This is a genomic window from uncultured Aquimonas sp. (genome assembly GCF_937888285.1).
Taxonomy (GTDB): domain Bacteria; phylum Pseudomonadota; class Gammaproteobacteria; order Xanthomonadales; family Xanthomonadaceae; genus Aquimonas.
Genome location: NZ_CALART010000089.1, coordinates 57,005 through 97,521 on the forward strand (window position 1 = coordinate 57,005; position 40,517 = coordinate 97,521).

The window sequence follows — 40,517 nt, forward strand, 5'->3', positions numbered from 1 at the left end:
GTCTGGCGGCGCGCGCGCTCGGCCTCGTAGCTGACCCGCAGCAGCAGGCCGATCGCCACGCAGCTCATGATCACGCTGGAGCCGCCCGAGGAGATCAGCGGCAGGGTCAGGCCCTTGGTCGGCAGCACGCCCATGTTGACGCCGATGGAGACCAGCGACTGCAGGCTCATCCACAGCGAAACGCCGAAAGCGCAGTAGCCCGCATACATCCGACCCATCTCGATCGCGCGCAGGCCCAGCCAGAAGCCGCGCGCCGCCAGCAGCACGAACAGGCCGACCAGCACGCTGACGCCGAGGAAGCCCGTCTCTTCGGCGAAAACCGCGAAGATGAAGTCGGTATGCGCCTCGGGCAGGTAGAACAGCTTCTGCACCGAGGCGCCCAGGCCCACGCCGGTGGCTTCGCCGCGGCCGATGGCGATCAGCGAATGGCTGAGCTGGTAGCCCGCACCGAAGGGATCCTGGAAGGGATCGAGGAAGGACACCAGCCGGCGCAGCCGGTAGGGCTCGAACACCGCCAGCGCGGCCAGGGCGATGCCGCCAAGCGCCACCGGCGCCATCAGGTAGGGCACGCGCGCGCCGCCCAGCCAGAGCATGCCGGCGGTGATCGCGCACAGCAGCACGGTCGAGCCGAAGTCCGGCTGCCACAGCAGCAGCCCGCTCAGCAGGACCAGCACGCCCATCGGCTTCAGCACGCCCCACAGGCGGTCCTGCAGCTGCTCGCGGTAGCGCACCATGTAGCCGGCCAGCCACAGGATCATCAGCAGCTTGACCGCCTCGACCGCCTGGAAGCCGAAGAAGCGCAGGTCGATCCAGCGCGTGGCGCCGTTGACCTCGCGGCCGATGCCCGGCACCAGCACCGCGACCAGCAGCAGGATGGCGAGCAGCAGCAGGCCGGCGCCGCGGCGCTCCAGCAGGCGCAGCTCGGTGCGCATCAGCAGGCCAGCGCCGATCGCGCCGACGACCAGGAAGAACAGGTGGCGCTGCAGGTAATAGAAGCTTTCGACGCCGTGCCCTTCGGACACCGCCAGCGAGCTGGAGGCGACCATCACCACGCCGATCGACACCAGCGCGACCACCACCGCCAGCAGCACGCGGTCGAACTCGCCGGCGATCTCCTCGCGCTTCTGCGCCTGTGGATTGAGCTGCCCGCTCATCAGCGCACCTTCAGCGTGGCGAGCCCGACCAGCACCAGCACCACGGTGATGATCCAGAAGCGGACGATCACGCGCGGCTCGGGCCAGCCCTTGAGCTCGAAGTGGTGGTGGATCGGCGCCATCCGGAACACGCGGCGGCCGGTCAGCTTGAAGCTCGCGACCTGGATCATCACCGACAGCGTCTCGATGACGAAGATGCCGCCCATGATCACCAGCACCAGCTCCTGGCGGACGATCACCGCCAGCGTGCCCAGCACCGCCCCAAGCGCCAGCGCGCCGATGTCGCCCATGAAGACCTGCGCGGGATAGGTGTTGAACCACAGGAAGCCCAGGCCCGCGCCACCGATCGCCGCGCACAGGATCACCAGCTCGCCGGCGCCGGGAATCTGCGGGATCAGCAGGTACTGCGAGAACAGCGCATGCCCGGACACATAGGCAAAGATGCCGAGCGCTGCGGCCACCAGCACGGTCGGCATGATCGCCAGCCCGTCGAGGCCATCGGTGAGGTTCACCGCGTTCGAGAAGCCGACGATCCAGAAGTAGGCGATGACGATGAAGCCCAAGCCCAGCGGCAGGGCGAAGTCCTTGACCAGCGGGATGTGGAAGGCGGTCGCCGCCGGCACATCGGCGGTGGCATACAGCGCGATCGCGGCGATCAGGCCGAACACCGACTGCAGCAGGTACTTCCAGCGCGACTTCAGGCCCTTGGGGTCACGCCGCACGATCTTGAGGTAGTCGTCCAGCCAGCCGATGAAGCCGAAGGCCACCAGCACGCCCAGCAGGATCCAGATGTAGCGGTTCGACAGATCCGCCCAGAGCAGGGTCGAGGCGGCCACGGTCGAGAGGATCAGCGCGCCGCCCATGGTCGGCGTACCGGCCTTGGAGAAGTGCGACTGCGGACCGTCGCTGCGGATCGGCTGGCCGCCGGACTTCAGCGCCGCCAGCCGGCGGATGAAGGCCGGGCCCAGCCACAGCGACAGGGCGAGCGCGGTCAGCGCGCCCAGGATCGCGCGCAGGGTCAGGTAGTTGAAGACGGCGAAGAAGCGCTCATAGCCCTCCAGCCAGCGCGCGAGTTCAAGCAGCATGCGCACCTCCCGGCGACGTGCCCTGGCCATCGAACAGGGCCGCCACCACGCGCTCCATGCGGCTGCCGCGCGAGCCCTTGACCAGCACGCGCAGGCCGGGCGCGAGGCGCGGACGCAGGGCATCGGCCAGGCTCTCCTGGGTGTCGAAGTGCTGGCCGCCCTCGCCGAAGGCCCGACTGGCCGCCGCGGCCAGGGCACCGACCGTGAACACGCCAGCCAGGCCCTGCGCGCGCGCATGCGCACCGACCTCGGCGTGCAGTCGCTCGGCGTCCGGCCCGAGCTCACGCATGTCGCCCAGCACCAGCCACGCCGCGGTTCCGCCAGCAGCAAGCGTGTCGATGGCGGCACGCACCGAGCCGGGGTTGGCGTTGTAGCTGTCGTCGATGATTTCGGCGCCGCTGGCGTGCGCGCGCGCCTGGAAGCGGCCGGCAACGCGCTGCGCGGCCTCCAGGCCCTCGCCGATCTGCACCAGGTCGATGCCCGCTGCCACCGCCAGCGAGGCTGCGGCCAGCGCGTTCATCACGCTGTGGCGCCCCGGCAGCGGCAGATGCAGGTCCAGCCCGCCGGCCGGCGTGCACAGGCGGAAGCGGCTGCCGGACTCCGTAGGCTGCAGGCGCTCGGCGTACACGTCGGCATCGTTGTCCAGCCCGAAACGCAATTGGCGACGCGCGCCGACCATCTGCGCGAACAGCGGCGCGAAGGCGTCGTCGGCATTGATGACGGCGACGCCGTCTTCCGGCAGCTCGCGGTAGATCGCGCCCTTGGTCTCGGCGATGCCGAGCAGGGAGCCCATGCGCTCCAGGTGCGCCGGGCCGATGTTGTTGACCAGGCTGTAGCGCGGCCGCGCGATCCGCGCCAGCCACTCGATGTCGCCGGGCGCGCCGGCCCCCATCTCGTAGACCGCGTACTCGGCGTCCTCCGGCTGGTTCAGCAGGGACAGCGGCATGCCGATCTCGTTGTTGAAGTTGCCGGGGTTGGCCCAGGCGCTGCCGACCCGCTCCAGGATGCCAGCGAGCAGGGTCTTGACCGTGGTCTTGCCGTTGCTGCCGGTCAGACCGAACACCCGGGTCGTGCGCGAACGCGCCACGCCGGCCGCCAGCCGCCCCAGCGCCTGCACGGTGTCGGCGACTTCGAGCTGGGCCAGCTCCACCGGCAGCGGCCGCTGCACCAGCAGGGCGGCCGCACCGGCCGCACAGGCGGCATCGGCGAAGTCGTGGCCGTCGAAGTGTTCGCCGCGCAGGCAGACAAACAGATCGCCCGCGCGAATCGCCCGCGAATCGGTCTGCACGCGCAGCACCGGCTGGCCGGCGCGCTGCGGTCCGCGCAGGTGGGCCTCGGCGAACCCGGCGACTTCGGTCAGGCTGAGCGGCCTCATGCGCTCCCCCGCAGTGCCAGCGCCGCCACCGCCAGATCGTCGAAGGGCAGACGGCGCTCGCCGGTTTCCTGGTAGGTCTCGTGGCCCTTGCCGGCGACCAGCACGGTATCGGCCGGACCGGCGGCACGGATCGCCGCGCGGATCGCCGCCGCGCGGTCGCGTTCGACCTCGACGGCCGCGCCCGGCGCGAAGCCGGCCAGGATGTCGGCGACGATGGCCTCGCCATCCTCGCTGCGCGGATTGTCGTCGGTGACGATCACCTGATCGGCGAGGCGGCCGGCGATCGCCGCCATCTGCGGGCGCTTGCCGCGATCGCGATCGCCGCCGCAGCCGAACACGCAGAGCAGGCGGCCGGCGGTGTGCTGGCGCAGGCTGGACAGGGCCTGCTCCAGGCCATCCGGGGTGTGGGCGTAATCGACCACCACCAGCGGCTGAGCGGCGCTGCCGCCCAGACGGTTCATGCGTCCGGGAATCGGCTCCAGCCGCGGCAGCAGGGCGGCGACGCGGGCGAAGTCGACGCCCAGCGCCAGCAGCACGCCGGCCACGGCCAGCAGGTTGTCGACGTTGAAACGACCGAGCAGGGGCGAATCGATGCGCACCGACTCGACTCCGTACTGCAGGTGGAAGTGCAGGCCGGCGGCGTCGAGCGCGACATCGCCGGCGCGCAGCACCGCATTGCCGGCACCCAGCGCGCTGAAGCCGATCAGGTCGACGCGCTCGGGCAGTCCGGCCGCGATCAGCGCGCCCTGCGTGTCGTCGAGATTGATCACCGCGGCGCGCAGGCTGTCCCAGGCGAACAGGCTGGCCTTGGCGGCGGCGTAGGCGGCCATGGTGCCGTGGTAGTCGAGGTGGTCGCGACTCAGGTTGGTGAACACCGCCACGTCGAACTGCAGGCCGGCGACGCGGCCCTGGTCGAGCGCATGCGAGGACACCTCCATCGCCACCACCTGGGCCCCGGCCAGGCTGAGCGTGGCGAGCAGGCGATGCACTTCGAGCACGTCGGGCGTGGTGCGTTCGTGCGCCACCAGCTGGCCGTGCAGGCCGGCGCCCAGGGTGCCGATGCTGCCGGCGACGCGGCCCAGCAGCTGCAGCGCCTGCGCGCTCAGCTGCACGGTCGAGGTCTTGCCGTTGGTGCCGGTGACCCCGACCAGCTCCAGCCCCAGCGTGGGGGCGGCATACAGGGCCTGGGCCAGCTGCGGCAGGCGCTCGCGCAGGCCGGGCACGACCAGCAGGGGCACCGGCAGCAGCGGCGCGGCACCCTCGAAAGGTTCGGACAGCACCACCACGGCGCCGCGCCGCACCGCTTCGGCGGCATGCAGCAGACCGTGCGTGCGCGCGCCGGCCAGCGCGACGAAGCCCTCGCCCGGTTCGACCGCGCGGCTGTCCAGGCGCAGCCCGCTCAGGCTGAGCTCGGGCAGGTCGCTGCATTCGGGCAGCAGCTCCTGCAGGCTGAGCGGCGGCAGGCGCGGGCTCACTGCGCGACCCCCGCATCGGGCGTGGGCTCGATCGCGCCTTCTGCCTCCAGCGGCAGCTCGCCCGGCAGCAGCGCCGGCGCCTGGATCGGCGTCGACACGTACCACTGCTGGATGTCGTCCGGCGGCACGTCGAGGATGCGCAGGGCATCGGCCATCACCCGGCCGAACACCGGTGCGGCGACCAGGCCGCCGAAGTGCTGCTGGGGGTCGGGATCGTTGATCACCACCACCATCGACAGGCGCGGATTCGAGGCCGGCACCAGGCCGGCGAACATGCTGATGTAGCGCTTCTCGTAGCCGCCGGGCACCGAGCGCCGCGAGGTGCCGGTCTTGCCGGCGACGCGGTAGCCGGACACGCGGGCGCGGGTCGCGCTGCCCTCCGGCCCGGTGACGGTCTCCAGCATGTCCATCAGCGTCCGCGCCAGCTGCGGATCGATCACCGAACGGCCCTCGCCGGCACCGCCGCGCACGAAGGTCGGCGGCATCCACACGCCACCGTTGCCGATCGCCGCATAGGCCTGGGCGATCTGCAGGGCATTGGTGGACAGCCCATAGCCGTACGAGATCGTGGCCTTCTCCAGCACGCCCCAGCGGCGCGGTTCCATCAGCACGCCGGCCTGCTCGCCGGGGAAGCCGGCGCCGGTCAGCTCGCCGAAGCCGAAGCGGCGCAGCAGGTCGTGGAAATGCTCGTTGGGCATGTCCAGGGCCAGCTTGACCGCAGCGATGTTGGAGGACTTGGTCAGCAGTCGGGTCGGGCTGACCGTGCCGAAGTTGCGGATGTCGCGGATGGTGTGGCGGGCCAGCGGCATGTAGCCGGGGCTGGTCTCGATCAGGGTGTCGGGCTTCCAGCGCCCGGTTTCGAGCGCCGCGGCCACGGTGAACACCTTGATCACCGAGCCCGGCTCGAACACGTCGGTCAGCGCGCGGTTGCGCCGCGAGGACGGGTCCGCTCCCTCGCGGGTATTCGGGTTGTAGGTCGGCAGGTTGACCATCGCCAGCACTTCGCCGGTCGGCACGTCGGTGATCACCACCGTGCCCGAGGCCGCCTGGTTTTCCTCCAGCGCCCGCCGCAGCTCGCGGTAGGCGACGTGCTGCAGGCGCCGGTCGATCGAAAGCGCGAGGTCACGACCCGGCTCGGCGGCGGCCAGCAGGTCGACGTCGATCGGCCGACCGCGGCGGTCGCGCACCACCCGCTTGCTGCCGGGGGTGCCGCTCAGCCAGTCGTTGAAAGCGAGCTCCAGTCCCTCCTGGCCAACGTCGTCGATATTGGTGAAGCCCAGCACATGGGCCGCGATCTCGCCCATCGGATAGAAGCGGCGGAACTCGCGGCGGTTGTGCACGCCAGGGATCTCCAGCGCCATCACCAGGTCGGCATCGTCCGGGTTCATCTGCCGCCGCAGGAACAGGAATTCGCGGTCGGCGCGCTCCGCGACCCGCTGCTGCAGCGTGGCGGCGTCGATACCGAGGGCAGCCGCCAGCTCGGGGATGCGCTGCGGGTGCAGCGACAGCTCCTTGGGGTTCGCCCACAGCGAAGCGACCGGCGTCGACACCGCCAGCGGCTCGCCGTTGCGGTCGGTGATCATCCCGCGCGAGGTCGGCACCGGCAGCTCGCGCAGGTGGTACTGCTCGCCCTTCTGCTGGTAGAACTCGGCGCGCAGCAGCTGCATGTCGGCCGCGCGCGCAACCAGCAGCACGCCGCAGCAGGCCAGGCCCGCCGCCAGCAGGTTCAGGCGCATGCGCAGGTTCGGTGCGGGCCGGCGCGACTTGCTCACTGGCGCACCACCTGGATCTCCACCGGCTCGGGCGAGCGCATGCCGAGCTGCTCGCGGGCCACGCGCTCGATGCGGAAGGTCTCGCCCCAGGTTGCCTGCTCCAGCTGCAGGCGGCCGAACTCGATGTTCAGCTCGTCGCGCTGGGCCTCCAGCCGGGTCAGCTCGGCGAACAGCAGGCGATGCTCGTGGCGCGACTCCACCAGGGCGATGCCGCTCAGCACGATGCCCACCACCAGCGGCAGCCCGATCAGCACGCGCAGGTTCATGCGAGCTTCTCCGCCACGCGCAGCACCGCGCTGCGGGCGCGCGGGTTGCTCGCGAGTTCGTCGGCCTCGGCGCGGAGGGCGCCACCGATCAGGGCGAGCGTCGGCTTGAACTCGGCGGCCACCGGCAGGCGCCGATTGCCGGGCGCCGGCTTGGCCAGTGCATGCATGAACTGCTTGACCTGGCGGTCCTCCAGCGAGTGGAAGCTGATAACGGCAAGCCGCCCCCCCGGTTTCAGCCGGGAAAGGGCGGCCGCCAGCCCTGTAACCAGATCGTCCAGCTCGCGGTTCAGATAGATCCGCAAGGCCTGGAACGTACGTGTGGCGGGGTGCTTGCCGGGCTCGCCGCGACCGATGCAGGCACGCACCAGGTCGGCCAGCTCGGCGGTCCGGGTCAGCAGGGCTTCGGGCCGGCGCGCGACGATGGCCCGCGCAATGCGCCGGCTCATCCGCTCTTCGCCGTAGGCCCACAGCACATCCGCGATCTCCGTCTCGGTGGCCCGCGCCAGAAACTCCGCCGCGCTTTCACCGGAGTCCGGATCCATGCGCATGTCGAGCGGCCCGTCCTGCATGAAGCTGAAGCCGCGCTCGGCCTGGTCCAGCTGGGGCGAGGACACCCCGAGGTCCAGCAGCACGCCATCCAGCCCACCGGCCGTGGCCTCCCACTCCGCCAGACCCGCGAAGCTGCCGCGCCGGATCGCCACCCGCGGATCGCCCGCGAACTCGGCTTCGGCGCAGGCGATCGCCTGCGGGTCCTTGTCCATCAACAGCAGTCGGCCGGCCGGCCCCAGCTGGGCCAGCACCCCGCGCGCGTGTCCGCCGCGGCCGAAGGTGCCGTCCAGATAGGTGCCGTCCTTGACCACCCGCAGACCTTCCATGACCTGCGCATACAGCACCGGGATGTGGTCGGCCGGCGGCGCATCGTTGCGCATCGCCCGAGTCCTCCCCGGCTACAGCGTGAGGTCGAGCATGGCGTCGCTGATCTCGTCTTCCCCGATGGTCTGACGGATCTGCGCGAGGTGCGCCTGCTCGCTCCAGAGTTCGAACTTGCCGCCCATGCCCAGCAGGACGGCCTTCTTCTCGATGCCGGCGGCGTTGCGATGGCTGGCCGGCAGCAGCAGGCGCCCGTTCGCATCGACGTCGACGAAGGTGGCCGCGCCCACCAGCTTCAGCTGCAGGGCGCGATGCACCTTCTTGGCATTCGGCAGGGCGTTGACCTGGTCGCGCACCTGCTCCCAGGCCGCGACCGGATACAGCCACAGGCAGCCCTGCTCATAGGGGTTGTAGGTGACGACCAGGCGGTTCGCACACTCGCGCACGACGAGCTCGCGGTAAGCGGTGGGCACCGCCAGCCGGCCCTTGTCGTCGATCGTGATAGCGGTCTCGCCCTGAAACATTCCCCACCGAACCCCACAAAAAGCCCGTTTTTTCTACGGTTGCCCACACTAAGCGCGGGGTTTGGGGGTGTCAAGAAAATTCCGGAGCGAAAACGCGGCTAAACCCCTGTCTGCATTGGGGTTTTCTGAACGGGTTCTGACGATTCGCGGGCAAACGCACCGGGAAACATGCGCTTGCCTGCGCAAACTCGAAACTACTTTAAGTTCGAGCCCGCTTTGGCGGCCCCTGACGTGACCGGATTGGCAGACAGCAGCGCCCGCAGTTCCGCGCTGATCCGCGCGGTTTCGCGCAGCGGCAGAACATCCCAGGCCTGGTAGTCCAGCTTGAGCGGTCGCACCCGGCCGCGTTCGAGCAGATCGCGGTACAGCGCGCCCAGCTTGCCGCGCACCGGCTTGAGCGCCGGCACCAGCACCGGCACCGCGGTGGCGCAGGCCTCGGACAGCATATTGGCCGAGTCCGGGGTGACCACGATGCGCTCGGCCCAGGCCAGCAGGCCGCCATAGGGGTTGGGGCCATCGGCCTCGCCGTGCCACTGCAGGCCGGGCAGATCGCCCAGATCCTTGCGTGCGGCCTCGCGCAGCCAGGCCGGCGTGCGCCGCGAGCTGCTGACCAGCAGGCTGCCGCCATCGCGGGCCTGCCAGTGATGCAGGATCGTGCACAGCCGCAGCCACAGTCCGCGGTCCAGATCGAAGGAGGAATGCGGGCCACCCAGCAGCACGACCGTGCGCGGCGAGGGCAGCCGCGACAGCTCGGCATGCGCGATCCGCGCCCGCGCCAGCGTCGGCCCGTCGACACCGTGCAGGCCACCGGTGAAGCCCAGGACGTTCGGCCCCTCCAGCCCGTCATGCGTTGGCGCCAGCACCGCGTCCCAGTGCCGCGGGTCGATCCGCGGATCGAGGATCTGCACGGCCTTGCAGCCGGACACATGGCGCTTCAGCCAGCGCGTCGCCAGCGCGCCCTGGCGGCCACAGCCGATCGCCAGCCGCGGCGGCGCCTCGCGCAGCGCCTGCTCGAAGCCCGCGGCGAACACATCGCCGCGTGTCGGCAGCCAGCGCGGCGCCAGCCAGCGCCAGGGCGCGCGGGTCTGCAGCGTCCACTCATACGGCTCGATGCCCAGGGACTCGGCCAGCGCCAGCGCGGGCTTGCGGTTGCCGGTGGCGCCATCGGTCAGGACCCAGGCCGGAGCCAGCGTCGGATGCATGCGGTGGGCCCCGGCTCTGCAACGCAGCGTTGCGTCGGGCCCGGATTATTCCACGGCAGCGATGTCCCTAGACTTCGCAGCGTGCTCACAGGGCCCTGACCCCGGCCGCCCTAGCCTTTACGATCGTGAAAACGCGGCGATGGCCGCGCGACTTCCCCACATCGCTTCCGGAGTCCCCGCATGACCGCGATCGACAGCACCGCCCTCGACCAGCTCTTCCTCAAGGCCCGCACCCACAACGCCTGGCAGGACCGCGCCATCGAGCCCGCCCTGCTGCAGCAGCTCTACGATCTGGTGAAGATGGCCCCGACCAGCGCCAACTGCTCGCCGGCGCGCTTCGTGTTCGTGCAGTCGAAGGCAGCCAAGGAAAAGCTCAAGCCGGCGCTGTCGGCGGGCAATCTTGAGAAGACGATGGCGGCACCGGTCACCGTCATCGTCGCCAACGACCCGAAGTTCTACGACAAGCTGCCCTACCTGTTTCCGCACACCGACGCGCGCAGCTGGTTCACCGGCAGCGCCCAGGTCGCCGAGACCACCGCCTTCCGCAACGGCACGCTGCAGGTCGCCTACCTGATCCTCGCCGCGCGCGCGCTCGGCCTGGACACCGGCCCGATGTCCGGCTTCGACAACGCGCTGGTCGATTCCACCTTCTTCAAGGACACCGGCTGGCGCAGCAATGTGCTGGTCAACTTGGGCTATGGCGACGCCGACAAGCTGTTCCCGCGCAGCCCGCGCCTGCCCTTCGACGAAGCCTGCCAGGTGCTGTAAGCGCTCTCCCCTCCCCGCCCCATCGCGTCGCTTCGCGGCGCTTCGCCCACCGGCGCGCCCGCGCCTTCTCCACGAGGAACACCGCCCATGCTGAAGCCCATCGCCGCCGCCCTGCTTGCCGCCAGCTTCGCCGCCCCCGCCTTCGCCGCCCCGCAGCCGGTCGAGATCGATCTCTCGCACACCCGCGTGTGGTTCTACGTCAACCACCTCGGCTTCTCCGACATGTACGGCGACTTCACCAAGTTCGACATCGACCTCAAGGTCGACCCGGAGAACCTCGCCAACTCGACCGTCAGCGCCAGCATCGACACCAGCACCGTCGACATGCGCCACGAGGGCCTGAACAAGCACCTCAAGAACCAGGACTTCTTCAACGTTGAGCAGCACCCGGCGATGAGCTTTGAGACCACCGGCGTGACCCAGAACGGTGAAGGCAAGCTGGCCGTGGCCGGCAACCTGACCCTGCTCGGCGTGACCAAGCCGGTGACCCTGGACGTGACCGTCAACAAGATCGGCGAGCACCCGATGCGCAAGGTACCGTGGGTGGGCTTCAACGCCACCGCCACCATCAAGCGCTCGGACTTCGGCATGAACTACGGCGTGCCGGCCGTGGGCGACGACATCAAGATCTCGATCGGTCTTGAGGGTGCGCTCAAAGCGGCCGAGTAAGCGCTTCGGCATTGCAGTCTCGACGGAAGGGCGGCCCTGGGGCCGCCCTTCTTCGTTTGCGCGCCATCAAGGCAACGCGGCTTCAACGCGCGCTTAGTCCGTCGCGGAGCAAGCCGCGCCATATGCCGGCGTAGTCGCAACGCCTCGCTTAGCTTCGAGGGCCCTTCGCCCACGGACGCCGCCCGCATGAGCCAGAGCCCCCCGAACTGGAAGCCCGAAACCATCGCGGTGCACGGCGGCTACACGCCGGACCCGACCACCCGCGCGGTGGCGGTGCCGATCTACCAGACCGTGGCCTACGCGTTCGACAGCGCCCAGCACGCCGCCGACCTGTTCGACCTGAAGGTGCCGGGCAACATCTACACGCGGATCATGAATCCGACCACCGACGTGCTGGAGCAGCGCGTGGCCGCGCTTGAAGGCGGCATCGCCGCGCTGGCGCTGGCCTCGGGCCAGGCCGCGATCACCTACGCGATCCAGACGATCGCCGAAGCCGGCGACAACATCGTGTCGTCGAGCGCGCTCTACGGCGGCACCTACAACCTGTTCGCCCACACCCTGCCGCAGTTCGGCATCGAGACGCGCTTCGCCGACTACCGCGAGCCCGATGCGTTCGCGAAACTCATCGACGCGCGCACCAAGGCGGTGTTCGTCGAATCGGTCGGCAACCCGCGCGGCAACATCACCGACATCGAGGCCGTCGCGAAAGTCGCGCACGCCCACGGCGTGCCGCTGATCGTCGACAACACCGTGCCCTCGCCCTACCTGCTGCGGCCGATCGATCATGGCGCTGACATCGTCGTGCACTCGCTGACCAAGTACCTGGGCGGCCACGGCAACAGCATCGGCGGCGCCATTGTCGACTCGGGGCGCTTCCCCTGGGCCGAGCATCGGGCGCGCTTTCCACGCTTGAACGAGCCCGACGTCAGCTACCACGGCGTGGTCTACACCGAGGCGCTGGGCCCCGCCGCCTACATCGGCCGCGCCCGCGTGGTGCCGCTGCGCAACACCGGTGCGGCACTGTCGCCCTTCAACGCCTTCCTGATCCTGCAGGGCATCGAGACCCTGCACCTGCGCATGGACCGCATCAACCAGAACACGCTGGCCGTCGCGCAGTACCTGCAGCAGCACCCGAAGGTGGCCTGGGTGAACTACGCCGGCCTGCCCGACCACCCCGAGCACGCGCTGGCGAAGAAGTACCTGCCGCGCGGCGCCTCCGGCCTGCTCACCTTCGGCCTGCCCGGCGGCATCGAAGCCGGCGCGCGCTTTCTGGATGCCCTGCAGCTGTTCACTCGCCTGGTCAACATCGGCGACGCCAAGTCGCTGGCCACGCATCCGGCATCAACGACGCATCGCCAGCTCTCACCGGCCGAGCTGGAGAAGACCGGCGTCACCCCCGACACCGTGCGCCTGTGCATCGGCATCGAGCACATCGAGGATCTGCTGGGGGATTTGAGGCAGGCGCTGGAGCGGGCGTGAGGCGGACTGCTTAAGGCCACCAGGCTGCAAGTGCAGCGCGTCGGAGTGGCGAGCAAGCGAGGCTGAAACGAGAGAGGAGCTAAGCAGAACACAAAGCAACCGCTCGTCCTGCCGACTACCGGCCTCAAGCGGCCGTTGTCCAGCAACTACTCTTCGTGTATCCCCGATGTCCCGCGCCTCAATCGCCGCCAACTCTCACACCCGTCCGCGATTAGGACGGAAGTCATCGTGTACGATGGGGAGTCGCCCGGAACGACGCCATGCCGACAAGACCGCAGCCAGCCCCCCCGCCCCGCGGATTTCGCCACGTAGCTCTACGTGGCCAAGTGCGTCCTGCCGGGGGAGCGTCTTTCGAGCACTGGGTCGGCAAGCGCTCGTCGGTCATGGCATCGACCAACGCCAGCGACCTGCCCTTCCAGCGCTGGCATCGCTTCAAGGAAGCGTTCGATCCGGAGTTGATTGCGCGTGCCGTTCGAGAGTCGCCCCGTCCGGTCCGGAGCCTAGCGGACCCCTTCGGTGGTTCGGGCACGAGCGCTCTGACGGCGCAGTTTCTGGGAGTGACGCCCTCGACAGTCGAGGTAAATCCGTTCCTCGCAGATCTGATCAAGGCCAAGGTCGCAACCTACTATGTGCCTGCTCTCATCTCCGCACTGACGCACGTGTGCAATGTGGCACATCGCTCGCGCAGCCGGGCCGGCACCATCATCGATTCCCTGCCCGCCACTTTCGTAGAGCCCGGCGTCAAGGGGCGCTGGTTGTTCGATCATGAAGTCGCGCTCGAAATTTTCCGCCTTCGGGGCGCCATCGCCCAGTTGGAAGATCCCTGCATCGCGCGCCTTTTCCGAGTCATCCTAGGCGGATTGATGACGAGCTTCAGTAACGCAACGGTGAGCGGCAAGGGACGCCGTTATCGAGTCAACTGGGAAAGCCGGCGAGTCGCTCCGCGCACTGTGCTCTCCGCGTTCTCTGAGGCTGCGGCCGCTGCGATCGGAGAGATCGACACGTTTGCCGATCGCCCTGTCCGCGAGGCGACCGTTCTCTGTGGCGACAGCCGCGCCGTGTTCGAGACGCTTAATCCTGTCGACCTGATCGTCTGCTCGCCGCCGTACCCCAATTCATTCGATTACACAGATGTCTACAACCTAGAACTGTGGATGCTTGGTTATCTGAGCTCGGCACAGGACAATCGCGCGCTGCGCCTATCCACGCTGACCTCCCATGTACAGGTCTCACGCGACTTCGCCGCCGCGCCCGAGACGATCACGCTCAACAAAACGATGAAGGCGTTGCACCGCAGCGCGCCCCAGCTTTGGGACCATCGCCTGCCGGCCATGGTCGGCGGTTACTTCGCCGACCTGCTAAAGCTCCTGCGTACTTCCACACGCTTGCTGCCGCGGGGAGGACAGGCGTGGTTCGTCGTCGGCGACAGCCAGTACGCGCAAGTGCACGTGCAAGTTTCGCGGATCCTAAAGGAACTCGCGCCTCTCGCAGGCTTTGGCGTCGAATACACAGCCCCGTTCCGTTCCATGCGCGTCTCACCCCAGCAGAGCGGCCGACTGAGTCTGAGCGAAGACCTCGTTGTGATGACGCGACGCTAGGCGCTGGCGAGGACTGCGCGGTAGGCCGCGGAACTGTTGTAGAGGAACCACCGGCACAACACGACGTTTAGCCGCTGCGCCTCATCCGCGACGTGAGCGAACACCGAACCGTCTCCGGGGTTGGTCGCACGCATGTCAAAGCAGCATAGGATCTTCTCACGCATGTTGCGTTTCGACCCGTACGCGTGAGCCTGTTCGAGACCGTCGCGAATGTGGTCGTCGATCTCCTTGCTCTGATATTTTCGGCCCGTTGAGCCCTTCTCGCGAAGGACTTTCAGTTCCAGCACCGCGTGATGGATAACATGCCCGGCTACCGTGCCGCGCTCGCTCACAATCTCTAGGTCCGTTCGGCCTTCCTTGCCGGGCTGCTCGGCGCGAATCTGGCAGCGTAGGAAGCGTCCGAGAAGGACAAAGCGGACGACGTCCTGCACCCGAAACTCTGCTTCCTCGATGGCCCAGAACTTAGGCGCATCTTTCCACAGCGAGCCCTTTCGCATCTGGTCCGGAGTGATGAGCTCTTGCTCGTAGGCGCGATCTATCGCTTGGATGATTGCTTCCAGGCTCGGCGCCTCATCGTCGAGATCATGGACTTCAACATCGTCCTCGTAAGCGACGCCACGCAAATACAGACTGATGGTCGAGTAGCCGCGCTTGGGCGTATAGACGATCGTGGGGAGTTCAGCGAGAGCGTGGGCCGCCAGGGTTCCAAACAGAGCGTCGTCACCGCCGCTGACTTCCATACTCCGTCCGGTCAGAGTAGCGGAGACGGCATGGATCTGGCCCGTGACCCGGCGATTGCCCGTTCGGAGCAGCGGGTTCCGGCCCCACGCTGCATTGAGCGACTCGAACACCGACGCCGGCGTCAGCACGAACGCGGCTGGTTGGTCGAACTCGGCGTCGTCACGCCTCTCGCGGCGCGCGAGCAGCTGCGCGACCTCGCGGGGAAAACGTTGCTCGCCCGGTAAGTCCGCGTCGCCGCCGCGGCCCGTAACCTCGACCGCCGCCAGCGCTGCCTCGTCCCCGCTCCACGCCCCAAAACGCTCAGCCATGGCCCCCCGCCTTCTGCCCGAGGTAGTCGAGGTACAAATAGAGCCGTTCAGCCGGCATCAGCGTGCGCTCAGGCGCGAACGCCATCGCGGCATTGCGGGAAAAATTCCTCGCGCTGCTCACCCACTCTCCGAAGTCGATCACGCCATCGACATCAACATCGGCGTCTGCGTATCGCGCATCCCACCGGGTCGCTACGCCCATAGCCTCGTCCGAGAGTCCGGCGTAAGCCGCGGCGAGTTCATCAAGAAAACGGGTCTCATCGCGCCGCAATTGACGAAGGGCATCTAGGACAGGCTCGGCCACCGCGCGGCGCAGGCGATAGCCCGCCTTCACCCGATACCTGGCGTCGGTCTCGTCGAGTTCGTAAGTCAAATTCAGGGCCTCCACCAAGCCCCGGCCGACTAAGCGATCGAGCGCTACCTGGAGGGCGGGGTAGTAGGGACCCGCGCGACGCTTGAGCAAGGTCGCGTCGAATGGGCGCAGATCGAATACCGGGGACAGCACGTTGGCGAGGTACGCCAACTCGTGGACTGCCCGCGCAGGCGACGGAACAACCCCCGAGCGCGCCAACGCGTCGAGCAGCCCCACAACCCGATGACCTTGGGCTATCCGGTCCTCCTCAGGCGTGAATGCACTCACGGCGTGTCCAGATCGGCCATGAGCATCTCGAGGTAGCGCTCGTACTCGACGACGCCTTCCATCATCGCCCGAGTGGGCCGGCCGGCCTTGAACAAGTTGACCAGTGCTTTGGCGCGCTCGCCGGGTGGAGCGGCCTTGCGCAGCAGCTCTGGTACCAGAGGGCCGGCTCCGAGGTTCGAGGTGACTACGAGGCGATTGGGTGAGTTGCCATTCGCGAATCTCGCCAATACCTTCACCGCACGGTCGACGAAGACGGCGTCGAGCGAGGATTCGGGGGCGTCAATGCAGATCGTGCCGGCATGATCGGGCGACGTGACCTCAATCAGCGCCATCCGAAATGCGAGGTCGATAAACTCGCGTTGGCTCTCCGATACATAAGCGGGACTCGCGCGGCGCTGTACACCTACGAAGTCGCTTCCGCTCAACTCGACCGAGAAGGCCGGATACTCCGCGTAGGTGTCGCCACCCGTCTGGCCAACGAGGCGCCGGTCCGGTGTCCAGCTCAAGCGACTTTCCTCATACAGGAAGTCGCGCGACACAGCCTCAAAATGCTCCTTGATGCGCGCAGCTGACTGGTAGATTGTCGCCCGGAAGGCGTCGAGTGACTCATTGAAACCCGCGCGCTCGGTCTCGAGTTGGGCGCGAAGCTCGGTGACCATGTCGTTAAGCGTCTGGAAGCGCTTCTCTAGCTCCTTTCGCCGCGACTGGTCAGGAGGCAGCTGATTGATCAGGTTCGAGACCTGCTGGTGCGCATCTTCGATCTCCGTCGCTCGCAGCGCGAGTTGCTCGCAGTCGCGCAGGTACGTCGCATGCGCCTCGTCGCGATCGGCCACGGCTACGGCAAGTTGGGTCGCGCTGCTCTCGACACGGCGTTGCAATTCCCGCAGTCGCTCCTCATTCAGCTCGACAACATCGGCTACAGGCGCGAGCGTCGAGTGACAGACTGCGCATCGTCGCTGCGCGACCGCTTCCGCTAGGCGGGCCTTGGCCTCAGCGACATCGGTCGCTGCGCAGACCAGACACTGCTCGTCGCTCAACAGCCGGGCGTAGACGAAGCGCACGGATTCATCTGCATTAGGCATGCGCGACTCAATTGCGAGGAGGCGGGCGCGCTCAAGTTCGCGCAATGCGCGGTCGTACGCGTCCTGCGCGCGAAGCGCGGATAGTCGCGCCTCCTGCCTACTGCGCTCGGCCACTCGGATACTCTCAGTCAGAGCATCGCGCTCATCGGTCAGCCTCTGTCGGCGCTGCTCGGCGACATCGAGCGCGTCGCGCACGCCCGGCTCGTCCTCGATCTGGGTCGCCTGCCTGCGCTGGATCTTCTCTTCTTTCCGAAATGCGGCTTGGAGGTTGCGAAGGCGAGAATCCAGCGAGAGGATCGAGCGCTCCTTCTTAGTCCAGTCCGCAGCCTGAGCGGGCGTTAGCAACAAACAACGCAGAAGCTGGCGCTGGGCTCCACTGTCCCAAACCAAGGCGCGGCGGTCTTCGAAGAAGAACACTAAGGTGCGGAGCACGAGCAGCCAGTCACTGAAGGTGCCTAGCCCGGCCGCACGAGTAACCGCACCGCGCAGCTCCTGTTCATCGAGCGGTTGGTCAATCCCATCCAGCCACCAGCCTTCGAGTGCAAGGTCGGCGAGCTTTCGACGGACGGTGAATGTCGTCGACCCGAGGTCGAAGGTCAGTGCGCACACTGCGTTCGATGCGCCGTCGTTGACTCGATTGGCAAATTGTTTACGTTGCGCAGCGCTAAGGTCGTACGCCTCTAGACGCGCATTGCCGACCTCGCCCTCGGGAAGCCCAAGTTCCTGCGTCCCGGCGAGCATGCGGTAGAGCAGGATCATTAGAGTAGTCTTGCCAAGCCCATTAGCGCCAAGAATCAAAGTGACACCAGGACGAAACGACACCTCGAACATGCCGTCGTGCGCAAGCCCCGGATACAAGCCGTACTGCTCGACACGAATGTGCTTCAGGAGAGGGAACAGCGCCATGGGGTCGCGGACTCTAGGAGTTCATGGAGCGAGAAGCCCGGTGCGTCGAACCGGCTAACCATCTTTTGGCTCATCGGTGCAGGCGCGGAATCCGAGGGGGTAATGGGGGCAATCTCTGTCAGGGCAGGAAGGCGCCGAGGGTCGACCCGCAGCGCAGCGATCGAGACGTGAGCCGAATATAGCTACACAAGGTGCCGGCGGCTACAGCGCAGTAGCATCTGCCTGAGCCGTTTCCCAGAAGACAATGGCGGGTGCGGTGCCCTTCGGAGAGGTCTAGGTGACGTTGAGACGAGAAGGGATGTAGACAACTTCACTGTGGCCAATTGATCGAAACGGGTCGATAGCGGCCTGCTAAGCATCGGGCTTTGCGCCGGAGCGTCAATATGGAGACCGATGCTCTCGCCCACCCGCACCCTCACCACATCGCCAGCGTCAGCCACCCCATGCCCCTCCGCCACCTAGCCGCCAACCGCTACATCACCCCCCTTCGCGAAGGCGGTTCGATGCCTGCCGTGGTGGAAGGCGAGGACGAGGGGCTGTATGTGCTCAAGTTCCGTGGCGCCGGCCAGGGGCCAAAGGCGCTGGTGGCTGAAGTCATCGCGGGTGGGCTGGCGCGGGCGCTGGGCTTGCCGGTGCCGGAGATCGTGCTGATGGATCTGGACGCGGAGCTGGCGCGCACCGAGGCCGATCCGGAGATCCAGGATCTGATTCGCGCCAGCGCCGGGCTCAACCTGGGCATGGACTATCTGCCCGGCGCGATCAACTTCGATCCGGTGGCCGAGCAGCCCGATGCGGAGCTGGCCTCGCGCATCGTCTGGTTCGATGCCTACATCCACAACCTCGACCGCACGGCGCGCAATCCGAACCTGATGGTCTGGCACCGCCGGCTGTTCCTGATCGATCACGGCGCGGCGCTGTACTTCCACCACGGCTGGGATGGCGACACGGCGCAGGCCGGCAAGCCCTTCCCCTTGATCCGCGACCACGTGCTGCTGCGCCGCGCGTCCGCCATTGCGGAGGTCGATGCGGACATGGCGCAGCGCCTGCAGGGCGATGCGATCGCCGAGGTGGTGGCGCAGGTGCCCGATGCCTGGCTGCAGGGCGCGCAGGACTTCGGCGATCCGCGCACCCAGCGCGCGGCCTACGTGGACTACTTGAGCCGCCGGCTGGCCGAGCGCCAGGGCTTCGTGCAGGAGGCGATCGGTGCGCGCGCATGAGCTCTACGACTATGCGGTGATCCGCGTGGTGCCGCGCGTGGAGCGCGAGGAGTTCATCAACGTCGGCGTGATCCTGTCCTGCGAGGCGGCCGGGTTTCTGCAGGCGCGCATCGAAGTGGACGCGGCGCGTCTGCGCGCGCTCGACCCGGCCATCGACATGGAACTGGTCTGCCGGCATCTGGAGGCCATCCCGGCGATCTGCCGCGGCGGTGAAGCCGCGGCGCCGATCGGCCTGCTGCCGCCGCGCACGCGCTTCCATTGGCTCACGGCGCAGCGCAGCGCCATCATCCAGACCTCGCCCGTGCACATGGGCCGCTGCGGCGGTGATCTGGTGGCCACGCTGGAGCATCTGATGCATCGGATGGTGCGTCTGCCTGCGCAACCGGGCTGAGCGGCGCGCGTCGGGCCTCGGCACATCTACCCCGCCCGACTTCGCCCTACGCAAGGCCGCAGCCGCCACCTGCCACGGAAGTGGTGCATCGCAACGCAAGCTTCCCGTATCGGGTGTGGACTCTGGATCCGCCCGCCATCACCCGGCACCTGGAGGCTCCGGCTTCGGCCAAAGGCGGACGGTTGCGCACCCCCTCAGCGCTTGCCGAGGCGGGGCGAGCGCCCCCCCCTCGCGCCCCTAGAGCCGCCGGGCGAACTGGAACGCCTCGCGCTGGATCGTGTACTCGGCGCTGCCGCCGCCCAACGCCGCGCGCACGCGCAGCTCACTGCCCCGGTGCTCGATCAGTTCGACCACGCGACCGCCGCTGTGCCGGGTGAACACACGCAGCTGTTCGCCAACCAGGGGCTTCAGCTCCTCCCACTGCAGGGCGCTGGGATCGCGGTACTCCGGCTGCCACTCGGCGTCGGCGGCCCCATTCGCCGGCGCAGCGGGTCGCGAGGCGGGCACGGCCTCCAGCGAATCGGCCGCGGCAAGTGCGGCAGAAGACGCCGCCGTCGCGCCGGCTGCGGCGGCAGATGTATTGGCGCGCGCCGGCTGCACGCTGCGCCCGGAGCGCGCTCCGCCGCTGCCGCCGAGGCTGGCCAGAGGGCGACTGCCGCCCGGGCCGTTCGCGCGGGCCAGCGCCTCCTGCTCGCGCTCGATCAGGCGCCAGGTGGAAAGCGCACTGTCGAAGCCATCGAGCGGCCGCTCGCGCACCTGCGCCAGCTGGACGGGCACGCTGCGGCCGGCGCGCTCCAGGCTCATGTTCAGGCGCGGCAGCACGTCCATCGACTGGCGCAGACCGTAGAACTCCTCGGAATCGAGCGGCGGCGCGTAGCGCACTTCGGCCGCGAGCGTGCCGCCCCGCGCGACGAACTCCCGATACAGCGCAGTCGACGCGGCGTCAACCGACAGACCGTAGTGGGCAAAGATGCGCTGCAGCGACTCCATGTGGCGCTGCACGAAGGTCGCCTCGTCGATGCCGGCGGTCTTGGCGCACTGCTGGTTGCGGGCGGCCACGAATCCGAGGTCCTCGATCTCGATGCGCTCGGAGTGGATCTGCGTGGCGAGGTAGTCCAGCACCAGGGCGTTGCTGCCACCCAGCATTTCTTCCTTGCGCGTCACCCGCACCTGCGACACGCCGGGCACCTGCAGCAGGACTTCCGCGTCGAGGTCACGGCCGTTGATCCGGTAGTCGAAGACCAGCTTGGCCGGTCCGGGGCTGAGGCCAAGATCCGCCAGCTGGAAACGACCGAACGAAAGCAAGTCGCTGCAGCCCTCCGCATCCCAGGGAGAGGCGACATCGGCGCTGAAGGGGCCTAGATCGCCGAGGCTGGGATCGCCGAGATCGGCATGCGCTTCCACATCCAGCAGCTCCAGATGGATGCGGTCCACCCGGATGCGATGCTGGCGCTTCTGGAAGATCAGGTTGCGCATCACCCAGAACCAGCCCGGGGTTTCGGCGACTACGTACTTCGCGCGCAGCACCGCCTCTCCGGTCTCCTCGTCGACGATGCGGAAGTCCTTCGCGTAGAGGTCGCCGTCCCACTCGAACCAGGCACCACGGAAGGTCGTCTCGAAGTCGCCGTAAGCCACCAGAATGCTGCGTGAGATGAAGTACTCGGCCCGATCCAGCGTCCACCAGGCAAGGGCGGCGATGCCGAGCACCACGCCAAGGATGCGCTTGAGGTCGATGGGCTGCTTGCTCGCGGGTTTCGGCATGGCGTGGACTCGTCGGCAGGCACGACGCCTGCGCCTCTGGGCGCGTGATGTAAGCATGAAAACGTCGCGGTTTGAATCATCGGCCGGGACTGCGATCCCCCGGGCGGACGGCCATCCCACCCGGCAAGCCCGCGGTGGTCACCCCCCGCGGACCGGCGAACACCGGTGTCATCGCCTGCACTCCGCCGCCGGGCACGCGCCGCGCATGCGTTACGCTCCCGGAAGCACCCCACCGAGGCCCGCCCATGCAGACATCCAAGGTATTCCTGCTCGTCATGCTGCTGTCCGGCAGCGTCCATGCGGGCGAACTCGCCGGCGAACGCAGGCTCGTGTTCCAGGATCAGCATGATCCCAACCTGGTCGCGTTCGCCGACGGCAGCGAGCTCACCGTCCTGTATGACGACGGCGTGTGGGAGGCCGTGCACGCGCTGGCCCCGGGCACCGAAGTGCAGCTGGGCTTCGATGCCGAACTGGGCACGGTGCTGGCCCTGCCGGAGGGCGGCCCGCGAGTGCCGGTGGTTGATGACCTCGGTGACCAGCACCCGATCGCCCTGGCGACCGAAGCCTGCCTGCAGCGCAAGGACAGCACCCTTGGCATGCACGAGTGTCTCGGCGAGGCCATCGAGCGCTGGGACCTGCAGCTCAACCTGCACTACAAACGGCTGACCGCCGGACGATCCGAAGAGACACTCGCCCAAGTCAGGACCGCGCAGCGCGCGTGGATGGCCTGGCGCGATGCGCAGTACGAAGCGTTCACCGCACTCGGCAGCGAAAGCGGTTCACTGGGGGGCGTCATCAACGGCCAGCGCCGCCTCGCCATCATCCGCGAGCAGGCCGTGCGGCTGGGGGCGCTCGCAGCGGACTGAGTCGCATGCGGACGCATTCCACCCTGCGGCCGAGCCTCTCGCCGCCGGTGTCGCGCAGTGGCGCGTCGCGTGGATGTCGCGACGCGGGTCAAGCGCGTGCAACGCAGCAGTGCGGCTCTGCCTGGTCAGCGCCCGACAGGGCCGGAATCCCGCGCGTCCGGGGCATCTTCGCGACACCGCGCTAGAATCTGCGGCCCCTGCCCCATCGCGTCCCGCCACCATGCCCGCCACCGACCGCGTGATTCCCGCCAACGCCCAGAACCGCTACGAGGTGACCCGGGCGGATCTGCCGCTGTCCTGCCCGATGCCGGGCATGTCGCTGTGGAACTCGCACCCCAAGGTCTACCTGGCCGTCGAAGCCAAGGGCGAAGCGACCTGCCCCTACTGCGGCGCGCACTACGTGCTGAAAGGCTGAGTCGGTGGGCTGCACGCCCGCTTTCGCTCCGCCCCTTGCCGCTGTGCCTGCCGTCTTCCTCGCGCCACGGCTGCGCGGCGACGCGGGTCCGCAGGCCGATGGAGGCTGGGCAAGTTCGCCTCTATACGGCAGCGCTTGCGGTCGCGAACTGCGTCCTCCGCCGCCGTCCCTTTCCGCACGCACGAGCGCGAACCGCACGCCATGCTTGAAGCCGACCCCGGGCAGCCGCTGCCTGACGAGCCCACTGAAGAGCCTGCAGGCCCCAAGCGCCTGACCGTGCTGCAGCTGCTGCCGCGGCTGGATGCCGGCGGCGTCGAGCGTTCGACGCTGGAGATCGGCCGCGCCCTGGTGGGTGCCGGCCATCGCTCCTGGGTCGTCAGCGGCGGCGGCCGGCTGGTGGCGCAGCTGGAGAAGGAGCGCAGCAGTCACGTCGAGCTGAAGATCGGCGCAAAATCGCTGGCCACGCCGGCGCGGATCTTCGCGCTGCGCTGGCTGATCCGCGAGGTCAAACCCGACATCGTCCACGCGCGCTCGCGCCTGCCGGCGTGGATGGCGCTGGCGGCGATGATCGGGCTGCGGCCGCGGCCGATCTTCATCACTACGGCCCACGGGCTGAATTCGCCGGGCCGCTACAGCGCGATCATGGCCCGCGGCGACCGCGTGATCTGCGTGTCGCGCACGGTGCGCGACTACCTGCGCCAGCACTATCCGCAGGTGCCGGACGATCGCTATGTGGTGATTCCGCGCGGCATCGAGCCCGACGCCTTTCCGCGAGGGCACCGGCCCACTGAGGCCTGGCGCGAGGAGTTCCTGCGCAGCCATCCGCAGCTGGGCGGCGGCCGTCTGCTGACCCTGCCGGGCCGCGGTACGCGGCTGAAGGGCCATACGCAGGCGATCGAACTGCTCGCGGGTCTGGTCGCGCGCGGCGTCGATGCGCGCCTGCTGCTGCTCGGCGCCGACGAAGCCGGTCGCCAGCGCTACGTGGCCGGCCTGCGGGCGCAGGCACGCGCGGCCGGCGTCGAGGATCGGCTGGCGATCACCCCGCCGCGCAATGACGTGGCCGATGTCTACGCGATCAGCGATCTGGTGCTGCAGCTGTCCAGCAAGCCCGAGGCCTTCGGCCGCACGGTCATCGAGGCCCTGCACATGGGCGTGCCGGTGCTGGGCTTCGAGCACGGCGGCGTGGGCGAGCTGCTGCGCGAGCTGTATCCGGCCGGCATGGTGCCGCTGGGCGATGGCGCCGCCCTGCTCGACGCCGCCCAGCGCCTGCTGGCCTCGCCGGTGCCGGTCGCGCCCTTCGAGGGCTATCGCCTCGCCGACATGCAGCAGGCCACGCTGGACCTCTACGCCGAACTCGCGGCCGCGCGCGGATGAGCGACGGCGGCCTGCGCGGGCATCTGGCAGCGGCACGCGCTCAGGCGCCAGCGCTGTGGCTGCTGGCGGTGTTCGCCCTGCTGCCGTTCTCGCGCAGCTATGAGCTGCCCCTGCTGGTGATGGCCGTGCTCGGGGCGAAGCAGGTGCCCGGCCTGTTCCGCGCCGGCGGCGAGCCGCTGCAGCGCCTCGCCGCCCTGCTCTTCCTCGGCTACTGGCTGCCGCAGCTGATCTCGGCCTTCGACTCGGTCGCGCCCGCCAAGAGCTGGTCCGAAGTGGCAGTGGATCTGCGCTTCCTGCCTGCCCTTCTGTACGCCCAGCGCGGGCTGGCGCAGCCCGGCGCCGCCGCCTTCGCCCTGCGCGGCCTGGCCCTGCTGGTGGCGGTGTGGACCATAGATGCCCTGATCCAGGCCGTGGCCGGCGTCTCGCTGGGCGGCGCCAATCGCGTGGATCGATTGAGCGGCATTTTCGGCGACGACGATCTGAAGCTCGGCGCGGTGATGGCGGCGCTGTCGCCGCTGCTGCTGGTGGCGGCGCAGCGGCGCTTCGGCTGGCGCGGCTTCGCGCTGTCGGCGCTGGCGCTGGCGGTGGTGATCGGGCTGGCCGGCGCGCGTGCGGCCTGGCTGAGCTATGCCGGCGTGCTGGTCCTGCTGCTGTGGTTCATGCTGCCGCGCCTGTCACAGCGGCTGGCCGCGCTGACGGTGGCCTGCGCGCTGCTGCTGGGCGCGGGGTTCGCCCTGCACCACAGCTCGGAGCGCTTCGCCGAACGCGTCGACCGCAGTGCCGCGGCGCTCAGTGGTGATCCCGAGGCGCTGGATCACGCGCTGTCCTTCCGTCTGCCGATCTGGCGCGCCGCGCTGTCGATGATCGCGGCGCATCCGGTCAACGGCGTCGGCGTGCGCGGCTATCGCTACGCCTATCCGGAGCACGCGCCGACCGACGACCGCTTCGTCTTCGAGGGCGAGCGCGGCGAGCAGGGCGCCTTCCACGCCCACCAGATCGTGCTGGAGATCCTGAGCGAAACCGGCGCGCTGGGGCTGCTGTGCTGGTTGTTCGCCGTGGCGCTGGGCCTGCGCGCGCTGCGCGCGGCGTCGGCCGATGCGCGCCTGCGCGCCTGGCCGGCCAGCCTCGCCCTGCTCACCCTGCTGTTCCCGCTCAACACCCACTACGCGGTGTACTCGAGCTTCCTGTCGGTGCTGCTGTTCGCCCTGCTGGCGCTGTGGCTCGGCGCGCTGTCGACGCGCGCGCCAGACGCCCGCTGAGGCGAGGCATGGAAGCCCTGCGCATCCAGCACGACGGGGACTCAGCCGAGTTCAGCCTGTTCGGCGGCCAGCTGCTGCGCTGGCAGGCCGGTGGACGCGAGCGTCTGTTCCTCAGCCCACGCGCCGTGCTCGATGGACGAACTGCGATTCGAGGCGGCGTGCCGGTGATCTTTCCGCAGTTCAATGCGCGCGGGCCCTTTGCGCGCCACGGCTTTGCGCGCACGCAGGGCTGGCAGCTGCGCGAACACCACGCGAATCGACTGCTGCTGGAGCTCACCGATTCGGAGGCCACGCGCGCGCTGTGGCCGCACCGCTTCGCCCTGCGCCTGCATGCCAGGATCGAGAGCGATGCGCTGAGCTTGGCGCTGGAAGTCGAAAGTCGCGATGAGCGCGCCTTCGAGTTCAGCTGCGCCCTGCACAGCTACTTCGCCTGTGCACTCGGGCAGACGCGCGTGCGGGGTCTGGCCGACTGCGGTTTCGAAGAGGACGGCGACTGGCATCCGCCCTCGGGGCACGCAGCGCTGTTTCCCGCACCGCCGCTGGACCGCATCTACCGTGGTGTCGCAGTCACCCCGCCTGCCGAATGCAGCCCTGCGAACCCCATCGCTGCAGCGCTGAGCTTGAATCCGTCATCCCCGCGCGGGCGGGGCCCCAGCGCATCGATGACGGAGGCGGACCTTCCCTGGGCCCCCGCCTTCGCGGGGGCGACGAGGGACGCGGGTTCGCAGGCGCTCTGGCTGGAGTGCGGCGACCGGACCCTCGCGATCGAGTCCGCGGGCTTTGCCGATTGGGTGGTCTGGAATCCGGGGCGCGAGGGCGCAGCGGCGTTGACCGATCTCGGCGCCGACTGCAGCGAGTGCTTCCTGTGCATCGAGCCGGGCCGCATCTTCGAGCCGATCCGGCTGGAGCCAGGCGAGCGCTGGACGGGCGCACTGCGGATGCGCGTGGCGGACGCCTTGGGGGCGATCGAAAGGTCGCAGTCCACGACGACGGGAACCGCTATGGCCGGATCCAAACCTCAGCACCGATCCGCATAGGGCGCGCCTGCGGCGCACCGGTGAGCGCTGGGGCGGAGGCGAACGCGGACGCGGAAAACCGCGATCACGTGTGAGCTTCGGCGTGGCTTTTGCGTCATTCGCCAGCTTTGGTGCGCGACACGCGCACCCTACGACCAAGAGAGACGCCTTCGCCCGATCGAAGCCACAGCCCCAATCCGCATAGGGTGCGCCTGTGGCGCACCAAGCGTCGATGACGCGAACGCAGAGGCAGAGGCGAACGCGCGGACGAAGGGGCGGAAAACCGCGATCACGTGTGAGCTTCGGCGCGGCTCTTGCGTCATCCGCCAGCTTTGGTGCGCGACACGCGCACCCTACGACCAAGAGAGACGCCTTCGCCCGATCGAAGCCACAGCCCCGATCCGCATAGGGTGCGCCTGTGGCGCACCAAGCGTCGATGACGCGAACGCAGAGCCAGAGGCGAACGCGCGGACGAAGGGGGCGGAAAACCGCGATCACACGGTGTGGGCTTCGACTTGATGCTCGCGTCATTCGCCAGCGTTGCTGCGCGACACGCGCACCCGACCTGCCGCTATCCTTGCAGGCTTCGCGTCCGCCCTGCGCTCTTGGCGACGCTCCGCAGGAAGTCCGCCCATGCCCAATGCCCGCCTGCTCGTGGTCGATGACGAGCCCGATATCCGTCAGCTGCTGTCCGAAGTGCTGGAGGACGAGGGCTATGCGGTAGCGACCGCCGAGCACGCCGAGGCCGCGCGCGCGGCACGCGGCGAGGGCCGCTTCGATGCCGTGCTGCTCGACATCTGGATGCCCGGTACCGACGGCATCGCCCTGCTGCGCGAGTGGAAGACCGCCGGCGACGACACGCCGGTGGTGATGATGTCCGGCCACGGCACCATCGAGACCGCGGTCGAGGCCACGCGGCTGGGCGCCTACGACTTCATCGAGAAGCCGGTGACCCTGGCCAAGCTGCTGATCACCCTGGAGCGTGCGCTGGAGGCCCAGCGCCTGCGCGCCGACAACCAGGCCCTGCGTCGCCAGCTCAGTCCGTCGGTGGCACCGCTGGGCGAGTCGGCGGTCATGCAGCGCCTGCGCGCGCAGCTTGAGCGCCTGGCCGGCGTCGATGCGCCGGTGCTGCTGCTCGGCGAAGCCGGCACCGGCAAGGAAGGGCTGGCCCGCTGGATGCACGAGCACTCGGGGCGTGCCGGCCAGCCCTTCGTCACCGTCGCCGGTGCCGCGATCGCCGACGAGGCCGCGGCGGCGACGCTGTTCGGTTCCGAGGGTGAGGCCGGCAGCGTGCCCGGCCTGATCGAACGCGCCGAAGGTGGCACCCTCTATCTCGACGAGCTGACCGAGCTCGGCCCCGAGCTGCAGCTGCGCCTGTCCAGCGTGCTCGAGCGCCGCGAGCTGCTGCGCGTCGGCGGCCGCCAGCCGGTGCCGCTGCGCGCGCGGGTGATCGCCGCCAGCAGTCGCGATCTGGAAGCCGAACTTGCGGGCCAACGGCTCCGCGAGGACCTCTACTACCAGCTCAACGTGCTGCCGCTGCGGGTGCCGCCGCTGCGCGAGCGCGGCGCCGATGTGCTGACGCAGGCACAGGCCCTGGCCGAGCACTTCGTCAGCCGTGACCGCCTGCCGCCGCGCCGCTTCAGCGAGGCCGCTGCGGCGCGCCTCGCCGCGCACACCTGGCCAGGGAACCTGCGCGAGTTGCGCGCGCTGGTGCAGCGCCTGCTGGTGCTGGGCGGCGACGAGCAGATCGAGGCCGGCGAGGTGGAATCCGCGCTCGGTCGTCGCCCTGCGGCGGCGCCTGCGGCCAGTGCCGCCAGCGGCGACGAGGGCGGCTTCCGCGCCGACTTCTCGCAGCCGCTGCGCGAAGCCCGCGACCAGTTCGAGCGGGCCTACCTGCTGCACTGGCTGGAGCAGTGCGAAGGCAGCGTCGGCAAGCTGGCCAAGGCGGTCGGCATGGAGCGTACGCATCTGTACCGCAAGCTGCGCGACCTCGGCATCGAGCTGCGCCCCGGCAAGGACGGCTGATGCGCATCGCCCACCTGCTGCTGACCCGCCGCTTCGCCGGCAGTGAGCGCTACGCCGTCGAACTGGCCAACGCCCAGGCCGAACGCCACGAGGTGACGGTACTGCTGCGCCACTGCGCCTTCGAGCCGCGCGCCGATGCGATCGCCCACCGGCTCTCGCCCAAGGTGCAGGTGGTCGACTGCGGCGAATGGCTGTCGCGCTGGCGGGCGCGGCGCTGGCTGAAGCAGCAGCGCCCGGACGTCGCCCACGCGCATCTGAGCGGCGGCTGCCGCGCCCTGCGCGGCCTGCACGTGCCCGGTCTGCGCCGGGTCGCCACCCTGCACATCCACTACAAGCCGCAGCAGCATGCCGATCTCGACGGGCTGATTGCGATCGCGCCCTGGCAGCTGCCGGCGATTCCAGCGGCCCTGCGCGCGCGCAGCGTGCAGATCGACAACTGGACCCAGGCGCCGGGCTTCGACGCCGGCGCCCGCGAACGCCTGCGCGCCGAGCTGGGCCTGGATGCCAACACCGTTCTGATCGGCGCGCTCGGCCGCGCCGAGCCGGGCAAGGGCATGGACGTGCTGCTCGATGCCTGGCGGCAGCTGGCGCCGGACCCGGCGCGCGCGCGGCTGGCCCTGGTCGGCGCCGGCGGCGCATGGAAATCGCTGCGCGCCTCGGCCCCGGCCGAGGTGCTGATGCCGGGCTTCGTCGAGCGCCCTTCCGACTGGCTGTCGGCGTTTGATGTCTTCGTCAGCCCGGCCCGCAACGAGCCCTTCGGCCTCGTCCTGCTGGAAGCCATGCGCAGCGGCCTGCCGGTGATCGCGAGCGCCAGCGAGGGCGCGCGCCATCTGGCCGAGGTGATCGGCCGCCCGCTGCTGCCGATCGGCGATGCGAAGGCCTTGGCAGCGGCCCTGCGCCCGCTGCTGGACGCACCGCCGCCGCGTCAGGCCTATGCGCTGGAGCGCTTCGGCGCCGACGCACGGATGGCCGAGATCGAGGCCTGGTATGCGCGGCTGACGCCGGCCGGATAGCAGTTTGTTGAAAGACTCCCTTCCGGGGCGTTTTTCAAGTCGGCGGTCCGGCGCAGGTCCGTACCGCCTCACCACAAACCCATCGCTTACGCGCCTGCTTCGTCGTCCCGGCCATCCCTGGCCGGGCCAGCAGGCTGTTCTTCAACAGCCTGCTGGTCGGGGGCTTGCCAAGCCCGGGGCCGCCGGCGCGACAATGTGCGCCTGCAGCATCCAGTTCCGGCCGCGCCCCTCCCGGGCCACCGACCGGCGCGATGGTCCTGGGTCGGGAGCGACGTGCATGGTCGGGTGGGGAAGTGAGGGCTGCGGCCGGCGCATGCCGTGGCCGCGGAGGCTGCGCGCATGAGCCCGCGCGCGCGCGCCATCCTGCGCGTCTTCGCCATCGTCATCGCCTCCACCTCGCTGTCCAAGCTGCCGCCAGCCGTGCTGGCGCTGGCCTTGGGCGAAGACACGGCGACCGTCTTCCTGTCGAGCTTCGCGGCGACGATGCTCGCCGGGCTGCTGCTGTGGCTGCCGGTGCGCGGCGCCGACTACCAGCTGCGCCTGCGCGACGGCTTTCTGGTCGTGACTCTGACCTGGGTACTGGCCAGCGCGGTGTCCGCCCTGCCCTTCATGTACGCGCCGCCGCATCTCGACTTCGCGCAGGCGATGTTCGAGGCGGCATCGGGCCTCACCACGACCGGCGCGACGGTGATCAGCGGCCTGGACCAGCTGCCGAAGTCGGTGCTGTTCTACCGCCAGGTGCTGCATTTCATCGGCGGCATGGGCATCGTCATCCTCTCGGTCGCGATCCTGCCGATGCTGAAGATCGGCGGCACCCAGCTGTTCCGCGCCGAAAGCACGGGCCTGAACCGCGACTCCCAGATGACGCCGCGGGTGGCCGAAACCGCGAAGTCGCTGTGGGCGGTCTATGCCGGCCTGACCCTGCTCTGCGCGGCGGCCTACTGGGTGGCCGGCATGAGCCTGTTCGATGCGGTCTGCCATGCCATGTCGACGCTCTCGACCGGCGGCTTCGCCAACTACGACGCCAGCTTCGCCCACTTCGACAGCGCCCTGCTGGAGTGCATCGCCATCGTCTTCATGCTGATCGGCGGCATGAACTTCGGCCTGCACTTCGTGGCCTGGCGCCGCGCCAGCCTGAGCGGCTACTACAGCGACTCCGAGCTGCAGGCCTTCCTGCGCATCATCGGCGTCAGCAGCCTGCTGGTCGCCGCCCTGCTCTGGTTCAGCGGCAGCTATGCCGATGCCGGCGCCGCCCTGCGCCACGCGGTCTTCCAGATCACCTCGCTGATCACCACCACCGGCCTGCTCACCGCCGACTTCACCCAGTGGCCCGGCGTGGCGCCGCTGCTGGTGCTGGGCGTGGCCGTGATCGGCGGCTGCTCGGGCTCGACCTCGGGCGGCATCAAGGTCTCGCGCGCGGTGCTGCTGTTCCGCCAGGGCTATCGCGAGGTCAAGCAGCTGGTGCATCCCAAGGGCAAGTTCCTGGTCAAGCTGGGCGGCAAGCCGCTGTCGGAGAGCGCGGTGATCTCGGTCTCGGGCTTCTTCATCCTGTGGGCGCTGTGCTTCATCGCGATCACCCTGGCGATGAACGCGGCCGGGCTCGATATCCTCTCGGCCTTCGGCGGCACGGTCGGCACGCTGACCAATGCGGGGCCGGGCCTCGGCAGCGTGGCCATGAGCTTTGGCGAAGCCAACGATGCCGTGGTCTGGCTGGGCAGCCTGGCCATGCTGATGGGCCGGCTGGAGGTGTTCTCGGTGCTGGTGCTGCTCACGCCGGGCTTCTGGCGCGAGTAGTGAAGACGCCCGCCCTGCGCGGGCATGCGATCATTCGGCTGGCATCGCGACAGCGCCATCAAGCGCGATGTTCCGAGGTGAAGGGGAGCGTTGGTTCACGCATGAAAATTCTCATCCTGGGCGCGGGCCAGGTCGGCTCCTCGGTGGCAGCGGCACTGTCGACCGAGAACAACGACATCACCGTGGTCGACACCGATCTCGCGCGCCTGCGCGAGCTGGCCGAACGCCTCGACATCCGCACGGTCGAGGGCCACGCCAGCCTGCCGCGCGTGCTGAGCCACGCCGGCGCCGAAGACGCCGACCTCGTGGTCGCGGTCACCAGCAGCGATGAAGTGAACCTGGTCGCCTGCCGGGTCTGCGACCTGCTGTTCCGCACGCCCACCCGCATCGCCCGCCTGCGCGAAAGCGACTACCTCGGCGCCGCCGAGTTCATCCGTCGCGACCGCTCCTCGGTGGATGTGGCGATCAGCCCGGAGGCGCAGGTCTACCACCACGTGCAGCGCCTGATCGAGTTTCCCGGCGCACTGCAGGTGCTGGACTTCGCCGATGGCCGCGCCCAGCTGGTGGCCGTGCGCGCGGTGCAGCAGGGCAAGCTGGTCGGGCACGAGATCCGCGAGCTGCGCGACCACCTGCCGCCCGGCGTGGATGCGCGCGTCGCCGCGATTTTCCGCCAGGGCAAGCCGATCGTGCCGACCGCGGCGACGGTCATCCACGTTGACGACGAAGTGTTCTTCCTCGCCGACCGCAAGAACATCACCACCGTGATGAGCGAGCTGCGACGCGTCGACCGCCCGGCCAAGCGCGTGTTCATCGCCGGCGGCGGCAACATCGGCCGCAACCTCGCCAAGGCACTCGAAGGCCGCTTCAGCGTGAAGGTGCTGGAGCGCTCCAAGGAGCGCGCCAAGAAGATCGCCGAAGACCTCGTTAACTCGATCGTGCTGGTCGGCGACTGCGCCGACGAGGACCTGCTGCGCGAGGAGAACATCGACCAGACCGACGTCTACTGCGCGCTGACCAACGACGATGAAGCCAACATCCTGTCGGCCATGCTGGCCAAGCGCATGGGTTGCCAGCGGGTGATGTCGCTGATCAACCGTCCGGCCTACGCCGACCTGGTCGAGGGCAGCAGCATCGACATCGCCATCAGTCCGCAGCAGATCACGCTCGGCGCGCTGCTGGCGCATGTGCGCGAAGGCGCGCCGGCGCGGGTGCACAGCCTGCGTCGCGGCGCCGCCGAAGCGATCGAAGTCGTCGCCCGCGGCGACGCCCGCAGCTCGCGCATCATCGGTCGCGCGATCGAAGAGCTGAAGCTGCCGGAGTCGGCGACCATCGGCGGCATCGTCCGCGGCGACAAGCTGATCATCGCCCACCATGACGTGGTCATCGAAGCGGAGGATCACCTGATCGTGTTCCTCACCGACAAGAACCGCCTGCCCGAGCTGACCGCCCTGTTCCACGCCGGAGCCACCTGGCTGTGAGTGCAAGCCGGCGCGTCTTCGCGATCCAGCGCGTGCTGGGCATCATCGTCGCGGTGTCCTCGCTGTCGAAGCTGCCGCCGGCCGCGCTCGGCTTCGCCTGGGGCGATGGCACCGGCCATGTGTTCCTGTCGAGCTTCGCCCTGTCCGCGGTGATCGGCCTGGCCCTGTGGCTGCCGGTGCGCAACATCAACTACCAGCTGCGCCTGCGCGACGGCTTCCTGATCGTCACCCTGACCTGGCTGCTGGCGAGCTTCGTTTCCGCCCTGCCCTTCATGTACGCGCCGCCCTACCTGAGCTTCACCGCGGCCATGTTCGAAGCGACCAGCGGGCTCACCACCACCGGCGCCACGGTCATCGTCGGCCTCGACGAGCTGCCGCGTTCGGTGCTGTTCTATCGCCAGCTGCTGCAGTTCGTCGGCGGCATGGGCATCGTGATCCTCTCGGTGGCGATCCTGCCGATGCTGAAGATCGGTGGCACCCAGCTGTTCCGCGCCGAAAGCGCGGGCCTGACCCGCGACACCAAGCTGACCCCGCGCATCGCCGAAACCGCCAAGGCGCTGTGGGCGGTCTACATCGGCCTGACCGTGCTCTGCGCGGCGGCCTACTGGGTCGGCGGCATGACGCTGTTCGACGCGGTCTGCCACGCCATGGCGACGATCTCGACCGCCGGCTTCTCCACCCATGACGCCGGCTTCGGCTACTGGGACAGCGCCCTGCTCGACTGGATGGCGGTGTTCTTCATGGCGATCGGCGGCATGAACTTCGGCCTGCATTTCATCGCCTGGCGGCGGGCCACCATGGCGCCTTACTACGCCGACTCCGAGCTCAAGAACTACCTGCGCATCATCCTCGGCGCCAGCCTGATCGTGGCCGCCGCGCTGTGGTTCGGCGGCAGCTTCACCTCCGCCGGCGAGTCGCTCCGCCACGCCACCTTCCAGGTGGTTTCGAACCTCACCACCACCGGCTTCGCCACGGTCGGCTTCAGCGAGTGGGCCAGCATCTCGCCCCTGCTGCTGGTCGGCCTCGCCTTCATCGGCGGCTGCGCCGGCTCGACCGCCTCGGGCATCAAGGTGGCGCGCGTGATCATGGTGCTGCGCCAGGGCTTCCGCGAGGTCAAGCAGCTGGTCCACCCCAAGGGCAAGTTCCTGGTCAAGATGGGCGGCCGGCCAGTCTCGGAAAGCGTGGTGCTGTCGGTCAGCGGCTTTCTCGCGATCTACATGTTCGTGTTCGTGATGCTGACGCTGGCGATGAACCTGAGCGGCCTCGACATCCTGTCCAGCTTCGGCGCCGCCGTGGCCACGCTGACCAACCTGGGCCCCGGCCTGGGCGATGTCGCCTACAACTTCGCCGAGGTCAACAGCGGCGCCGTCTGGCTCGGCACCTTCGCGATGATCATGGGGCGTCTGGAGGTGTTCTCGGTGCTGGTGCTGCTGACGCCGGGGTTCTGGCGGGAGTAGCTCGCGCGGCGTTCATGCTTGTTTTTCAAAAACACGCATGAAATAGTGACTGCCCGCGTAAACCTCTGAAGCAGCGGAGGTAATCAAGGTGCAGCTGCCGGTAGATCCGCCCAGAATCGAGCCAGTTCTCACGGCTACACTTGCGCAGGACCCCGAGCTCGCGAGTCGTCTGCTCAGCCAGTCGATCGACGTCGACGCCCAAGGCCGCTATCTGCACTGGGACAAGCTGCGCCATCTGCAGCCGCCTGAAGGGCTGAGCCACGAGCAGTGGTGGCTGGGCATCAAGCTGGCCCGCCGCAAGAGTTTTCGGCCCTTACCCCTGCTCGACAAGCGCGGCCGGCCCTTCCAGTACGGTCTGCCCGGCGAGGTGCAGCGGGAGTTGCATTGGCTGGACCGCCATGCCGCCGGCTCGATCCAGGCTGAGCCCGCGATCGCCAACAGCGAACAGCAGAAGACCTTTCTGATCCGTAGCCTGATCGAGGAGTCGATCAGTTCAAGCCAGCTCGAAGGCGCTTCAACCACGCAGAACGTTGCGCGCGAGATGATCCGCTCCGGACGCGAGCCGCGCGACCGGAGCGAGCGGATGATTGCCAACAACTACGCGGCCATGCAGTTCATCCGTGAGCATCGGCACGATCCGCTCACCCCCTCGATGGTGTGTGAGCTGCAGCGCATGCTTACGCGGGGCACGCTTGACGATGAGGACCACGCGGGTCGCCTGCGTCGCCCGGACGAGCACTTCGAGGTCGTCGACAACCTGAGCCATGTCGTGCTGCATACGCCGCCCCCGGCAGAGCAATTGCCCGAACGCCTACAACGTCTGTGCGACTTTGCCAACGCCGACTCAACGGAAGCGGATGCCCAGGGCGGATTTCTGCATCCGGTGGTCAAGGCCGTCGCGCTGCATTTCATGCTCGGATACGACCATCCTTTTTGCGATGGCAATGGCCGTACGGCGCGCGCACTGTTCTATTGGGCGATGGCCCGCGAGGGCTACTGGCTGACCGAGTTCATCTCGATCTCGAAGATCATCAAACAGGCCCCCGCCCAGTACGGCCGCGCCTATCTTCACACCGAGACAGACGACAACGATCTGAGCTACTTCCTGATCCATCAGCTGGACGTGGTGCGCAAGGCGGTGGACGCGCTGCATGGCTACCTGCGCGAGAAGGTCCGCGACATCGGCGAAGCCGAGCAGATGCTGACGCGCAATCCGCGCCTCGCCGGCAAACTCAACTTCCGCCAGATCGCCCTGCTGCGACATGCCTTGAAGCACCCGCGCTTCGCCTACGTCATCGAGGAGCACCAGCGCTCGCACGGCGTGTCCTACGACATTGCGCGCAAGGATCTGCTGGCCATGGCCGACACACTTCGCCTGCTGAACAAGACGCGTGAGGGGAAGCGCTACCTGTTCGTGGTGCCAGTCGATCTGGAACAGCGCCTCAAGCGTCGCTGAACCTCTACTGCTGGCGAGGTTCCGTCAGCACCGCGCGTCGAACCAAGGCCAAGCGGTGCGACACACAGCGGCTCACCACTGCAGCCGCCGCCGCGCGATGCGCCGACTGAGCTCGGCGAACAAGGCGCGGGCCTCGGCCTCTGGCAGGTAGCGCAGCTCCAGCTGGTGGGTGAAAGGGCTGCTGCCGGCGGTGTCGGCATACAGCGTGGCCATGCCGTGGTAACGATCGAAGGGCGACTGCGACAGTCGCAGGCCCTGCAGGCGATGTACTTCGGCGAAGGACACGTGGCGGTCGAGCCAGCCGCTGCGCCAGGCCAGCACGTGGTCGCTCAGCACCCAGCCGCAGCGCTTGGCGAGCCCACGCGCCCGCAGCACCGCCAGCGGCAGCAGCAGTACCGGCAGCAGCAGGGCCCAGGCCCCGAAGCGCAGGGTCGCCAGCGCGGTCAGGCCGCCGATCAACAGCAGTGAGGGGAACAGCACGCGGCGCCAGGCGCGCGGGTGTAGGGGCTGCCAGGTCCAGCGGCCCCAGTCGATGGCGGGCAGCCAGCGCTCGATCAGTGCATCGATCTGCACGGGCGGCGCGATTGGAATCACATCCGAGAGCGCCTGCTGTTCGTTGACGGCCTGCAGCGCTGCGGTTTCGACGCGCACGCTGCGGCGGTCGAAGAAGCGGTGCAGCAGGCTGTCGTACACGGTCCAGCGCTGGATCTTGGCCAGCGGCGCGCGCATGCGCAGGCGGGTCAGCAGGCCCTGCTCGACGCCCAGGCTGCCGGCGTTCTCGACGAGCCGGAAGCCGTGGAACTGCAGCACCACCAGCAGCACCGCCACCGCGCGTGCCACGGCCAGAAACGCCAACAGCAGAACGAAACCGAGCAGCAGCCACTGCGCCCAGCCCAGACCGAGCTGGCCGGCGTACTCGACGCCGGCCTCGGCGGTGTTGGCGATCGTGCGGCCGAAGCCATCGCCACCGAACTGGGCAAAGGCGCCGAAGCCGACGGCGCCCAGCACCAGACCGCGGTTCGAGGTGAGCCCCAGCTTGACCAGCTCGACCGTGTCGAGCTGCAGCAGCACGTCATCCGCACGCGCGACCGGCACCGCGTCGAAGGCGTTCGCTGCGGACGCGCCTGCCGCGGGCAGCGGCTGCGCTTCGGCGGCGGCCTGCACCACCGCTTCCAGCGCCGCGGCATCGGCCAGCGACAGCACCTGCATCTGCGCCTCGGGCGTGCCGCCGCCGACCGCCGACTCCAGCCGCACCTCGGCCACGCCCAGCAGGCGATGCAGCAGGCCCTGCTTCAGCGCCACGTTCTGGATGCGGGTGAGCGGGATCTGCCGCAGGTTGCGATTCAGCAGGCCCGAACGCACCACCAGCACGCCGCGCTCGATGCGGAAGCGGTAAGTGAAGTAGCGCGCCACTGCGCCCAGCGTGAGCAGCAGGCCGGCCGCCAGGCCCAGCGCCTGGAACCACAGCTCGTCCTCGTCGGCGCGCTGGCCGAACACCACAAAGGCGATCAGCGGCAGGGCGAACTGGCGCAGGCTGCCGAGCAGCACGAACAGCCAGGACAGCGGATGCAGGCGGCGGTCATGCTCGGCGCGCAGGCGCGCGACTGCCGCCTCGCCGGCTTCGCCCAGCACCGCGCCAGACTCGCCCGCGGTGGGCAGTTGCGCCGGCAGCGGCGGCGGCTGCACGCGCCTCGGCGCGTCGGGCTGAAGGCGTTCGGCGGGCGGGCCGGGCTCAGACGGCGTCATCGTCCTCTCCCAGCAGATCGTTGCGCAGGCGGCGCGCTTCGTCCTCACTCAGGCCACCGAGACTGACGGCCGCCAGCCGCGTGCCGGCGGTGTGCACGCGCAGTTCGGCCAGGCCCAGCCAGCGGTCGATCGGCCCTCGATTGAGATCGGTGTGCTGCACGCGCGAGCGCGGCACCCGGGTTTCGCTCTGCCAGATCACGCCGCGCTGGATCAGCAGGCCTTCGGCATCGAGCGCATAGCGCGTGCGCCGGTAGCTGGCGCGGGCGAACAGGAAGGCGGCGAGCTGCAGGGCGAGGAACACCGCTGCCAGGACGCCCAGCAGACGCAGACCCTCGAAATCGTTGGCGCCGGAGATCAGACCGATCGGCAGCAGCGGCACCAGCGCCGCGATCGCCCAGCCCAGATGGAAACCCCAGCGCGCCTGCGGCGCCAGCGGCTTCAGCGCGACCGCTTCGCTCGCAGCGGAACTCTCAACGGATTCGGACATGGACATCGCACCTCAATGAATGCGCGCGCTGCGATGCTGCCGGCGCCGCAGTTGTGACCGCGTGCAGCGCCTACCACTCGCGCTCGACGGCGCCGGCGTGGTCGTAGACGCTGCGCCGCGCGTGCGGCTGCATGCTGAAGCGTTTATAGCCCCACTGGTACTGCGGGAGCGCACGGCGCACGCAGGCTTCGACGCCGCGGTTCAGCGCCTGCAGCGCTGCGCGGTCGCTGCCGGCCATGCCCTCGGGCGCGGGCAGGAACACCATGCGGAATCCGCGGGCCCCGGGCAGGCGTTCGGCATAGGCGAACAGGACGGCCGCTTCGGTGCGTTCCAGCAGCCGCGAGACCAGGGTCATGGTCAAGGCAGGCACGCCGAAGAACAGGGCGTGTTCGCCCTCGCCCTGCTTGGGCTGCTGGTCGGGCAGGATCCCCAGCACGCCGCCGGCCTTGAGATCGCGGAACAGCTGACGCACGCCGGCGGCCTCGGCGCGCACCTGGCTGACCCCGGGATGCTGGCGCACCCGCCGCAGCAGCAGCTCGGTGAAGCCCTGGCGCGCCGGCCGGTAGACGATCGAGACCGGCGTGTTCGCCGCGAGGTACTGGTTCAGCAGCTCCCAGTTGCCGAGGTGCGGCGCGCAGACGATCAGGCCGCGCCCTTTGGACAGCGCCGCGCGGAACAGATCCTCGCCGGCCAGCTCGCGGACCAGGCCCAGATTCTCGGCCTGCGGCCGCGTCCACAGCCGACAGGTTTCGGTGAGCGTGCGGCCGGCATCGCGCATGACCTCGACCAGCAGCGCTTCGCGGGCATCGGCGTCGAGCTCGGGCAGGCAGAGCTCAAGATTGCGGCGGGCGATCCGGGTCTCGCGGTTGTTGAAACGCCGGGCGAGGTCGCCGAGCACCGCGCCAATCGCATGCAGCGCGCGCAGCGGCAGGCGGCCGATGATCCGCATCAGGGCGTGCAGCAGGGCGGCGAGCGCGCGATCGCGGCCGCGCGGTTCGGGGGCGCTGGACATGCGCGGAGTTTAGCCCGGATAGTCCGCCGCCCCTGCCCGCCGCGAAGCCCACTCCGCATGATCGCCCTGATCCAGCGCGTCACCGAAGCGCGCGTCGATGTCGACGACCGCTGCACCGGCCGCATCGAGGCCGGCCTGCTGGCCCTGATCGGCGTGCAGCCTGATGACGGCGCGCCGCAGGTCGAGCGCCTGCTGCAGAAGCTGCTCGGCTACCGCGTGTTCAGCGACAGCGAAGGGCGCATGAACCTGGCGCTGAAAGACACAGGCGGCGGCCTGCTGCTGGTGCCGCAGTTCACGCTGGCCGCCGATACCGGCAGCGGCCTGCGCCCCAGCTTCAGCACGGCCGCGCCGCCGGCGCTCGGCCGCCAGCGTTTCGACGAGTTGCTGGCGCTGGCGCGGGCCCGACATCCAAGGGTTGAAGCCGGCGAGTTCGGCGCCCATATGAGGGTGTCGCTGGTGAACGACGGGCCGGTGACGTTCTGGCTGGAAACCTGACGGCAGGGCTCTTGCATGCCGGCTCGCCCCGCGGGCCTGAACCCCAGCCCAGCAAAAAACGCTTTGCATTCATAAACATGGCAGCGAGGCCCTCGGCCGCGTATACTGCCGCGTTCACTTCCACCCGCATCCAACCCGGGCGCCGCATGGCCATCGAAAAGCAGGAACAGCAGTCCGAGATCAAGCAGCTCATCCAAAAGGGCCGCGAGCAGGGCTATCTGACCTATTCCGAAATCAACGATCTGCTGCCCGACGACGTCGTCGAATCCGAGCAGATCGAAGACATCATCGGAATGATCAACGACATGGGCATCGCGGTGCACGAAGTTGCGCCGGATGCCGAAACGCTGCTGCTGGCCGAAGGCTCGCGCGGCACCGACGACGACACCGCGACGGAAGAAGCCGTGGCCGCGCTGTCTTCGCTGGATTCCGAAGCCGGCCGCACCACTGACCCCGTGCGCATGTACATGCGCGAGATGGGCACGGTCGAGCTGCTGACGCGCGAGGGCGAAATCGCCATCGCCAAGCGCATCGAGGAGGGCCTGCTGCAGGTACAGGGCGCGCTGGCCAGCTTCCCGTGGTCCGTGCAGATGCTGCTGGAAGACTACGACCAGCACCTCGAAGGCAAGAAGCGCCTCAACGAGATCGTCGTCGGCTTCCTTGATGCCATCGACGAGCCGGTGCCCGAGCCGGTGGCCGTCGCCGACGACGCCGAGGTCGAGGACGAGGAAGAGGAAGAGGTCGCCGAGGACGACGCCGACGCCAGCCCCGCCGACACCGGCCCGGACCCGGCCGAAGTCGCCCGCCGCATGGACGAACTGCGCGGCCTGTACGCCAAGTTCCAGAAGGGCCACGGCAAGGTCGGCCCGGCCGACAAGAAGGTCATCAAGCTGCGCGAGGAGATGGCCGAGATCTTCCTCACGCTGAAGCTGCACCCGCTGCAGATGGAAGGCTTCGTGCGCAAGCTGCGCGAGGTGGTCGGCGAGATCCGCGGCCACGAGCGCGCGATCACCGACCTCTGCGTGCGCCAGGCCAAGATGCCGCGCAAGGATTTCCTGCGTACCTTCCCCGGTGCCGAGACCGATCTGACCTGGGCGGACGAGATGATCCGCCGCAAGCAGAAGTGGTCGTCCGGCCTGCGCGAGGTCAAGGACCAGGTGGTCGCCGAGCAGGAGCGCATGGCCGGCCTTGAGCAGGCGCTGTCGCTCTCGCTGTCGGACATCAAGGAAATCAACCGCACCATGGCCATCGGCGAGGCCAAGGCGCGCAAGGCGAAGAAGGAGATGGTCGAGGCCAACCTGCGCCTGGTGATCTCGATCGCCAAGAAGTACACCAACCGCG

At 68.9% G+C, this 40,517-nt stretch carries 35 protein-coding genes (1 of these 35 cut by a window edge); 19 read left to right on the forward strand and 16 right to left on the reverse strand.

Going from position 1 to position 40,517, the window contains the following annotated elements; genetic code table 11:
• The 9 genes from ftsW to Q0654_RS16300 form a co-directional block, all read right to left on the reverse strand.
• A protein-coding gene (ftsW, locus tag Q0654_RS16260; RefSeq protein ID WP_298855830.1) for a putative lipid II flippase FtsW crosses the window boundary here: on the reverse strand, positions 1–1,154 show its 5' portion. It extends 154 nt beyond the left edge of the window; 1,154 of the gene's 1,308 nt are visible here — the first part of the coding sequence; it begins with the start codon at positions 1,152–1,154; its stop codon lies beyond the left edge, outside the window.
• Complete coding sequence (gene mraY / locus Q0654_RS16265) at positions 1,154–2,239, reverse strand: phospho-N-acetylmuramoyl-pentapeptide-transferase (RefSeq protein ID WP_298855831.1); 1,086 nt, start codon at positions 2,237–2,239, stop codon at positions 1,154–1,156. The genes ftsW and mraY overlap by 1 nt, the downstream gene beginning before the upstream one ends.
• Complete coding sequence (murF, locus tag Q0654_RS16270; RefSeq protein WP_298855833.1) at positions 2,229–3,614, reverse strand: UDP-N-acetylmuramoyl-tripeptide--D-alanyl-D-alanine ligase; 1,386 nt, start codon at positions 3,612–3,614, stop codon at positions 2,229–2,231. The genes mraY and murF overlap by 11 nt, the downstream gene beginning before the upstream one ends.
• Positions 3,611–5,089, reverse strand: coding sequence for a UDP-N-acetylmuramoyl-L-alanyl-D-glutamate--2,6-diaminopimelate ligase (locus Q0654_RS16275; RefSeq protein WP_298855835.1), 1,479 nt, complete (start codon positions 5,087–5,089; stop codon positions 3,611–3,613). Before Q0654_RS16275 ends, murF begins: the two co-directional genes overlap by 4 nt.
• A complete protein-coding gene (locus Q0654_RS16280) occupies positions 5,086–6,861 on the reverse strand; it encodes a penicillin-binding protein 2 (protein WP_298855837.1) in 1,776 nt (591 codons plus the stop codon). The genes Q0654_RS16275 and Q0654_RS16280 overlap by 4 nt, the downstream gene beginning before the upstream one ends.
• Positions 6,858–7,121 carry a cell division protein FtsL gene (ftsL, locus tag Q0654_RS16285; protein ID WP_298855900.1) on the reverse strand — a complete coding sequence of 88 codons (264 nt, stop codon included), beginning with the start codon at positions 7,119–7,121 and terminating at the stop codon, positions 6,858–6,860. Before ftsL ends, Q0654_RS16280 begins: the two co-directional genes overlap by 4 nt.
• A gap of 2 nt (positions 7,122–7,123) precedes the next feature.
• Positions 7,124–8,056, reverse strand: a complete 933-nt coding sequence (gene rsmH / locus Q0654_RS16290; RefSeq protein ID WP_298855838.1) for a 16S rRNA (cytosine(1402)-N(4))-methyltransferase RsmH — start codon at positions 8,054–8,056, stop codon at positions 7,124–7,126.
• 18 nt (positions 8,057–8,074) lie between these two features.
• Entirely contained in the window at positions 8,075–8,521 is a 447-nt protein-coding gene (gene mraZ, locus Q0654_RS16295; RefSeq protein ID WP_298855839.1) for a division/cell wall cluster transcriptional repressor MraZ, read from the reverse strand.
• Positions 8,522–8,715: 194 nt separating this feature from the next.
• Positions 8,716–9,723: a mitochondrial fission ELM1 family protein gene (locus Q0654_RS16300; RefSeq protein WP_298855842.1), complete on the reverse strand. Its 1,008-nt coding sequence runs from the start codon at positions 9,721–9,723 to the stop codon at positions 8,716–8,718.
• 180 nt (positions 9,724–9,903) lie between these two features.
• Here Q0654_RS16300 and Q0654_RS16305 point away from each other — a divergent pair, with 180 nt between their 5' ends.
• The 4 genes from Q0654_RS16305 (at position 9,904) to Q0654_RS16320 (ending at position 14,237) form a co-directional block, all read left to right on the forward strand.
• Positions 9,904–10,491: a malonic semialdehyde reductase gene (locus Q0654_RS16305; RefSeq protein WP_298855844.1), complete on the forward strand. Its 588-nt coding sequence runs from the start codon at positions 9,904–9,906 to the stop codon at positions 10,489–10,491.
• 87 nt (positions 10,492–10,578) lie between these two features.
• The gene (locus Q0654_RS16310; protein ID WP_298855846.1) at positions 10,579–11,160 is read left to right on the forward strand and encodes a YceI family protein; all 582 of its coding nucleotides are present in this window, start codon (positions 10,579–10,581) and stop codon (positions 11,158–11,160) included.
• A gap of 186 nt (positions 11,161–11,346) precedes the next feature.
• Positions 11,347–12,639, forward strand: coding sequence for an O-acetylhomoserine aminocarboxypropyltransferase/cysteine synthase (locus Q0654_RS16315; protein WP_298855848.1), 1,293 nt, complete (start codon positions 11,347–11,349; stop codon positions 12,637–12,639).
• 383 nt (positions 12,640–13,022) lie between these two features.
• Entirely contained in the window at positions 13,023–14,237 is a 1,215-nt protein-coding gene (locus Q0654_RS16320; protein WP_298855850.1) for a hypothetical protein, read from the forward strand.
• Here Q0654_RS16320 and Q0654_RS16325 read toward each other — a convergent pair.
• The 3 genes from Q0654_RS16325 to Q0654_RS16335 are packed head-to-tail and all read right to left on the reverse strand — an operon-like array spanning position 14,234 to position 17,914.
• Complete coding sequence (locus Q0654_RS16325; protein ID WP_298855854.1) at positions 14,234–15,286, reverse strand: hypothetical protein; 1,053 nt, start codon at positions 15,284–15,286, stop codon at positions 14,234–14,236. The genes Q0654_RS16320 and Q0654_RS16325 overlap by 4 nt on opposite strands.
• Positions 15,279–15,926: a hypothetical protein gene (locus Q0654_RS16330; protein ID WP_298855856.1), complete on the reverse strand. Its 648-nt coding sequence runs from the start codon at positions 15,924–15,926 to the stop codon at positions 15,279–15,281. The genes Q0654_RS16325 and Q0654_RS16330 overlap by 8 nt, the downstream gene beginning before the upstream one ends.
• A complete protein-coding gene (locus tag Q0654_RS16335; RefSeq protein ID WP_298855858.1) occupies positions 15,923–17,914 on the reverse strand; it encodes an AAA family ATPase in 1,992 nt (663 codons plus the stop codon). The genes Q0654_RS16330 and Q0654_RS16335 overlap by 4 nt, the downstream gene beginning before the upstream one ends.
• Before the next feature lie 443 nt (positions 17,915–18,357).
• Here Q0654_RS16335 and Q0654_RS16340 point away from each other — a divergent pair, with 443 nt between their 5' ends.
• Positions 18,358–19,131 carry a HipA family kinase gene (locus Q0654_RS16340; RefSeq protein ID WP_343230149.1) on the forward strand — a complete coding sequence of 258 codons (774 nt, stop codon included), beginning with the start codon at positions 18,358–18,360 and terminating at the stop codon, positions 19,129–19,131.
• The gene (locus Q0654_RS16345; RefSeq protein WP_298855862.1) at positions 19,118–19,522 is read left to right on the forward strand and encodes a DUF3037 domain-containing protein; all 405 of its coding nucleotides are present in this window, start codon (positions 19,118–19,120) and stop codon (positions 19,520–19,522) included. Before Q0654_RS16340 ends, Q0654_RS16345 begins: the two co-directional genes overlap by 14 nt.
• Before the next feature lie 237 nt (positions 19,523–19,759).
• Here the strand turns inward: Q0654_RS16345 and Q0654_RS16350 are convergent, their stop codons facing one another.
• On the reverse strand, positions 19,760–21,283 hold the full coding sequence (locus tag Q0654_RS16350; protein ID WP_298855864.1) for a hypothetical protein: 1,524 nt from the start codon (positions 21,281–21,283) through the stop codon (positions 19,760–19,762).
• Positions 21,284–21,528: 245 nt separating this feature from the next.
• On the opposite strand from Q0654_RS16350, the gene Q0654_RS16355 reads away from it, so the two are divergent.
• The 11 genes from Q0654_RS16355 to Q0654_RS16405 all read left to right on the forward strand — a co-directional run bounded on the left by Q0654_RS16355 (position 21,529) and on the right by Q0654_RS16405 (position 35,436).
• On the forward strand, positions 21,529–22,149 hold the full coding sequence (locus Q0654_RS16355; RefSeq protein ID WP_298855866.1) for a lysozyme inhibitor LprI family protein: 621 nt from the start codon (positions 21,529–21,531) through the stop codon (positions 22,147–22,149).
• 220 nt (positions 22,150–22,369) lie between these two features.
• Positions 22,370–22,564, forward strand: a complete 195-nt coding sequence (locus Q0654_RS16360) for a zinc-finger domain-containing protein (RefSeq protein WP_298855868.1) — start codon at positions 22,370–22,372, stop codon at positions 22,562–22,564.
• Positions 22,565–22,765: 201 nt separating this feature from the next.
• Entirely contained in the window at positions 22,766–23,938 is a 1,173-nt protein-coding gene (locus tag Q0654_RS16365; protein ID WP_298855870.1) for a glycosyltransferase, read from the forward strand.
• Positions 23,935–25,197 carry an O-antigen ligase family protein gene (locus Q0654_RS16370; RefSeq protein ID WP_298855872.1) on the forward strand — a complete coding sequence of 421 codons (1,263 nt, stop codon included), beginning with the start codon at positions 23,935–23,937 and terminating at the stop codon, positions 25,195–25,197. Before Q0654_RS16365 ends, Q0654_RS16370 begins: the two co-directional genes overlap by 4 nt.
• Positions 25,198–25,205: 8 nt before the next feature.
• Positions 25,206–26,234 (forward strand): D-hexose-6-phosphate mutarotase, encoded by a 1,029-nt coding sequence (locus tag Q0654_RS16375; RefSeq protein WP_298855873.1) that lies wholly within the window; start codon positions 25,206–25,208, stop codon positions 26,232–26,234.
• 612 nt (positions 26,235–26,846) lie between these two features.
• Positions 26,847–28,238 (forward strand): sigma-54 dependent transcriptional regulator, encoded by a 1,392-nt coding sequence (locus Q0654_RS16380; protein ID WP_298855876.1) that lies wholly within the window; start codon positions 26,847–26,849, stop codon positions 28,236–28,238.
• A complete protein-coding gene (locus Q0654_RS16385; RefSeq protein ID WP_298855878.1) occupies positions 28,238–29,251 on the forward strand; it encodes a glycosyltransferase family 4 protein in 1,014 nt (337 codons plus the stop codon). Before Q0654_RS16380 ends, Q0654_RS16385 begins: the two co-directional genes overlap by 1 nt.
• Positions 29,252–29,590: 339 nt before the next feature.
• Positions 29,591–31,045, forward strand: coding sequence for a potassium transporter TrkG (locus tag Q0654_RS16390; RefSeq protein ID WP_298855880.1), 1,455 nt, complete (start codon positions 29,591–29,593; stop codon positions 31,043–31,045).
• Positions 31,046–31,146: 101 nt separating this feature from the next.
• Positions 31,147–32,523: a Trk system potassium transporter TrkA gene (gene trkA / locus Q0654_RS16395; protein ID WP_298855882.1), complete on the forward strand. Its 1,377-nt coding sequence runs from the start codon at positions 31,147–31,149 to the stop codon at positions 32,521–32,523.
• On the forward strand, positions 32,520–33,980 hold the full coding sequence (locus Q0654_RS16400; RefSeq protein ID WP_298855884.1) for a potassium transporter TrkG: 1,461 nt from the start codon (positions 32,520–32,522) through the stop codon (positions 33,978–33,980). Before trkA ends, Q0654_RS16400 begins: the two co-directional genes overlap by 4 nt.
• 88 nt (positions 33,981–34,068) lie before the next feature.
• The gene (locus Q0654_RS16405) at positions 34,069–35,436 is read left to right on the forward strand and encodes a Fic family protein (protein ID WP_298855886.1); all 1,368 of its coding nucleotides are present in this window, start codon (positions 34,069–34,071) and stop codon (positions 35,434–35,436) included.
• A 72-nt stretch (positions 35,437–35,508) separates the two neighbouring features.
• Here Q0654_RS16405 and Q0654_RS16410 read toward each other — a convergent pair whose 3' ends face one another.
• The 3 genes from Q0654_RS16410 to Q0654_RS16420 all read right to left on the reverse strand — a co-directional run bounded on the left by Q0654_RS16410 (position 35,509) and on the right by Q0654_RS16420 (position 38,681).
• Positions 35,509–37,182, reverse strand: coding sequence for a PH domain-containing protein (locus tag Q0654_RS16410; RefSeq protein ID WP_298855888.1), 1,674 nt, complete (start codon positions 37,180–37,182; stop codon positions 35,509–35,511).
• Positions 37,169–37,669 (reverse strand): PH domain-containing protein, encoded by a 501-nt coding sequence (locus tag Q0654_RS16415; RefSeq protein ID WP_298855890.1) that lies wholly within the window; start codon positions 37,667–37,669, stop codon positions 37,169–37,171. The genes Q0654_RS16410 and Q0654_RS16415 overlap by 14 nt, the downstream gene beginning before the upstream one ends.
• A 70-nt stretch (positions 37,670–37,739) precedes the next feature.
• Positions 37,740–38,681, reverse strand: coding sequence for a lipid A biosynthesis acyltransferase (locus Q0654_RS16420; RefSeq protein WP_298855892.1), 942 nt, complete (start codon positions 38,679–38,681; stop codon positions 37,740–37,742).
• Positions 38,682–38,738: 57 nt separating this feature from the next.
• Here Q0654_RS16420 and dtd point away from each other — a divergent pair, with 57 nt between their 5' ends.
• Positions 38,739–39,176 (forward strand): D-aminoacyl-tRNA deacylase, encoded by a 438-nt coding sequence (dtd, locus tag Q0654_RS16425; protein ID WP_298855894.1) that lies wholly within the window; start codon positions 38,739–38,741, stop codon positions 39,174–39,176.
• A gap of 146 nt (positions 39,177–39,322) precedes the next feature.
• Positions 39,323–40,517 (forward strand): RNA polymerase sigma factor region1.1 domain-containing protein (locus tag Q0654_RS16430; protein WP_298855896.1); only part of this gene is annotated, 1,195 nt, incomplete at its 3' end.

Excerpts from the sequence above, each read along its gene's own strand:
- mraY (WP_298855831.1), bottom strand. The coding sequence starts at position 2,239 with ATGCTGCTTGAACTCGCGCGCTGGCTGGAGGGCTATGAGCGCTTCTTC.
- murF (WP_298855833.1), bottom strand. The coding sequence starts at position 3,614 with ATGAGGCCGCTCAGCCTGACCGAAGTCGCCGGGTTCGCCGAGGCCCAC.
- rsmH (WP_298855838.1), bottom strand. The coding sequence starts at position 8,056 with ATGCGCAACGATGCGCCGCCGGCCGACCACATCCCGGTGCTGTATGCG.
- mraZ (WP_298855839.1), bottom strand. The coding sequence starts at position 8,521 with ATGTTTCAGGGCGAGACCGCTATCACGATCGACGACAAGGGCCGGCTG.
- Q0654_RS16300 (WP_298855842.1), bottom strand. The coding sequence starts at position 9,723 with ATGCATCCGACGCTGGCTCCGGCCTGGGTCCTGACCGATGGCGCCACC.
- Q0654_RS16305 (WP_298855844.1), top strand. The coding sequence starts at position 9,904 with ATGACCGCGATCGACAGCACCGCCCTCGACCAGCTCTTCCTCAAGGCC.
- Q0654_RS16310 (WP_298855846.1), top strand. The coding sequence starts at position 10,579 with ATGCTGAAGCCCATCGCCGCCGCCCTGCTTGCCGCCAGCTTCGCCGCC.
- Q0654_RS16315 (WP_298855848.1), top strand. The coding sequence starts at position 11,347 with ATGAGCCAGAGCCCCCCGAACTGGAAGCCCGAAACCATCGCGGTGCAC.
- Q0654_RS16320 (WP_298855850.1), top strand. The coding sequence starts at position 13,023 with ATGGCATCGACCAACGCCAGCGACCTGCCCTTCCAGCGCTGGCATCGC.
- Q0654_RS16325 (WP_298855854.1), bottom strand. The coding sequence starts at position 15,286 with ATGGCTGAGCGTTTTGGGGCGTGGAGCGGGGACGAGGCAGCGCTGGCG.
- Q0654_RS16335 (WP_298855858.1), bottom strand. The coding sequence starts at position 17,914 with ATGGCGCTGTTCCCTCTCCTGAAGCACATTCGTGTCGAGCAGTACGGC.
- Q0654_RS16340 (WP_343230149.1), top strand. The coding sequence starts at position 18,358 with ATGCCCCTCCGCCACCTAGCCGCCAACCGCTACATCACCCCCCTTCGC.
- Q0654_RS16350 (WP_298855864.1), bottom strand. The coding sequence starts at position 21,283 with ATGCCGAAACCCGCGAGCAAGCAGCCCATCGACCTCAAGCGCATCCTT.
- Q0654_RS16355 (WP_298855866.1), top strand. The coding sequence starts at position 21,529 with ATGCAGACATCCAAGGTATTCCTGCTCGTCATGCTGCTGTCCGGCAGC.
- Q0654_RS16360 (WP_298855868.1), top strand. The coding sequence starts at position 22,370 with ATGCCCGCCACCGACCGCGTGATTCCCGCCAACGCCCAGAACCGCTAC.
- Q0654_RS16365 (WP_298855870.1), top strand. The coding sequence starts at position 22,766 with ATGCTTGAAGCCGACCCCGGGCAGCCGCTGCCTGACGAGCCCACTGAA.
- Q0654_RS16370 (WP_298855872.1), top strand. The coding sequence starts at position 23,935 with ATGAGCGACGGCGGCCTGCGCGGGCATCTGGCAGCGGCACGCGCTCAG.
- Q0654_RS16375 (WP_298855873.1), top strand. The coding sequence starts at position 25,206 with ATGGAAGCCCTGCGCATCCAGCACGACGGGGACTCAGCCGAGTTCAGC.
- Q0654_RS16380 (WP_298855876.1), top strand. The coding sequence starts at position 26,847 with ATGCCCAATGCCCGCCTGCTCGTGGTCGATGACGAGCCCGATATCCGT.
- Q0654_RS16385 (WP_298855878.1), top strand. The coding sequence starts at position 28,238 with ATGCGCATCGCCCACCTGCTGCTGACCCGCCGCTTCGCCGGCAGTGAG.
- Q0654_RS16390 (WP_298855880.1), top strand. The coding sequence starts at position 29,591 with ATGAGCCCGCGCGCGCGCGCCATCCTGCGCGTCTTCGCCATCGTCATC.
- trkA (WP_298855882.1), top strand. The coding sequence starts at position 31,147 with ATGAAAATTCTCATCCTGGGCGCGGGCCAGGTCGGCTCCTCGGTGGCA.
- Q0654_RS16410 (WP_298855888.1), bottom strand. The coding sequence starts at position 37,182 with ATGACGCCGTCTGAGCCCGGCCCGCCCGCCGAACGCCTTCAGCCCGAC.
- Q0654_RS16415 (WP_298855890.1), bottom strand. The coding sequence starts at position 37,669 with ATGTCCGAATCCGTTGAGAGTTCCGCTGCGAGCGAAGCGGTCGCGCTG.
- Q0654_RS16420 (WP_298855892.1), bottom strand. The coding sequence starts at position 38,681 with ATGTCCAGCGCCCCCGAACCGCGCGGCCGCGATCGCGCGCTCGCCGCC.
- dtd (WP_298855894.1), top strand. The coding sequence starts at position 38,739 with ATGATCGCCCTGATCCAGCGCGTCACCGAAGCGCGCGTCGATGTCGAC.